Origin of the sequence: Streptomyces sp. NBC_00370 (genome assembly GCF_036084755.1) — a bacterium.
Classification (GTDB): domain Bacteria; phylum Actinomycetota; class Actinomycetes; order Streptomycetales; family Streptomycetaceae; genus Streptomyces.
This window is the reverse complement of record NZ_CP107968.1, coordinates 57,672-115,342: the sequence shown is the minus strand read 5'-3', so window position 1 is coordinate 115,342 and position 57,671 is coordinate 57,672. Positions and strand designations below refer to the sequence as shown.

39 protein-coding genes and 6 pseudogenes (2 of these 45 cut by a window edge) are annotated in these 57,671 nt (G+C 66.9%); 18 read left to right on the top strand and 27 right to left on the bottom strand.

The window, feature by feature from the left end:
• Positions 1-1,352, bottom strand: the 5' portion of a protein-coding gene (locus OHS57_RS00435) for a leucine-rich repeat domain-containing protein (protein ID WP_328580498.1). 94 nt of this gene lie to the left of the window's left edge; only the first 1,352 of its 1,446 coding nucleotides appear in the window; it begins with the start codon at positions 1,350-1,352; its stop codon lies beyond the left edge, outside the window.
• Between the two features lie 555 nt (positions 1,353-1,907).
• Between OHS57_RS00435 and OHS57_RS00430 the strand changes: the two genes are divergently transcribed.
• Entirely contained in the window at positions 1,908-4,604 is a 2,697-nt protein-coding gene (locus OHS57_RS00430) for an ATP-binding protein (protein WP_328580497.1), read from the top strand.
• Positions 4,605-4,948: 344 nt separating this feature from the next.
• Here the strand turns inward: OHS57_RS00430 and OHS57_RS00425 are convergent, their stop codons facing one another.
• From OHS57_RS00425 to OHS57_RS00395, 6 genes are all read right to left on the bottom strand, one after another.
• Complete coding sequence (locus OHS57_RS00425) at positions 4,949-8,545, bottom strand: trypsin-like peptidase domain-containing protein (protein ID WP_328580496.1); 3,597 nt, start codon at positions 8,543-8,545, stop codon at positions 4,949-4,951.
• Positions 8,542-9,426 (bottom strand): CU044_2847 family protein, encoded by an 885-nt coding sequence (locus tag OHS57_RS00420; protein WP_328580495.1) that lies wholly within the window; start codon positions 9,424-9,426, stop codon positions 8,542-8,544. Before OHS57_RS00420 ends, OHS57_RS00425 begins: the two co-directional genes overlap by 4 nt.
• A gap of 62 nt (positions 9,427-9,488) precedes the next feature.
• A complete protein-coding gene (locus tag OHS57_RS00415) occupies positions 9,489-9,803 on the bottom strand; it encodes a hypothetical protein (RefSeq protein WP_328580494.1) in 315 nt (104 codons plus the stop codon).
• Between the two features lie 10 nt (positions 9,804-9,813).
• Entirely contained in the window at positions 9,814-10,242 is a 429-nt protein-coding gene (locus OHS57_RS00410; protein ID WP_328580493.1) for an inositol monophosphatase family protein, read from the bottom strand.
• A gap of 1,052 nt (positions 10,243-11,294) precedes the next feature.
• Complete coding sequence (locus OHS57_RS00400) at positions 11,295-11,972, bottom strand: hypothetical protein (RefSeq protein ID WP_328580492.1); 678 nt, start codon at positions 11,970-11,972, stop codon at positions 11,295-11,297.
• The gene (locus OHS57_RS00395) at positions 11,969-13,117 is read right to left on the bottom strand and encodes a helix-turn-helix domain-containing protein (protein ID WP_328580491.1); all 1,149 of its coding nucleotides are present in this window, start codon (positions 13,115-13,117) and stop codon (positions 11,969-11,971) included. The genes OHS57_RS00400 and OHS57_RS00395 overlap by 4 nt, the downstream gene beginning before the upstream one ends.
• 101 nt (positions 13,118-13,218) lie before the next feature.
• On the opposite strand from OHS57_RS00395, the gene OHS57_RS00390 reads away from it, so the two are divergent.
• Both OHS57_RS00390 and OHS57_RS00385 read left to right on the top strand, forming a co-directional pair.
• The gene (locus OHS57_RS00390) at positions 13,219-13,452 is read left to right on the top strand and encodes a hypothetical protein (protein ID WP_328580490.1); all 234 of its coding nucleotides are present in this window, start codon (positions 13,219-13,221) and stop codon (positions 13,450-13,452) included.
• 87 nt (positions 13,453-13,539) lie between these two features.
• Positions 13,540-13,962, top strand: a complete 423-nt coding sequence (locus OHS57_RS00385) for a hypothetical protein (RefSeq protein ID WP_328580489.1) — start codon at positions 13,540-13,542, stop codon at positions 13,960-13,962.
• 261 nt (positions 13,963-14,223) lie between these two features.
• On the opposite strand, the gene ltrA is transcribed toward OHS57_RS00385, so the two are convergent.
• A complete protein-coding gene (gene ltrA, locus OHS57_RS00380; protein ID WP_328580488.1) occupies positions 14,224-15,651 on the bottom strand; it encodes a group II intron reverse transcriptase/maturase in 1,428 nt (475 codons plus the stop codon).
• Positions 15,652-16,185: 534 nt separating this feature from the next.
• Positions 16,186-16,428: pseudogene (locus tag OHS57_RS00375) on the bottom strand (transposase); the annotation flags it as partial.
• Between the two features lie 765 nt (positions 16,429-17,193).
• Between OHS57_RS00375 and OHS57_RS00370 the strand changes: the two are divergent.
• Positions 17,194-17,484: a hypothetical protein gene (locus OHS57_RS00370; RefSeq protein WP_328580487.1), complete on the top strand. Its 291-nt coding sequence runs from the start codon at positions 17,194-17,196 to the stop codon at positions 17,482-17,484.
• A gap of 219 nt (positions 17,485-17,703) precedes the next feature.
• Here OHS57_RS00370 and OHS57_RS00365 read toward each other — a convergent pair.
• The 7 genes and pseudogenes from OHS57_RS00365 to OHS57_RS00335 all read right to left on the bottom strand — a co-directional run.
• Positions 17,704-17,874 (bottom strand): annotated as a pseudogene (locus tag OHS57_RS00365) (IS982 family transposase); the annotation flags it as partial.
• A gap of 123 nt (positions 17,875-17,997) precedes the next feature.
• Complete coding sequence (locus OHS57_RS00360) at positions 17,998-18,495, bottom strand: VOC family protein (protein WP_328580486.1); 498 nt, start codon at positions 18,493-18,495, stop codon at positions 17,998-18,000.
• Positions 18,456-18,686 (bottom strand): winged helix-turn-helix transcriptional regulator, encoded by a 231-nt coding sequence (locus tag OHS57_RS00355; RefSeq protein WP_328580485.1) that lies wholly within the window; start codon positions 18,684-18,686, stop codon positions 18,456-18,458. Before OHS57_RS00355 ends, OHS57_RS00360 begins: the two co-directional genes overlap by 40 nt.
• A 169-nt stretch (positions 18,687-18,855) precedes the next feature.
• Positions 18,856-20,430: a hypothetical protein gene (locus OHS57_RS00350; RefSeq protein ID WP_328580484.1), complete on the bottom strand. Its 1,575-nt coding sequence runs from the start codon at positions 20,428-20,430 to the stop codon at positions 18,856-18,858.
• 1 nt (position 20,431) lies between these two features.
• Positions 20,432-22,060, bottom strand: coding sequence for a hypothetical protein (locus OHS57_RS00345; RefSeq protein ID WP_328580483.1), 1,629 nt, complete (start codon positions 22,058-22,060; stop codon positions 20,432-20,434).
• A 49-nt stretch (positions 22,061-22,109) separates the two neighbouring features.
• A complete protein-coding gene (locus OHS57_RS00340; protein ID WP_328580482.1) occupies positions 22,110-22,685 on the bottom strand; it encodes a hypothetical protein in 576 nt (191 codons plus the stop codon).
• Positions 22,682-25,291, bottom strand: coding sequence for a toll/interleukin-1 receptor domain-containing protein (locus tag OHS57_RS00335; RefSeq protein WP_328580481.1), 2,610 nt, complete (start codon positions 25,289-25,291; stop codon positions 22,682-22,684). The genes OHS57_RS00340 and OHS57_RS00335 overlap by 4 nt, the downstream gene beginning before the upstream one ends.
• A gap of 209 nt (positions 25,292-25,500) precedes the next feature.
• On the opposite strand from OHS57_RS00335, the gene OHS57_RS00330 reads away from it, so the two are divergent.
• From OHS57_RS00330 to OHS57_RS00320, 3 genes are all read left to right on the top strand, one after another.
• A complete protein-coding gene (locus OHS57_RS00330; RefSeq protein WP_328580480.1) occupies positions 25,501-25,683 on the top strand; it encodes a hypothetical protein in 183 nt (60 codons plus the stop codon).
• 140 nt (positions 25,684-25,823) lie between these two features.
• Entirely contained in the window at positions 25,824-27,197 is a 1,374-nt protein-coding gene (locus OHS57_RS00325) for a helix-turn-helix transcriptional regulator (protein WP_328580479.1), read from the top strand.
• Positions 27,194-28,900, top strand: a complete 1,707-nt coding sequence (locus OHS57_RS00320) for a hypothetical protein (RefSeq protein ID WP_328580478.1) — start codon at positions 27,194-27,196, stop codon at positions 28,898-28,900. Before OHS57_RS00325 ends, OHS57_RS00320 begins: the two co-directional genes overlap by 4 nt.
• 47 nt (positions 28,901-28,947) lie before the next feature.
• Here OHS57_RS00320 and OHS57_RS00315 read toward each other — a convergent pair whose 3' ends face one another.
• The 3 genes and pseudogenes from OHS57_RS00315 to OHS57_RS00305 all read right to left on the bottom strand — a co-directional run.
• Positions 28,948-29,427 (bottom strand): GNAT family N-acetyltransferase, encoded by a 480-nt coding sequence (locus tag OHS57_RS00315; protein WP_328580477.1) that lies wholly within the window; start codon positions 29,425-29,427, stop codon positions 28,948-28,950.
• Positions 29,428-30,000: 573 nt separating this feature from the next.
• On the bottom strand, positions 30,001-30,438 hold the full coding sequence (locus tag OHS57_RS00310; RefSeq protein ID WP_328580476.1) for an NUDIX hydrolase: 438 nt from the start codon (positions 30,436-30,438) through the stop codon (positions 30,001-30,003).
• Positions 30,439-30,700: 262 nt separating this feature from the next.
• Positions 30,701-30,850: pseudogene (locus tag OHS57_RS00305) on the bottom strand (dTMP kinase); the annotation flags it as partial.
• A 101-nt stretch (positions 30,851-30,951) separates the two neighbouring features.
• Here OHS57_RS00305 and OHS57_RS00300 point away from each other — a divergent pair.
• Positions 30,952-31,149, top strand: a complete 198-nt coding sequence (locus OHS57_RS00300) for a hypothetical protein (RefSeq protein WP_328580475.1) — start codon at positions 30,952-30,954, stop codon at positions 31,147-31,149.
• Between the two features lie 239 nt (positions 31,150-31,388).
• Positions 31,389-33,605: a DUF262 domain-containing protein gene (locus tag OHS57_RS00295; protein ID WP_328580474.1), complete on the top strand. Its 2,217-nt coding sequence runs from the start codon at positions 31,389-31,391 to the stop codon at positions 33,603-33,605.
• A gap of 212 nt (positions 33,606-33,817) precedes the next feature.
• On the opposite strand, the gene OHS57_RS00290 is transcribed toward OHS57_RS00295, so the two are convergent.
• The gene (locus OHS57_RS00290) at positions 33,818-34,687 is read right to left on the bottom strand and encodes a hypothetical protein (RefSeq protein ID WP_328580473.1); all 870 of its coding nucleotides are present in this window, start codon (positions 34,685-34,687) and stop codon (positions 33,818-33,820) included.
• 347 nt (positions 34,688-35,034) lie between these two features.
• Between OHS57_RS00290 and OHS57_RS00285 the strand changes: the two genes are divergently transcribed.
• The 3 genes and pseudogenes from OHS57_RS00285 to OHS57_RS00275 all read left to right on the top strand — a co-directional run.
• Positions 35,035-35,574: a pyridoxal-phosphate dependent enzyme gene (locus OHS57_RS00285; RefSeq protein ID WP_443042816.1), complete on the top strand. Its 540-nt coding sequence runs from the start codon at positions 35,035-35,037 to the stop codon at positions 35,572-35,574.
• An 87-nt stretch (positions 35,575-35,661) separates the two neighbouring features.
• Complete coding sequence (locus OHS57_RS00280) at positions 35,662-36,270, top strand: C39 family peptidase (RefSeq protein ID WP_328580472.1); 609 nt, start codon at positions 35,662-35,664, stop codon at positions 36,268-36,270.
• Positions 36,271-36,378: 108 nt separating this feature from the next.
• Positions 36,379-36,548 (top strand): annotated as a pseudogene (locus OHS57_RS00275) (HNH endonuclease); the annotation flags it as partial.
• A 366-nt stretch (positions 36,549-36,914) separates the two neighbouring features.
• Here the strand turns inward: OHS57_RS00275 and OHS57_RS00270 are convergent.
• The 4 genes from OHS57_RS00270 to OHS57_RS00255 all read right to left on the bottom strand — a co-directional run bounded on the left by OHS57_RS00270 (position 36,915) and on the right by OHS57_RS00255 (position 39,391).
• Complete coding sequence (locus tag OHS57_RS00270; RefSeq protein WP_328580471.1) at positions 36,915-37,295, bottom strand: hypothetical protein; 381 nt, start codon at positions 37,293-37,295, stop codon at positions 36,915-36,917.
• Between the two features lie 36 nt (positions 37,296-37,331).
• The gene (locus tag OHS57_RS00265) at positions 37,332-38,450 is read right to left on the bottom strand and encodes a PASTA domain-containing protein (RefSeq protein WP_328580470.1); all 1,119 of its coding nucleotides are present in this window, start codon (positions 38,448-38,450) and stop codon (positions 37,332-37,334) included.
• Positions 38,451-38,529: 79 nt separating this feature from the next.
• Positions 38,530-38,670, bottom strand: a complete 141-nt coding sequence (locus OHS57_RS00260) for a hypothetical protein (protein WP_328580469.1) — start codon at positions 38,668-38,670, stop codon at positions 38,530-38,532.
• A gap of 457 nt (positions 38,671-39,127) precedes the next feature.
• Positions 39,128-39,391 carry a hypothetical protein gene (locus OHS57_RS00255; RefSeq protein ID WP_328580468.1) on the bottom strand — a complete coding sequence of 88 codons (264 nt, stop codon included), beginning with the start codon at positions 39,389-39,391 and terminating at the stop codon, positions 39,128-39,130.
• Positions 39,392-39,798: 407 nt separating this feature from the next.
• Between OHS57_RS00255 and OHS57_RS00250 the strand changes: the two are divergent.
• From OHS57_RS00250 to OHS57_RS00230, 6 genes and pseudogenes are all read left to right on the top strand, one after another.
• Positions 39,799-40,919: pseudogene (locus OHS57_RS00250) on the top strand (IS630 family transposase).
• 584 nt (positions 40,920-41,503) lie between these two features.
• Complete coding sequence (locus OHS57_RS00245; protein ID WP_328580467.1) at positions 41,504-44,833, top strand: LamG-like jellyroll fold domain-containing protein; 3,330 nt, start codon at positions 41,504-41,506, stop codon at positions 44,831-44,833.
• Positions 44,834-44,907: 74 nt separating this feature from the next.
• Positions 44,908-51,888, top strand: coding sequence for an RHS repeat-associated core domain-containing protein (locus OHS57_RS00240; RefSeq protein ID WP_328580466.1), 6,981 nt, complete (start codon positions 44,908-44,910; stop codon positions 51,886-51,888).
• A gap of 233 nt (positions 51,889-52,121) precedes the next feature.
• On the top strand, positions 52,122-52,613 hold the full coding sequence (locus OHS57_RS37720; RefSeq protein ID WP_443043037.1) for a DUF4265 domain-containing protein: 492 nt from the start codon (positions 52,122-52,124) through the stop codon (positions 52,611-52,613).
• A gap of 108 nt (positions 52,614-52,721) precedes the next feature.
• Positions 52,722-53,536: pseudogene (locus OHS57_RS00235) on the top strand (IS5 family transposase).
• A gap of 373 nt (positions 53,537-53,909) precedes the next feature.
• On the top strand, positions 53,910-54,611 hold the full coding sequence (locus tag OHS57_RS00230; RefSeq protein WP_328580465.1) for a DUF6308 family protein: 702 nt from the start codon (positions 53,910-53,912) through the stop codon (positions 54,609-54,611).
• A gap of 134 nt (positions 54,612-54,745) precedes the next feature.
• Here OHS57_RS00230 and OHS57_RS00225 read toward each other — a convergent pair whose 3' ends face one another.
• The 3 genes from OHS57_RS00225 to OHS57_RS00215 form a co-directional block, all read right to left on the bottom strand.
• The gene (locus tag OHS57_RS00225; protein ID WP_328580464.1) at positions 54,746-55,282 is read right to left on the bottom strand and encodes an RICIN domain-containing protein; all 537 of its coding nucleotides are present in this window, start codon (positions 55,280-55,282) and stop codon (positions 54,746-54,748) included.
• 1,104 nt (positions 55,283-56,386) lie between these two features.
• Positions 56,387-57,247 (bottom strand): trypsin-like peptidase domain-containing protein, encoded by an 861-nt coding sequence (locus OHS57_RS00220; protein ID WP_328580463.1) that lies wholly within the window; start codon positions 57,245-57,247, stop codon positions 56,387-56,389.
• A 130-nt stretch (positions 57,248-57,377) separates the two neighbouring features.
• On the bottom strand, positions 57,378-57,671 hold the 3' portion of the coding sequence (locus tag OHS57_RS00215) for a hypothetical protein (RefSeq protein ID WP_328580462.1). It continues 345 nt past the right edge of the window; 294 of the gene's 639 nt are visible here — the last part of the coding sequence; its start codon lies off the right edge, out of view — the gene reads right to left on this strand; its stop codon occupies positions 57,378-57,380.

Below are 57,671 nucleotides of genomic sequence, written 5' to 3'. Positions count from 1 at the left end.
CCGGCCCGCCGGGCAGACAGTTGGCCCAGACTGCGCTCGCGGCCGCAAGCCAACACAGAGATGCGGGAATGGCGCGACCGCGTTAGGTCCCAGTGGAAAATCCTGTACACGGACATCCGTACCCCCCTGGAGGGCACCGGCTGGCTGGAACCCAGCCTGGCCAGCGCCGCAGAAAACGCCGCAGAGCGACTACTGGCGGCCGGCCGCAACCCGTGGCAAAGCGCCAGAGGCGACAACGACCCCTCACCCACGCCCATGCGGTACTTCATCGCAGACCAACGTGACCTCTGCCGCGCCGCCGAGAGCCTCGCACGCCACCACCTCTGACCGTGCGCGACAGCACCGGCTTCTCCTTCCTCCTCGCCGACCAGCAGCGAACAGCCATGACCGCCGTGGCCATGGCGCCCCTCGCCGTCACCCGCCGCAAGCAACTCCCCTTCGGGGCCCCGCTCCACCGCCCAGGCGACGTTTCCCCTGGCGGTGGAGTCGGCGGCGCACCCTGGCCGAGGAGCACGACTGGCGAGCGCGTCCGCCGGCCGGGGGTCCAGCTGGGTCGCGACGAGGATCACCGGAGCCTGGTGTGCGCGGGCCTTGATCAGGTCCAGCCAGTAATGGAGCTTGCTCTCCTGCCAGCCCACCTGGGCGTCCCACAGGGGTAAGAAAAGCGAACGGTCTGTCAGGAAACACTGCAGGGTTGCATGATAGATGTCCTGGCCACCGAAACCCCAGGTGGTCAGGTCCATGATGATGCGGTCGGTAGACCCGGGAGGATCGGGGTGAGGCAGGCGGAGGTGGGACACCTCAAGACCGTGAGTGCTGTCCTCGGCCAGACTGAAGGGCTCCCCGCGCAGCGCTTTGAGCAGCGAGGTCTTGCCCGACCTGCCCTGGCCGACCAGGAGCACCTTGGATGCCCAGTGGTGTGCGGTGCCGCGCCCCTGCGACCGGAGGAAGGCGATGATGGAACCCGGGCCCCCCGCGAGGATCTCGGGTGGCGGGCTGACCAAGGGGTTGTCGTCCACCTCGATGACATCCAGGCGCCGGAGGCCGCCCAGGAACGCCGGGAGGTCGGTAAGGCGGTTGCTCCCCAGGTAGAGGTACCTGATCCGGGTCAACCGGGCTAACTCCGGAGGGAGTTCGGTGAGTACGTTGCCTTCCGCATGCAGCGTGCTGAGGTGTTTGAGGAGGCCGATTTCCGGGGGCAGTGCGGTGAGGCGGTTGTCATTGAGGTGGAGTCGGGAGAGATGGGTAAGCTCGCCGATCGACTCGGGTACAGAGGTGAGGCCGAGCCGGCCCAGGTCCAGGACGTCGTCCTTTTCGCGCAGACAGTCCGCGATCAACCGCTGTGCTTCCACCTGCCCCTCGCCGCGCGCTGCTACTACGCCCCCGCCGTCTGGATCGACATCGGACGCCCCAACCGCGTCCCCTGCTCCACTCACGCGCCTACCCCTCCATGCCCGCCCGTGGGCGAGGATCCTGCCATGCCGTTGCGCACCGCGACGGAGGTTTTGTCCAACTGGGTCGTTAAGTCACCATGCAGCGCGTGGCCGCACCTGGGCGGCCTCCTGGGGGATCCGCGGCAGATCCTGAGTGCGCAGGGCTGCTTCGGGGCGGGGCATGGTCCGTACGGCGACCTACGGGCGATCGAGGGAGCAATGGCGATCGTGGACGCGCTTGGCATGTGGGGCAGCACCCCGGTTTGACCTTCGAATCGATGCGCGGACGGCTGAACTTGCGCGAGTCGCAGTTACGGCGAATTTCGGGCAGGGGGCCGCGTGAAATGTCACCGGTGGCCATTGGAAGAGTGCCCAGGTGCTGTTAGACGGAGTCCTGGGTATGACTGACGTCGGGCGGCGGTAGCGCGTTGGGGGATGGCGCGGCTGCGACCGCGGTAGACCGGGGGGCAATCGATGTCGGTCGAGGAGCTCGTGGCGGCAGTGGTCGCCTTGGCGATTGCGTCTGCGAAGAGGCTGGGTGTCGGTCTGGCGGATCGCGCGATGGAGGATGTGGAGCAGTCGGTGGCCGATCGGCTGGGATGGCTGTACCGGTGGATCGCCGGGCGGCTGCCCGGTGAGGAGGGTGCGGCTCTCATCGAGGAGGCGGGCCGCTCTTCGGCTGCACAGGCTCTGCTGCGGCGCCGCCTGGTACTCGCTTTGGGGCAGGATCCTGAAGGGGTTGAGGAGCTGCGGGTGCTGCTGTCGCCGCACGCGCCGGTCCTCGCCCACAGCGCTCTCCTTCCTCTGGAACCGTTCAGCATCCCGCGTCAGCTGCCACCGGCGCTGGCGGACTTCACCGGTCGTGGCCGGGAGTTGGCGCGGCTGGTGGAGGCTACTGAGCGTCCGGGCGGGGGCAGGGTGTGCCTGGTGCACGGTCCGGGAGGGATCGGCAAGACATCCGTCGTGGTGCACGCTGCTCATGAGCTGATGCCGTCTTTCCCGGACGGGCAGCTCTTCGTCGACTTGAACGGGACGGAGGAACGTCCGGCTGCCGTGGGTGATGTCCTGGGTGACTTTCTGGTTGCTCTGGGAGTACCGCGCGGACGAATCCCCGATGACGAGGCCGGACGAACACGGCAGTTCCGCACGGAGTTGGCCGACCGACGTGTCCTGATCGTCCTGGACAACGCAGCCAGTGAAGAGCAGGTGGGTGCGCTGATGCCGGGTGGGTCTTCGTGCGCGGTCCTGATCACCAGCCGCCAGGTACTTGCCACGCTTGCCGTGAGTGAGCGCATCGCATTGGCGGGGCTGGACGAAGGCACCGCTTGGGATCTGTTGAGACGGGTCGGCGGCAGGGACCGGGTGGATGAGGACCCCGAAGCAGGTCGCGACGTGGTCCGTCTGTGCGGCGGGCTCCCGCTGGCCCTGCGCATCGCGGGAGCGCGGTTGGCCACGTTTCCCGCGCGTACAGTGGGCTCGTTCGCCCGCGATCTCGCCAACGATCATCGGCGGCTGGATGTGCTGAGCCTGGGCGAGCGCAGCGTGCGCGCGGTCTTCCTCGCCTGCTATCAGGCGCTCCCTTCTTTGCAGCAGCGTGCGTTCAGACTGTTGCCGGCCCTGGACACTCCCGACCTGCCTGCCTGGGCGCTGTCGCCTTTGCTGGACGTGGACGCTGATGCGGCCGACGCGTGTCTGGAGGGACTGCTGCTGGTGCATCTCGTACAGGCTCGCCGCGGCGAGACAGGTGGCCAACGCATCGTGCTGCACGATCTCACGCGCGGGTTCTCCAAGGAGAGGGCGGCCCAGCAGCCGGTCGACGAGGTCGACAGCGCGGTGCAGCGTCTTCTGGGTGCTCTCCTCAGCGCGGCCGACGTAGCCGACGCACAGTTGCGGCCTTCCGGTGCCCGGCACAGCAGCCGTGACGGGGCGGTCCATCGTCCGCCACCGGAGGAGGCTGTGGTGGGTGACGTGTGGGAGGCCGTCGAGTGGTTCGAAGCCGAGCGGGTCGTGCTAGTGGCAGCTGTCGCCCACGCTCACGCTCGCGGGTGGTGGCAGCTGTGCTGGGAAATCACCGACGCGATGAGTATCGCTCTTGAGCATCAGTGGCGCTGGGACATCAGCAACCAGGTCCATGAGCTCGCTCTGGACGCGGCCGACCGTCTGGGGGACGGCGGGGCCCGTGCCGCGCTGCTGCGCAACCTCGGCGAAGCCTTGCGTGCCGGCGGCAGTGACGTGGGAAGGGCCGCGGAGTGCTTCAGCGAAGCGATCGCTCTCTTCCAGAGTTCGGGGGACGTACATGGCGAGAGCGACGCCCTGGGCAACCTGGGAATCCTGCAACGACAGCAGGGCGCGCTGCGGGATGCGGAGCGAACGCTCGACGCGGCCGAGAGGCTCTTCAGGGCCTTGCCGCTTGAGCGCGGGCTGGCCTGGACCCTGAGGGAAAAGGCGGTCATCAGCCGGCACCATGCTCACTACACCGAAGCCCTCGCCCAACTCGATGAGGCGGAGGCCCTGTTCGCTGGCAACGAGGAAAGCCGCGGTGTCGGCTGGATTTTGCGCACCCGCGGCGACACCGAGAAGGAGAGCACGGTGGGCGGTTGCCCGCTCCCTCGCCGGTGGTACGCAGGCCCCTGGCCGGGGCGCGACCTCATAAGCCGTCGCGCACAGGATTCGCGGTGGTCCGCAGCTCGCATCCACTACGAGCACGCCGCTCAGCTCCTGCAGGCTGTCCGGGACCACCGCGGGCACACTTGGGCGACCCTGGGGCTGGCGGACATGGCGCTCTACGAGGGTGATCACTCTGCCGCCGAACTGATCCGCCGCGGGCTTCAGGAGACCGAAGCCTGCGGCGACCATCGGGGGCGCAGCAGGGCACTGACCGTGCAAGCCCTGATGCACGCCGAGGCAAACCGCCTCAGCGACGCCATCACGCTGGCAGAGCAAGCCCTCGCCGGCCCTCTCGACCACGTCGGAGCCGCTCAGGCCAGCTTCCGCCTGGCCCGCCTCTACGGCGCCGCTGGCTTGCGCAACGACGTACTGCACGCCCTCCAGCAGTCCCGAATTCATCACCACGCCGCCGCCATGCCCTTCCCCGACCTTGCCGACAGCGAACTAACCACGACACTCACCCGCCCCGCACCCCGCGCCCGTCGCTTCCGCCGCCGTCAGTGAGCGATTCCAGCGCGCCCACTGACCGGGTATTGCTGCGGTGTGTGCAGCGCCCGGAGACGCCAGCGGTCCCCAGCAACAGGTGAAAGCGGGAGGTCTCCCCAGTCCTCGGTGACCTGCAGAAACTGAAGTCCTCGATCCGTTTCGCGCGATGCGACAAAGTGATCACCTGAAATGCCGTACTGGCGCTTCTGACCAGCGAGCTCTCGACATGTCTCACGGGACGCGGCGAATCTCAGCGCGCCCGTGTGGATAGTGAGCGGTACGGTCCGCTTGTCCTGTTGCAGTGCCTGTGCCAACGATCTCGAGCCTGCCCGCCAGCCGGATTCGTAATTCCGCTGTCGGAGCTATCCTTCTAGGGCTGCAAGAACGGGCCCGCCTTGGGGGTCACCTCGCCGTACGAGCTCTTCTGCGGCCCGAACCCGTACGCCGTGGGTGAGTGCACTGCTCAAGGCGAGATTGGTCAGCGCCTGAGTTGCCTCCTCTGTAGCGAGAGCGCTGAGGGCATGCATTGCTCCGTCGATCCGATCCCACCACCAACGCAATCTGAACGGGTCAGGTGGGAAGTAGCCGCGCCTACGGGGACCCTTCCGCCATTCACCGTCCGTCCGTTCAATAAGGACCGCGAGCGGCTGCACTGCCCGCGGATCTCCCAACTCAGCCAGGCGTACCGCCGCTTGAAGCGATGGAGATCCTTCGGCGCAGACGTGGGCAAGAGCATCAGAGGCGCGTGGGTCCCCAATATCTGCCAGCGCCAGCGCCGCGTCGGTACGAGTGTCCTGCTCAACCCAAGGGTCGTCGAGCATTGTTGCTAAGGTGTCTGCTCCGCGGGGGTCGGCGAGTCGAGCCAGTGCGGCTGCGATACGGACACGGTATTCGGCGCGGGCGTCTGTGTCGGCACAGAGTGACGCGAGTATCTCGGAGCCGCGGCGGTCACCTCGTTCGCCCAGCTGCTCCGCGGCGTCGGCTCGCATGTACTGCGGGGCGTCAGTGTTGCCGACGATGCCGATGAGCAGATCCGTGGCATGAGGGTCAGCTGACTTCCCCAACACTGCGAGAATAGGTTCCCAGAGACCGTCGTTATGGCGGGCGGGGTGCTGGGCTATCTCGGTGGCCAGGTCACCGAGCGCGTCGGTCCCGCCTACTGTTTCGGGTTGGGTAAGAATCTGCAGTACTCGTGAGCGCCCGGAATCACTGAGTTGATATCCCGTGGCCAGATGGGCAAGCAGGCCGGCAGCGTGGGGGATTCTTTTCCGGGCCAGTGCCTCGGCTGCGTCCAGGCGCAGGCCACCGGCGATTTTCGTGTCGGTAACGAGGCTTTCCAACAAGTCCGGGACTGCCTCGTCGTTCAGCGCGGCCAGTGCGTTGATCATCTCTGTGATTTCTTCCTCGCGTAGGAAGGATGACGTAGCGAGGTCGCGCAGGATCGTCGGTGTCCGATTATCGCCTCGTCGTGCGAGGGCCTTTGCGGCGACACTGCGCCACATGGCCATGATGTACGTGTCGGTCGCGAGGTCGGCGAACGTGTCCGCTGCACGTGGGTCTCCGAGGGCTTCCAGCGCCTCTGCGGCTCGGATGCGAGTCCAATGCAGGTCAACGCGCGTTGCGGCGAGGTCGGCGTACTCGTCGGCGGCTCGATGATCATTGAGCCCTGCCAACGCGTGCGCAGCCTCCAGTCGGCCGTTTCCGTCATAAGTCCAGGGGAGATGCTCGATGATGGTGTCGCTCGCTGTATCCCTGAGCGCTGGCGTCAGCTGGGCGCCATCCATGGCTAGCGCCGCAATGAGCCGAGCGCCTTCCGGATCACTCGCCCACTGGTAAAGAAGTCGGATGATGACAGGACTGCCCTGCCGGTGAAGCGCGTGAAGCAGGAAGCGGGTGAAGGAGTCATTGGTCCTGGGAGGGGAACGGCGGGACCGGTACCACCAAGGGCCAAATAGGTCCTTCAGGGTTCGGCGGGTGAGTGCGGGATCTGCTGCAATGTGTTGTGCGGCGATGAAATCGAGCAGTGTTTGGTGAAGGAAATCGAAGTCGTCACCGCGCTTGGTGAACAAGCCGCTGCGGCGCAGACCTTCAGCGATGACGGTCGATCGCTCCTCCGGCGGTAGGGAATGGCTGTGAGCAACCGTCCAGTCGACGAGAAGGCCGACTGCGTTGCTCGGGTCGCCGTGGTGACGGGTCAGTGCGAGTCGGCCGATGTGATCAGGTATCTCGCCATAGAGCTGCACGGCGGATTTCGCGGCGTCTGGGCCGCGCTGCGTCAAGAAGGTGGCATGGATCTCGGCGAGGGGAGTTCCGTGGCCTGTGGCCTTCCAGCTTCGGTAGCGCAGCGCCAAGTACGCCTCGTACAGGGCGATGCGGTCTGCGGGTAGCGGTTGATTCGGATGGTCGGCAAACAGCTGGCACAGCATCTCTGCCATCAACGGCACGGTAGCCATCGGTTCCAGCCCTGCCATGCGAACTTGCCACATGAAACGCGCGGAGGCAGCGGCGGGGTTGCCCATGGCTAGGGCTGTAAACCAGCCCTCAGCGAATGCAGGCAACTGTGCAGGGTCCAGCGGTAGCAACGTGTGCTGCGTCCAGTTCCGGATTCCGGTCCGTTGCCACTCGGCGTCGGGCAGTGGGCGTGTCGCGACCAAGAACTGGTGCGTGACCTTTGTGTCTTCCCGCGTACGCCAACGGAGAAGTTTCTCCAGAACCAGCTGCCGCTGGTAGGCATCCACGATCTCGTCCAGGCCGTCAACGAGCACAAGCCAACGCGCGTTGGGTGCAGGGGCGTGACGGAAGAGCTCTGCCGGCCAGTCGCGCCGTAGGTCGGCCACCGGTCCGTCCGCCTGGACACCAGCGGCCAGGGCCTCGGGGATTGGCCTGTGGGGTATCAGTTCGGCGGCCTCGATCAGTACGGGAACCGCGGTGCGTTCCTCATCCCGCTGCCACCCTTCCGCGAGAAGTCTGGAGCCCATCCGTAGCAGGCTCGACTTGCCGGCCCCTGCCCCACCCAGGAGCACACCGTCGCGGTTGGACCGGAACAGTGTTTCTGCGGGAAATACGTTGCCGGTCCCTGCCGCGGCGTCAACGGCTCCGGCGCTTTCGGGTTTCGTCTCGGCGCGTTGCCGGACATAGACCGAGGAAAGTGCTGGCGCAGGCGTTGCTCGTGGCATGGCCAACGGGCGTACGGCATCTGCAGCTTTCCGCACCGCCGCCAGGTAGGCTCTCAACAGAGGCCCGGGATATTCCCACCCTCCGTTTCGGATCTGATCGTCCGTGAGACTTTCGATCCACGCCGAGCGCTTCGGGCGGCTCCCGCTGTACAGCGCTGCCTCCGGGCAACGATCAAGGATGTCGGCAGCGGCGATCATGTGGGCACTCCCTCTGCTATCCGAGGTGACGAGCATCCCGAACACCGCACCCGTGCGGGCACTGACCACTGCGCTGCCGCTGAAGCCGCCAGTGACCGGTGTGCCCCTAAGCCGGGGCAATCCAACACGCCGATCAGGATCGTGGCTGAGGAAAGCGTAACCTTCAAAGGCGAATGTTGCCGGCTCGCCTTCTCTGAAACGCCCTGCTGGATGTCCGAACGTCCACATCGCGTCCTTGACCTCTGCTGCGGTGCACAACAGCGCTGGCTCCAGGGGCAGTCCGGGCTGGCGTGGTATGACGTCCAGCAATGCCAGGTCCATCCCAGTGTCTTTGTCCCGAAAATTTCGGTGCGGCATGTGTCTTAGCTGCAGTTCACGGCCCGAGGCGGTGATCCGGCCGGAGACTTCAGCGGTTGGCTCATCAAGTGCGTGCTCCACAACATGGGCACACGTGGCCAGAATGGTCGGCGTGATGAGAAAACCAGTGCCCTGAGAGGTCTCTCCGGTGCGGTCCTGGACGGTGAGCATCACGGTTGCCGCGCTGAGCAGCTCCGTGGGCGTTGGCCCCCGTCCGGACTGTGTCATGACGGATGGTTCTCCCACTCCAGTGCTACACCGAAGGCGGACTTGGTCGAAGCCTTTCCGATAACCGCGACGAACGTACCGGACTCCAGAGCGAATTCGCAGCTGAACTCCATGGTCACCTTAGAGGCGTCGCTCTGCCGTAGGCGTGCACCCATCACTCGCACGAGCCCCATCAGTCCGTCGAGTGCCTCATCGAGTGTCGGGCGATGCGCGGCGATTTCTGATTCCGCGCCCGGCGCATGTTGCGGTGTTCGCAGGTCGCGTACGGAGAGGTAGACTTTCTGGCCTTCGATGAGAACCGGTACGAGCACTTCTGTATTTTCCTCCCGTGCGGTCCCCTCCTTATCTGTGGCGTTGGCCATTTGGTCCCCCCTGTGTGCTGCCGTGGCTGCTCGCATGTCCTGCGATTGCTCTCCTCCAAGGATGTGGCACAGACTCAGGGACGTCCACAGCCGCATCAATAAAGCGGGCTGTTGGTGACAGCGCTCGAACTGCTGGGTGCGCAGGCGCCGGGTGAGAGTCACAAGGGTTCGGTCGCTACGGCTCTTCCTGGGATGTCGTACAGCCATAGTTGAACGGTGCGGAAAGAACACGCCGCCCAAACCGGAAGCTCGTTCACAGCCGACAACTGACACCTGCTGATCGTTACCGATGTCCATGATCGCGGAAATGTCCACGGAATTGCGGAACCAGCAAGTGCCCAGCAGGGCCAACGCTGTGTGTAGTTCGCGGCCGTGCCGGGAGACGACTCTCGGGAAGCGCCTTCGAGGTCCTGGAACCCCCTCGGCGGCGGTCATCTGGGCAGGGTGCCGGCAGTCGTAGGAGATGGCGTGTGGCAGGAGTTCGCCTGCGGCCGGCGAGGTGACGCCGTTGACCATCATGAAGTCTTCGCCCTGGGGCAGTGCGCCGTGCCTGCCTGCGGTGATGACCAGGTCGGTGCGGGTCAGGAGCAGGGTCTGGCCCAGCGGGATTTCGGCCTTCGGGGCCGGTCCAGTACGTCGACACGGCGCTTGGCGGATGTGTGCCCGGGGGTGTGGGGCAGCGCCTGGTTGTGGTCGCGCCGACGATCCAGCCCCGCGACCCGGCCGAGTCTGGTTTCGGTGATCCGCCGCTGGCGGACGGCCAGGCTGTCGTCGCTGTAGCAGACATTGAGGGTGGTGACGGTACGCAGGTCGAGATTGCGAGCGGCGCTGGCACCGACCGGACGGGGTAGCTCGAGAACGCGCGCCTGGGCATCGGCGGCGAGGGGGACGGGCACCCGGGCGGGGTCAGCACGGTCGGGGACGAGAACCGCTTCCCAGGGCACACTCTGCCGCTCCACACCAGCGGCGTCGCAGTGCGGGGGCGGAGACCATGCCCACGGTCACGGTGCCGTGTTCTTCCAGGGCGATGAGGGTGCTCCATTCGGGATCGCCCGCGATGAAGCTCGCTGTTCCGTCAATGGCGTCGATGACCCAATGGCGGCTGCTGCCGCGACCATGGGCGCCGAACTCCTTTCCGATGAACGCGTCACCGGGATGCTCGGCACGGATCGACGCACGCAGAGCACGCTCGATCTCCCGATCGGCCTCGGTAACCGGACTTCCGTCGCCCTTGGTCTCGGCGCCCGGGCCGGGTGCACGGAAGTAGCGCCGGGCAATCCCCTCGGCCTGCTCGGCCAGGTAACGCGCCAGCGCCAGGTCCGCTGAGTCCGTCATGCCGCACACTCTTCACGTTGCCTTTTTCGTGATCAAGTCCCGGTACGGCCGCACCACCACGGAGAGACGATCCTGTATGGCTGGTGTGATCACGGCGTGTGCGCCGTCCTGGTTAATCCCGTTCACGGGCGTGAATCCGCGCCAGTTCCGCAAGATAGTGACCGCGCCCGGGCGCCAGGGGGCCGTCCGTGTCCGGCGCGGACACCATCCGGGTCTGCAACGTCTGATGACGGTCTGTCAGTGATCAGAGGTGCCCGGGGTAGAGGCCGGGTATGGGGCGATGGTGGAGGTGGATCGGCGCGGCGGTGGCGACGGGCGTCGTGTCGAGCGTGGCTATGACGTGGGTGGGCGACACGTCGTGGGGGTGGGATTTTGTAGCCCGGTGCTTGCTCGTTTCGGGGGTGTACGTACTGATGGGGCCTCTGCTGGCCCGCTCGGGGCGGCGTGCTGAGGAGCGGGACGCTCAGCACATGCGGGACATCCAGGAGGCGCGGCGCGGTCGGCGCTGACGGCAGTCGGCTGTCTCGCGCCGCGAGCGGCGCCTGTCGACGCCTCGCCTGCGTTCTGACCGAAGCCGGCGAGGAGGGCCTCGCGTTGCCGTGTGGGCTCCGGGCAGATCGACCACCCGAGCGTGCAGAGCCGTGCTACGGCTGTTCGTTCGTCTCGGACGGTCGTGGTCGGTTGCGGTGGCCGAGCAGGCGGGTGGTATTCCAGGCCGTGGCAGTGGCCTGGAGTGGCAGGAGTTTCCATCCGTGGCTGACGCGGGCGTGTAGCCAGGCACGGATGTTGGCGAGGTCGGTGTGGCGCCACATCCAGATGAGGGCGCCCCCCGCGCCTGCGGGGAGGAGTAGCTGCTGGCCGACGAGCAGATGACCGCCGTGGGACCATCCCTGCGGGTGCGTGGAGCAGATGCTCTTCCAGGAAGACGCGACCCCACCGGTGATGTCGACAGAGCGTTGGCCGGTATCTATCTGATCCGTACTCGCTGTAGAGCGATGGTCTGCTCGCCGTAACCTGCCCGTCGGCCAGGGGAGTCGAACGGTCGACGCTGACTAGCCATGGCCGGCGGTGGTTGTCACCGTGCTGCTGATTGGTTTCACTGCTCCGTTCGAGTAGCGCCAGACGTCTTTGGCGCGCCCTGAGGGACAGCAGTTGGCGTCTGTCGGACTGTAGAAGGATTCGTCAGCCAGGATTCGGCCCGGTTGGACTTGCCGGATTTGCAGGAAGTTCGGCGGTTCCCCCTGTCGTTCCTGCTGCCCGCTGAGCGTGGCCACGAGGTTGGGCTTCCCGTTGCTGCCATCGAAGATCATGATGCCCATGGCTCTCTGGCCGGCTGCGGTCGAATCGTGGTTTGCGCAGAGGATGGGGAGCGCTGCTTCGTCTTGGCCGTCGCCGGTAAGGTCGCCGAATGCGAGCTGGTCGGTCTGGGCGCTGACGTCCTGGGGAAAGTTGGGTTCCGGACGATCGAAGTCCGACGGGACGTTCAGCGCTACGCCGTTGCGGAGTCGGATGGGGCCGGGGGAACGGCAGAGGGCACCGGGGATGGTGGCGTTGGGCCAGTCGACGGTGTGCAGGTTCAACGGTGCCCTCGGTGCCGTGGACTGCGTTGCCCGGTGGTGCTGGGGCGGCCGATCTTGATCGCTTTCGCACCCGAGAAGGGCTGCCAGCACGGCCACCACGGTCACCGCTTCGAGGATGCGCCCTGCAGAGCGCGGTGCGGAGGAGATCATCGGCTGGTCTCAGGGCATCCGGTAGGGGCGCTTGGCTCCGGTAGGGGTGCGCCGATGTCGCCGGTCGACAGGTTTGGCACGTATGTACGCGTGTCTGCATTGGGGACGCTGAATGTTGTGAAGGGGCCCAGTTTCTTCTGGAGCGTTTTGCCGTTGTAGCTGTAGTCGATGACCAGGCTCCACCGGTAATTCCCGTGGCAGGCCGTTGCGTCGACGCGCACGATGGCTGGGTCCTTGGCGTTCACCGTGAAGCCGGACCCAAGCGGGTTGGTGGGGGCTGGTTTGTCGCCGGGCGTCGACTGGCCCTGGACGCCTTGGTCGATTAGCCGGGGTTTGTCCAGATCGAGTTCGAAGACTCTGTCCTGGACGTCACCGCAACCGCCTTGTGTCAGCGCCACCCACGCTGGTGCGTTGATGCGCTCGGGAACGCGGGTCGACAGGTGGATCTCGTCGATGGTGACCGTGGTGTCATCTTTCGTGCTGAGGTCCACGTAGAGATGTCCGGATCCCCATGTGCCACCTTGGTTCTTCGGCGTGGTCACGACAGTACGGAAGTCTTGTGTCTGGGGAGTGAAGTCTGTGAGTGGCTTACCACCGGCGGGCATCGCCACAGCCGTTCCGCCATCACAGCTCTTGAACGTCGGCCACTTGGACGTGACGAGCAGCGGCCCCGAGGCGGCGGGAGCAGGAAGCTTTGGGTGCTTGCCGGACGGCGACTTGTGGTCAGACGAGTCGGAACCGTTTAACCACAGAGGTACGCCTGCACCGGCTGTAAGGATCACTGCGGTCGCTGTCGCCCCGAGAAGTAAACGGGGCCGACGCCGCCAAAACGGCAACGGCATCGTGGGCTCCGGCACGGCGAGCGGCACCGGCGCAGTGGCTACGGATCCACTCGGGTCCGACTGCTCCCACAACTCGTGTAACGCCGAGATCTTCTCCGGGCTGAAACGCAGTGCCTTGGCGATGGCAGCGACTGTGTTCCAGGAGGGACGGTCGTGACGGTCGTTCAGTGCGTTGCTGAGCGTCGTTCTGGACAGCCCCGTCCGCTGCTTCAGGTTACCCGTGGTCAGACCTTCAATCCCGAGGCGCTCCCGGAGCGTCCGCCGCAGACGCGTCAGGGCCTGCGCAGCTTCGGCGTCTGTCATGCCAGTCCCCCTACGAAGGTGCAGTTCAGGATTGTTCATCTTCGTACGGTTGCACCCTGTCGCACACCCGAATCGGGAAGGTCGCTGCATCTCTTCCGTTCATGCAGCCGAAGGAGCAGGCCGTGCCGTCGTCGACCTACACTGCCGTTCTCACCATCCTGGCAAGCACCGTCGCCGTGATCATCTCGCTGCTTGTCGCACTTGCGGCCGGTCTGCTCGCTCGCGCCGACAATGCCAGCTGGGCAACAGCCGTCAATCGCGGTGGCGTGGCCTTCGCCGCCACTCTCACCCTGCTCGTTCTCCTCGTCAGCACCGTTGCTGGCCTTCTCACATGAAACGCGTCGCGAAAGGCGGGGGGGGTGCCCCTATCTCTTTGGCCAAGGTGGATGGGTGCTCGTTCGGGCGTCTGGAACGATGTCCCTGTGCATGCTGATGATCAGGTTGGCGAGGGTGTCTCTGCGGAGCTCGCGGTGTTTCTGCGGAACGCTGATGAGGGCCGTCCGGTGAAGATCGTTCCTTCGGTCTGCGGCGGGTGTGGCGGGCGCGTGTTCTTCGTGCTCGTTGACGATGTCGAGGGCGGAGCCGAGCGGGTGTGCGCTGGTTGCGGCGGCCGCGCGTTCATCGCGGATAGCGAGGAGTTCTGGGAGGACGCGGACCCTGGCGAGGCCTGCTGCCCGTGCGGGAGCGAGGAGTTCGAGACCGCGGTCGCGTTCTCCCTCACCGGCGACGGATTGGTCCGCTGGGTGACCGTTGGGCTGCGGTGCCAGAAGGACGGCGCCGTGGGGGTCTATGCCGACTGGAAGATCGACTACGGCCCCGCGGATCACCTCCTGACCATGGTCTAGGTCTGCGGAGCGACCGCCCTGGCAGGCTGCGGTTCGTAGAAGGTTCCGTCGCGGAGCATTGCGAGGAGCACGTCGGCCCGCCGTCTCGCGAGGCAGAGCAGGGCCTGGGTGTGGTGCTTGCCCTGGGCGATGTGAGGTCGGTTCGGGGCGCCCTGCCAGCATTGCTGCTGGTGGGTTTCCCCGAACCGCCTCCCGAACCCGGCGTGCCCGTTTCCGAGCACCGGGCTCTCCACAAGTCCCCTTCTGACAGCCTCGGGGTCCCTATCCCTTGGTGGGCCAGGGCGAAGGAATCACCGCTCCCCGGTATCGGTAGCGCGTCGTGCGCACCTTGGCCGGGTCGAACAGGGTGATCTCCTCCGTGGTTGGCCACCATCCACCGTTGCAGTAGCGTCGGCGGAGATCCTTCCAGGTGATCCGGCGGTGCTTGCGCCTGATCCAGCGAATGGCCTGACCCCAGACGAGCTGGCGCAGGAACTGGAACGTGGCGCTTGAAACGCCGGGCCGGAAGTAGGCGCACCAGCCTCGCAGCATCGAGTTGAGCTGACGCAGCAGGACTGGTAGCGGCTGGTTGACGTCTGTCCGGCAGATGGTCTTGATCTTCCTGGCGACGGTCCTTACAGACTTCTTCGCCGGGTAGGTGTAGACGTAGTGCCGATCGGTACCTCGCTTGCGGTGACGCTGGATGCGCCATCCGAGGAAGTCGAGGCCCTCGTCGATGTGGGTGATCCTCGTCTTCTCCATCGACAGGCGCATGCCCATCGGTGCGAGGACCGCTGCCACCTCCTCGCGAAGCACGTCACAGTGCTCGCGAGTCCCGGCTACAAGCACGAGGAAGTCGTCCGCGTAGCGGACCAACCGGAGGTTGGGTTCGCCACGGCGGAGCCGCGTCCTGCGTCGGTCCGGAGAGGTGCCAGGTCCGCCCGGCCGGTTGGCGACGTATTCGTCCAACACGGTCAGGGCGGCATTGGCCAGCAGCGGGGAGAGGATGCCCCCTTGCGGAGTGCCGGTGCTGGAGTCCTTGAGCAGGCCGCCTTCGGTGAGGATGCCTGCCTTCAGGAATGCCTTCACCAGGACCAGGACACGCTTGTCCCCAACGCGTCGACGCACCCGGTCCATCAGGGCCGCATGGTCGATCGTGTCGAAGCACGCCTCAATGTCGCCCTCCACCACCCACTCGTAGGAGTAGCTGGCCAGGAAGCGAGACTCGGCGATGGCGTCATGAGCCCGGCGCTTCGGACGGAACCCGTAGGAACACGGGAGGAAGTCCGCCTCGAAGATCGGCTCCAACAACAGCTTCAAGGATGCCTGGACCAGCCGGTCCGCCACGGTTGGGATGCCCAGGCGACGCAACTTGCCGTTCGCCTTCGGGATCATCCGTTCCCGTACCGGGACGGGAGTGAAGCTCCGGTCCTTCACTTGCGACCGCAGCTTGTCGAGGAAGACCTCGACCCCCTGCGCGGCCTCGATGTAGCGGGCGGTCTTGCCGTCCACTCCGGCCGTGCGAGCTCCCTTGTTCCCTCGCACCCGGTCCCACGCCACCAGAAGAAACGCGGGATCGGCAACGAGGTTGAACAGATCATCAAACCGGCGATCAGGATCGTCGGTTGCCCAACGGTGCAACTTGGTCTGGATCTCCAGTACCCGGCGTTCGGCCTTCATCAAGGCCCACTCCAGAGCGTCAGTGTTCACCAACGACCTCCTGGCATTCCAATCTCCTCCTTGCTGACTTGCTGGTCCCCTTCGCCATGTGCCGGGCTTTCCCCGGCTCGGACTACTACGGGACCTCCGCCCTGCCCCGCGGCCATCGGCCGGCAACGGGCCTGCCCCCATCCGGGCTGGTAGCCCGGCAGTCGGGGCGACCGGGGACAGTTCCCACGTTCACCACGCAATCGATCGGCCGGGGAGGCACCCAGCTATACCCCGACGGCATCGCCACCCCTACGCCGCAGGCATTCGGTGTGGCCTCCCCACCAGCAAAAAGATCTGGCTTCGGAGTCGGTCCAGTCCCCGAAGGGACAGGACCGTGCACCGCAACCCAGCCCATATCCACCAGATTTGAGCCGGTACTACGCTTACGGGGCGTCGTCCACTGGTTCACTCTCGTTGCACCTTCCGGCCTTGCTCACCGGACCCGGCTGGTCTGGTAGTTCCCAGTCGTCCCGACTTCGTCAGGGCTGCTTTCCGCCCTCCCCGGCGTTCCCCGGATCGGACTGCCCTCGGCTTCTACCGGGCCGCTGCGACGACCTGGCGGTGGAGGTCTCTCACCTTCACTCGATTGCGTGACGCTTCGTGGCGCACCTTCTTGTCGTAGTAGGCCCGGGATGCCGGATCGCCCAGGGCGGCGAACGCGGAGAGGAAGAAGGTCCGTTTCAGTTGCTTGTTCCCGCGTCGCGACGGCTGTTCCCCACGGATCGAGGACCCGGAACTGCGGGTTGCCGGGGCGAGACCGGCGTAGGCGGCGAGGTGGCCGTCCCCCCCCGGACGCAGACCGCTGGACTGACTACGGCTCTACGGCCCCCAGGGTGCCTTCGCATGCACTGGCGGTGCCGGGCTGCCACGATGGCGGGTTGTGCGCGTTGGCACGGGACTGTTCAGTTTCTTCGGTCGCACCGGCCTGTGCGTACGCGTCAGCTGACCGTGCCTACGCCTCACTCACCTTCGTAGGCTCCGAGCCTGCGGCGGAGAGCGAGTCCGCGAGTTCTCCGTATGCCTCGCCCGCCCGGAGGAGATCATTCGTCTGGGTCAGGAGTTCCGTTGCCCGGATGCCGGCGAGGACGGCTTGGCCGTGACGTTCGGCAGCCCGCAAGGCAGTGCCAAGGTTGTTCCAGGCCACGGCTTCGCGGTGGCGGTTGCCGGTTTCTTGGCCGTGGTCGGGGTGCGGACATCCCCGTTGCAGCAGCTTCCCGTGTCCCCTGGCTGGAGTGAAGGAGTAAAGGGACGGGTGGGATGGGCGGTACGGCCGCGGCCGGGGATCGGGGCGCGCCCAGATGGTTGCGCGGCGGCCGGGGCCCGCCGCACCACCCCCGCGTCGGCCGGTGGCCGGGGTCGGGACGGAAGTCGTCGACACCCTGGTGCTGCCCTTCGGGCGCTGAGTGGAGGTGCTGACCGGCGCCCTCGCCGCCTTCCTGGACGGCTGGGACGCGGCGGGAGGGGAAGGCCCGTCGTAGTACTGGCCGGGAGGGCCCGACGACTACGCCCCGGCTGTCGGTGGTGGCGGGGAGGCTCAGACGCATGGACATGGATGAGGAGTTGCTGCGAGGCCGGATCTACGGCGAGGACCACGACCACCCGCGTCCCGGCCCCAAGCCTGGCCGCACGTACGCCGAATTTGTCGGCGGTCCGCTCGACGGCCTGCTGCTCGACATCACCGGCTGGACAGCGGACGAGATCCCGACCGGCGTCGCGCTGATGACCGAGCTCGGGCAGTTCGGCGCCGGCGGCCGCGCCCGATACGAGCTCATGGCCCAGGCCGCCGCCGAACTGCGCGAGGCGGTCACACCGCCAGCTCCGACAGTCCGCTGAGTCGACTGTCGCCTGCAGGGTTAGTCCACGACACCGCGGATAGCGCCACATCACTGCAGGTCAGGCATATCCACCCGTTTTCATGTGAGTGAGGGGGCGGAGTTGCCAAAATATTGCGGTCCGGCCTGGCCGCGGCGGGTATCGGATCAGCTCGGCAGCTGAATTTGGCGACCGGATCGCTGGGCGATCGACAGGGGGAACTGGTCGAGCCGATCATCCTCGCAGCCGACGGGTCTCGGGACCGAAGCCGAGCAGAGCCTGAGCGACCGCGCGCGTGACCAGCTCCGCATCGGTCAACTGCGGTGGCCTGCCCATCCATCGGTCTGTCGCCAGTTCGTCGTCGATCTTCACGTACAGTGCGGTCAGTAGGGTGTCCAGGTTGTTCGTCACACAACGATCTTGGTCGCCCTCTTCACGCTCCTGGACATTCCGGTACCGCCCGCCGGCGGGCGGCGCGACGGCTGGGGGGACCGTGCTCCAGGCCGACGTCGTGGCCAACGCATAGGGATGTTGTCAGCCGAGGTCAGAGGCCCGGCCGGGGAAGAAGTCGGCGCTTTGGACGTACTCCATCGCCTTGGTGAACTCCAATTCGTTGAGGCGGTGTTCCATCTCCTGCGGGCTCAGATCCTCCACGCGGGTCTGGATCCAGTACAGGTTGCCCAGCGGATCACGCACCCGCCCGACCCGGTCACCAAAGATCAGATGGGTGACCTCGGTGACCGAGGTGCCGCCAGCCGCGACGGCCTGACGGTGCACGGCGTCGGCATCCTCAACGTAGAGGCGGAGGAAGCCTGGGGTTGGCGGCCACTCCGGCCGCGCGTCGAACAACATCACCACCGAGTCGCCGATTCGTACCTCCGCATGCTCGACGCTTCCGTCCTCACCGGTGAGACAAGTGAGCTCCACCGCGTCGAAGGCCCTCTTCATGTAGGTGATGAGCTGCACCGTGTCGCGAGAGATGAGCCACGGCGTCACGGTGGTGTAGCCCTGGGGAACCGGCTCGACGGACATCTGGCTGCCTCCTGGAGCGCGAACCACAACCTGGTGAAGACGCTAACGCCGATATAGGTCAGTTTCTGTCCCATGTGGTCCTCCGCCCAGCGCCGGCCCGCCGCGATGAGTTCGAGCAAGGTATGCCCCAGTGTGGTCAGTTCGTACTCCACTCGCGCGGGGACCTCGGCGTAGACGGTGCGGGTGATCATCCCATCGCGCTCCAGTGCTCGTAGGGTCTGAGTGAGCCCCGACCCCGAGGAGATCGCGCGCCTCGACATACGTCGACACGACCGCCTCGGCGGAGTAATCCACGATTACCAACACGCCGCTTGAGCTGCGCGGAGGTGATTCTCGGCACGCACAGATCCCGCGCCTGTCCTACGGGTGGTCGTGTACCCGTGTCGTCGACGGGCCGAAACGGATTTCCTCTCCGGCGAGATGAGCGAGGCTGAGATTCAGCAGTTTCTGGCGTTCGGCGAGGAAGCCGGCGTCCTCCACGAGTGCCGGGCTGTCGAGGTACATCTCGGCGAACGCGGCCTTGTGTACCCGTACACCCGCGTGGGACAGCGGTCGGATCAGAAAGGCCGGGAGGCTCTCGTCGGGAGTCTTGACCGTGCCCACCAGGAAGGGGACCACGCGGCCGAACGACTCGATCCGCAGGAACACGTGGTGGAAGCAGGCGTCGGGCCGGCTGAGCCACAGATCCAGGTGCGGGGCGAGCGGCACGTCGAGCAGGAGCGCGGTGGTGCGTGGCCAGGAACCCTGCAGCCAGGGTGCCAAGTGGGGTTCGGCGAACAGGGACAGGGGAGCGACGGCGAACATGGGGAGCGCCGGGTCCGTGAGCGCTTCAGGGCCGGGGAGTTCCAGCAGTTCGACGACGTGTCCCGTCGGCTCGACCACCGTGCGCCGAGCCACCGTGGTGATGCCGGCTGCCCAGGGCGAAGAGTCCGGCGTCATCGTGTAGTTGGCCGCGAGCGCGGCGGTTCGGCGGTGGGTGACGAACAGATGGGGGTCGGTCAGGTCGGCCACCATCAGTCCCGGATCCGTGCCGCGCGGCAACAGCCGCGCCAGGAGCGGCGGTGCCACGGTGAACGCCTCGCTCTCCGCGTTCCCCAACACGACACTTGCGACCTCCGACTGCCGTCTGCGGTGGCCCGGTCGGAGGTCCAGCCGACCGCCGATGCGGTGGGCCGCGGTGAGAAGCGCGGGGGTCAGTTCGAGGTGCTCGTCGAGCGTCAGCGTCAGGAGCCCGGCTGTGCGCAGCGCGTCTGCGGTGGTGTCGTACATGACCTGATTGACCCGCTGCCACACGTCCTCCAGCGCGGGATCGAACAGCGCGGCGGAGAGAGGTTCGGCGGTGATCAGTCCGTGCAGCCGCTCGTCCCGTTCCGCCTCGCTGGTCAGCAGGGTCACGGCCTGCTCCCAGTTGGTCGGGCTTCTGCGGAGGAACGCGAACCGGGAGTCGGGCAGATCACGGTCACGGATGTTCGCGAGCGAGAAGTTGTGCAGACCGGTGCGGAGCACGGTGGCGATGGCCGTCGTCTGCATGCAGGCGCGGCACAGCGCGTGCGCGGCGTGAAAACGGAGATAGGGGCTCTTGATCCCGCCGACCAGGCTCTCCAACGCGTCGTAGTGTGGCCCGTATTCGGGATATCCGCGCACCAGGTCGGCGCGCGTCCACGCGAGCGCGGCGGCGGGTAGCCAGGATGCGAAGGCCTCCTGCACGTTCGTGCTCGCCCGGGTCAGCAGCCCGGCCGACTCCCCGTACCGCACCTGCCCGGTGGCCTTGCCCAGCTCGTGGTAGACACGTGCGACAGCGCCGTAACTCGTCGAATCCTGCAGCTGCTTGTGGTGGGACTCGTGCGCCGACGCGAACTGTGTGCTCCTGGGATCGTCGCCGGGCTGGGAAATCCACCAGCCGTCGTGGTCGAAGGCGCCCGAGGAGGTACCCATGTCAGGCCGCCCAGAAGCCGATGACGGCTTCCTCGCCGACGAGATGACTGACCACGACGGGGACTAGATGCTCCTCGTCGCGGCCGAGCACGGCGAGATCCGACCGCAGCCGCTCGCCCGAGGCGTAGTGGATCCAGCTTGCCATCGCCTGGCCCGCGGCGAAGCCGCATGGCAGCAGCAGAAGCGGATCGTCGCCCAGCCGCACACATAGGACGAAGGACTCCTGCTCCTTGTCACGTACGGCGATCAGCGCGTACCGCAGCGGATGACCGGACTCCAGCAGGACCGGCACGGTACGCCGGGGGAGGGTGTCGAACAGCGCCGTCGTCTCGCCCAGCGTGCGCAGCCTCGGCAGCCACGCGGCGGCCCAGGTTCCCCGAAGGCTGCACGCGAGCGAGTAGTTCACCACGACGCCTAGGTCGGTGCCCGCCGCCGGGATCTCGGCGAGCTGCCCCGGGTCGTCGACGACGAAGAGTTCCACCGGGCGCCCGGTGCGCTCGTCCGCCGGCACCAAGACGGCCACCACGGGAGTGAGGGGGGCGAGGTCTGCAAGATGGCCGATGTCGAGGTCGAACTGCACTCGTAGGCGCTCCAGGGAGCGGACACAGACGTACACATGGGTACGAGGGGACGCGCCCGATGTCAGGGCGGTGGCCCCGCGGTCGGCCCAGCGCCGGACCCTGGCCGGGCGGGGTGTGCGCAGCGTGAGATTCTCCAGCTCGAACAGGCTCAACGCGTCCGTGCGGAAACTGCCGGGCGGCACGAAAATCCGCTCCGCCTCCGGGACGACCCCGCGCAGTGCCTTCAACGTCTCTTCACTGGCCGCCATCATGTCCTCGATCGTCGGTGTGGCGAAGCCCATTTCGCGCAGCGCGCTGGACGCCGTGGTGAATGTGACCGCCTGGAGCTGGTCCCAGACCTCGGTGCCGAAGGCGCCGATGCCCTCGATGTCGGCGGTGGCCGTGTGCCGCAACCGCTCCCACACTTCGGAGCCGAGGGCGTCGGCCAGCATCCGTTCCAACTCCGTCCACAGGACGGTGTTCTGCCCGCGCAGGGCGCGGAAGCGGGCGTCGGGACTGTCCGAGTCGCGCAGGACCCTCGCGGGCGGGGAGAATCCCTCGAAGCCGTACTCGGCCAGCCGGTCCAGGATCGGCGTCTGCATGCACGCCATCAGTGCGCTGTCGACCGCTACGCCGTGCCAGTAGGGGCGCGACTCCGGATCCGGGCCGGTCCGCTGGGCGAGTTCATGGAAGCGGACGTACTCCGGATAGCCGGCGAGCAGCTCGTCCGGCGTCAGTTCGGAACGTGAGCAGATCCCGAAGACCGAGGCGTGGGTGGCGTATGCCTCATGGGTGGTACGGCAGCGCTCGACCAGCTCTCTTAGCGTGTCCAGGTATGTCGGATCGCCGGTCTTGAGGTGGGCGACATGGAAGGCGAGTAGCGCCGTGCCCCAGGCACTGGAGGCATTGAGCGCGGCATGCTCCGCCTCGTGTTGGGTGGGCATCATGGCGTGCAGGAGGCCGGCTCCGGCTATGTGGACCACGTTCCAGCCGCTGTAGGTGTACGAGCCGGTCATGACATGGGCGTCCGGACTGGTCAGGCCCAGGACATGCGAGAGGTGGCCGTCCACTGGGACTCCTTTCTGCACGAGACGATCGTCGACGAACCGGCCCGACGCCTCAATTCCGGTCTCGGGCGGCCGACGGCGGTTGCACGCTCAGCGTGGTGCCGCTGCGCGCGGCGAAGGGGGAGTGGAGCACGGATGCCGCGAGTTCCTCGCCGAACTCCCTGAAGTCCTCGGCGTTGATCTGCGTCACGAGATCGTCGGGGAGGACGAACGGCCCTGGGCGAAGCCGCAGTTCGAGCCGGAGTCCCGCCTCTCCCGCCGTGACGGGACTGGCCGGCAGATACGCGACCGCAGGCAGGCAACGGGCCGCCAGCGTGACCGAGGTGGTGTCAGACACGGCGCCGGAGCCGACGATCGCCGCGGCCAACACCGCTTGCAGTAGCCGTTCCCGGTTGCCTGGTGTGCCGAGGTCGACCCAGCTCTGGTCGTCGGTCAGCTCTAGTCGTTCCTTCGTGTGTTCGCGTCCGCTCTCCCACGACAGTCCGCACACGCGGGTGACCGCGTGGATGAACTCAGCGTCGTCCACGGTCGTCACCGTGGCGGCGATGCGCTCGAGTTCCGTGCGGTGCAGGCGGTCACCGTCCACCTGGGCGGCCTTCTTGAGGGCGTCGATCGAGTCGTCGGTCACTGTTCTGCGCTACCTTTCGTCGGGTTCGGCCGGTCCAGCCACCTGCGTACGCGGGCCAACTCCCCCTCGAAGCGCCCGGGATGGCGTTCGGCGACCCGCTCATAGTGGACGAGCGCCGCTGCCGCCAGCTCCCGGGCGTCTGTGGGACGCCCTGCCCGCGCCGACAGCAGGGCGAGGTTGTACGACGTCGCCGCGAGCTGCGGCTCGTAGGCGTCGGGGCGTGCGGTGGCCAGTTCCTCGCGCAGGGAAAGGGCCTGCGCGCCGACCTCCAGGGCCTCCTGCCGGTCGGCCGTCAGAGTGGCGAGGGTGTCCAACGCGTCGGCGCGTAGCGACAGATGGGCCGGTCGGTTGGCCTCGACCAGCGTGCCGGTGAGCCGCACCGCGTGCCGCGCGTGTGCGAGCGCGGTCACCGGGTCGCCCTGCCGGCCCGCCCGGATGGCCTGGTTGTTGAGGGCGGTGGCCAGTCCCGCCGTATGCCGTCGATCGGTGCTCGGCGGGAGAGCGCGGTACCGCTCCACGGCGGCGGCGCCCGCGGCGAGGGCTTCCGGGTGCCGGCCGGTGTCGCTCAGCAGCAGGGCCAGAACGGCCTGTGCCTCGGCGAGTTCGGGCAGGAGCGCCGGATCGGTGGTACTCAGCGAGGAGTAGAGGCTGACCGCCTCCTCGGCCGCCGCCAGCGCCTCCTCCAGGTGTGCGCCCAGATAGCTGTGGCGCCCGGCGAACCGGCGGGCGAGCAGCGCGGCCTTGCGTGGATCGCCATCGGCGCGGGCGCGGTGCGCGGTGCGTGCCCACCGGGTGATGTCCGCCGCGAGTTCGGCCAGCACCATGCTGCGCTGGGGCAGCGCCGCCAACACCCGCTCCAGCACGGCCGGTTCGGCGTCCCGGAGCGTGGCGGTGATCTCCGCGACGAACGCGGCGGGTTCCTCCAGGGCGAGCGTGGCGTCCAGCGCCAGCGGTGCCAATCGGCCGGGCTCGGTGCGCAGGGCAGCCGCGATACGGCCCTCCACGCGGCGATCACGGGCAATCGCGCGCCCCAAGACGGTGAGGGCCCTGACGGCCTGGGTGTCGGACACCGACCGCAGACACTCCAGGAAGTCCGGGTACCGGATCACCACCTGCGCGGCTTGGACCTCGCCGAGCCGGCGCGGCCGCAGGGCGTTGAGTGCGGCCGCCCCTTGGTACATCGACTGGGCCCAGCCGATGTACTTCTCCACTGTCCACCCCTCGGCCCCACGGAACGCCGGCAGCGCGCACAACGTCCTGACCGCCTCGGTGTGGTCGGCGGCGCCGAAGAGAGTGGCGGCAGCGGCCGTCTGGTCGAACCGGCCGGGATCCGCGGGCGCCAGCTGAAACGCCTCTGCCGTGCTCCGCCAGTAGCCGCGTTCGAGATCCAGCAGGCGGCCGAAGACATCGGGCCGCGCCCCTGACGAGCCGTTCACCCCGCCCCCGTTCAGGTCCAACACGCTCTCCAGCGCGGCGCCGTGCAGATCCAGCGGGCTCTCGAAGGGCTGCGGTGCGGGGGCCGGCGGTGGCACTGCGGGCAGGGCGATGTTCAGCCGGGTGGCGAAGACGTCCATGGCCCGAGCGAACTCCCGCTCGCGTGCTGCCTGTTCCAAGTCCGGCGCGGACAGCGACACGGTCTCGACACGGCCGTGCAGATCCGCTGCCCGGTCGTCGTCGATCTGGATCCGGTCGAGCCAGTCCCCGCCCGAGCGCGCGAGGAGCAGCAGCCGTACCGGCGGCGCCGAACCGGGCCGCCGGGCAAGGGCGGTGAAGGCGGCGGACAATTCCTCCTGGCGCGACTCGGCGGCGTCGAACACGAGGAGGGTGGGCCGGACCAGACCGTGGATCCGCTCCAGGACCGACGGCGGGGCGCCCGAGGCGACGAGTCCCGCCGTCCACTTCTCGCTCCGCAGTCGCTCGCACACCTCGCGAGCCAGTCGGCTCTTGCCCTGCCCCGCGCCCCCGGTGAGCAGCAGCACAGAAGCCGACGCGGCGCCCTCGCACCAATCCAGCAGGACCTCCAACCCCTGCCGACCTGTCGGTTCTTCGAAGGGGACGACTTGATGCTCGGGGCGGAGCAGCGCGCTTGGCAGACCCCAGGGAGGCGCGGCGGGAGGGCGTTCCAGCAGCACGTCCAGCCGGAGGTCCGGAACCCACCGCTCCACTACGGCGGCCAGACGCTCCAGGTCCGTGTCGGCGGAGCGATGGTGCAGCCGTACGCCGTGTTGGTGAGCCAACTGCTCTATGTCCGGCGGGAGGTGCTCGGCCTGTGGGGCGGGCGCTCCGGTGACGTACACGGGGATGACGCGCAAACCCTCCGTGAAGGCCAATTCGATCTCCCGGCGTACCCAGTCCTCCGGCTGCCACAAGCGACGTGCGCCCTGGGCGTCGCGGGTGTCCAGCCAGCTCTTGCCGATGACGACGATCAGTACGGCGCACTCCTTGAGGCGGCCCAGGATCTGGTCCCGGAAGTCCCTGCCCGGAGTGTTGGAGCGACTGGCACGGAACACGTTGTCGGGGCCGAGCCGCTCCATGAGGAGCCGGTCGATGAGTACGGCCACGTAGGGCTCGTCGGAGTTGCGGTAGTTGATGAAGACTCCGGTCACCCCGACGGCACCTCGCATCGAGTCGGATCGAGTTCGGCGAACGCTGCTCGTAGTAGCAGATCACCTCCAATGATCCGCTATTGCCGGCGGTTTGGAAGCCGTTGCCCGGTGTTGCCTGTTGCCAGTCCGGCCTGACGATTGGCAACCCCTTCAGCCGCGTGCGGAGAGAGCGGACGCTGAAGGCACTCACCAGGGGAGGTGGCAGCTCCGTGGAACGGATCCCGAGCGGAAACAAAGGCCTGATCGCCACAGTGGCGTGGCTGGTCAACGCGCACCAGTTGGTCGCCCTGTTCACCTACGCGGGACGCTCGGGCCACGGCATTGAGGTGGTCCTCGGCGGGATCGCCCTGTGGCTCCTGCTGCGCGGCGGATCGCGGTCCGACTCCCGATGAACCGGCCGTCGAGCGCGTCTTGTCCGGAGAGATCTCTTGTGTCATCGTTTAGTGACACCCCGTGTTCACGGCGGCGCAATCCCAAGGGTCGCTTCCCCGCCGTTGGCTCGGGCACGCCTCGTCGCGAGCCGGGAGCCGTCGTGGACGTCAGGGATTCCTTCGGACCAGCGCTTCGGCAGCGCCGGATGGCGGCCGGTGTTTCACTAACCGTGCTGGCCGGCCAAACCCACTACAGCAAGGGCTACTTGAGCCGCGTGGAGACCGGGGGCAGGCGGCCCACGGTAGCGCTGGCTCGCCGCTGCGATGCGGCCCTGGGCGCCGAGGGCGAACTGGCCGCCCTCGTCCCCCCGGACCGCGCCGACGCCGGACCGACGGCTCCAGCACCGGGCATCCAGAGCATCGTGGGCCTCGACATCCACGCGGGCCTCGAAGCCGACGCAGGCAACGACGACGAGATATGGATCATGGGCATGGGGCGAGGCGGTTCGATCTGGTTTCAACCCGCCGACCGGCGGCAGGCAGTCGGCATCGGCGCGGCCTCCCTGCTGTCGCTCGGCTTGGCGGCCCCCGGGGCGTCGACACCGAAAGGGCTGGACGCGGAGACCATGGTGTCCACGTTCGCCGAACTCTTCCCGCTCGTGCGGCGCCTGGGCCAGCGGGCGAGTCCCGCCGCCGTCCTGCCCTCGCTCATCGCCCAGACCCACACCCTCCAGACGGTCGCCGAACACGCCGACGGCCGTTGGCGGTCGGAGAGCTACCTGCTTGCCTCCCGCTATGCCGAGTACGCGGGCTGGATGGCGCAGGAGGCCGGACGCGACGACATGGCGATGTGGTGGACCGACCGGGCCGTGGTCCTCGCCAAACGGGGCGGCGACCTCGAACTCGCCGCCTACGGACTCGTCCGCCACGCCCTGATCAGGATGAACGCCGGCGACGCCCTGGCCACGATCGCCCTGGCCCAGCGGGCCCAGACGGCACCTGCGGCAGGCCCCCGGGTCCGGGGACTGGCCGCCCTGCGCGAGGCACAGGGACACGCACTGGCCGGCGCCTACGGGGAGTGCCGGCATGCGCTGGACCGGGCACGCTCTCTGCTCGACGACTCTGCAGGCGACGAAGCCACCCGCGTCCTGGGCACGTCGAGCGGCGGGGATCCGGTGTCGCTGGCAACCGCCGGATGCCTGTACGACCTCGGCAGGCCCGCCGAGGCGGCCGAGATGTTCGACCGGGAACTGAGCGCCATACCCGACGAGTCCCGTCGGCTCAAGACCCGTTGGGAGACCCGGCAGACTCTCGCGCGGGCGGCCGCGGGGGACATCGACCACGCCTGTGCGCTGCTGCGTGAGCTCCTCCCCGGTTTCGCCGCCACCGCTTCCCGGAGCACACGGACCGATCTCGTGGCCCTCGCCCGTGTGTTGGCCCGCCGCTGCGACCAGCCCGCGGTGCGGGACGTGTACCCCCTGCTCACCTCGATGCTGCACACCCCGCATCCCGACGACCGTTCGAGTGGATCATGACCGGTGACGCCAGGCCCGACGGCAACGAGAACGACCCGTGGGACGAGGATCATCTCGCCTTCTTCCTCGACGGCTTGACGGGCAGTACGGGTGCGTACCGCCCCCGCCGGTTCGAGTTGCGCGGCGACGGCAAGGACGGAGTGCGCGACCGGGTGCTGCACGCGCACGAAGCGCATCACGCGATGCTGAACGACAGCACCACCTGGGGGATCGCGCTGCATCTGTCCGCACGGCACAGGCCGTGGCAGGCGCTCGGTCTGCCCCTGCGTGACGCCTGCCGGACAGTGCACGAGTCCTTCGCCACCTTTATGAGCGTCAGTGCGGTCTCCGGCCGATTCCCGCAGGCGGAACGCGTGTTGGAGGATTACCCGGACTACCAGCCCCTGTACGTCCGTACGGCCGCCGCGGTGGCGCAGGTGACCGGACCGCATCGACAGGCGCTGGCGGTCTCGGCGTTGGCCCGGGCCAGCATGCAGACGCCGGTCTTGCAACGGCTGTTGGAGACATGGCCAGACGGGTTCACGCTCAGCCTGTTGCGCGAGGTCGACCGGCCGGACGGGCGCTGGAACCGGCTGCTGCGCGGCGACCGTGGCGCGCTCATGGGGGCGGCCGCGAAGGCCGTCGACCAAGAGGTCGCCGCTGCCTTCGGAGACGAGGCGCTGACGGCCGACACACCAGGAGCCGATTCGTCCGCCGCCGTGGCCGACGCCTTCGACGACACCTGGGAACGGTGGGAGGATCTCATCTACCGCAGGGTGGCGGAGGAGTTGCGGGGCATGGGTGCCACCGTGCTGCCCTTCCTCGGCGGGCGTGCGGAGGCCGTCGAACTGGCGGACCGAATCCAGGCGGACGACCCCGACGGTCCCCCCGTGCGCGTTCAGCCACCGGATGCCCCGCACGTCGACGACGCCACGTTCGAGGCGTCGCTCGTCCGCCAGGCGCGCCACTGGATCGTGCCGGAGCCGAGGCCCGCCCAACTCATCACCTTGGGGCCCGACGTGGACCCCGAAGAGGTCGTCAGGGTAATCGACGCGAGCGCGCGGATCGCTGGCCGTCCGTCCCTGGTGACCGCGATCCGCCTCCCCACACGACTCTTGGAGGGCTACGCCTTCGACGCCCGGGCCGAGGAGACGCTCGCCCGCCTTGAGGGACCCGCCGTTGCCGTCCGTGCGGTGGCGGACGACGGAGCGGGAGGCGACGCTGTATGGCACACCCTGCTGCGGGAGCCGACCGATCTCCACCGGCTGGCGGAGCTCTGGGCGGACCGTGGCCCGCTGCTGCACTGTGTCGCCGCCAGTTGTCTGTTCGACCGTGGCTGGCAGTCCGCCTGGCTGCCCGCGCTGGAGGAAACCGGCAGGCTCGTCGTGCTGTTGGACGTCGGGGTCGTGTCCGTCCTGCCGTCGTGGCCCGACGGCACTGTGCTCAGCGGCCTCTACCTCGACCTCGGCGGCCCGGACTGGAACCGGCGCGGTCTGCTCCTGGCCTCCGATCACCACACCGGGGTGTGGCTCGCGGTCGGCGACGACACGGGCATAGAGACCCTGGTCAGCCAGCTGTCCCACACGGAGTCGCTGCACCTGCGCATGGAGGGAGGCGACTGGACGGACTGGGCCGAGTCGCTGCAACCGATGCTCGTCCATCTCTTCGCCACCGAGTCCTTCTTCGACGCCGCCGCGCTGGAGCCACCTCCCGACGGCACGTGACGGAGACGACAGCACGAGGAAGGGGGCCGGGGCGGTCACCCAGCAGCTCACGCAGGTCGAACCGCACGTAGTCCGGGCTGGACCTCGTAGGGATGCACGCGACGGATCAGTGAGTAGCGTTCCGGCATGACCGAACGCGAGCATCGTGTCGTCGCCCGGTTGACTCGGGGGTCGCGTGCGGCGACGTAGGAGGAGCAGGGCACGTAACCGGTGCGGTGATAGAGGGCTAGGGCGGCGGTGTTGCGCCGCCCGGTCTCCAGCACCATCCGCGATGCCCCGCGGCTAGCGGCATGCCGTTCGAGTCGTTCGAGGAGGTACCCGCTGATTCCGTGGCCGCGTACGCCTCCGCACCCGACCGCCTCTTCGCCGAAGTGGGCGATGAGGAACAGCCCGGGCGGGTCGAAGTCCGCCTCGGGGGTGGTGTCCGGGTCGTCGGCGAAGCCGTACAGGCCGAGCTGTTCGGCGCGGAGAGCCTGGATCAGGCGGCTGGCGTCCGGGTGTTGTCGACCCGCGTCAGCAGCACACACCAGAGGAGTGTGTACCTGAGGCAAGGGGCGTCCGTTCAAAGCGACGGAGTCTAAGCTTGGCGTTAACCCTGGTGCTGTTTGATGCTCTAAAAACGCGATGGATCTGCTCCCGTCACGGCCGATCCGAGGGCATTTGGTGAACGCCAGTTCTAATGAGGAGGTTGAGCTATGCGCGCTCTGCAGAGCCTCGACTCAAACTCGTTCGATCAGGGTGATTCCCCCTCTTGGGGAATTGCGGAGAGTGCGAGCTGGCCTGTGCGGAGCGCATTGACGATCTTCACGGGTCGCAGAACGAGGTCGGATGGGGAGGCTTCATTGCGCTTGCGGGCTGGGTGAATCTCCTACCGGACAACCCTTCGCGCGCCGCGGTTCCTTGCACAGGCGGGCTGCTTCGTAGGGCGGGAAGAGATCAGCTCCTGCGGTCGTACGGCTGTTCGTACGGTTGTGTGGCGCGGTCTCACGGACGTACGAGGCGGTGGCGGCGGTTCTCGCGGAAGGGCGTGTGTGAAGTTTCGGCTCCGGTCCGGCCTGTTCTCACGGGCCGGAGCCGTCGGTAGTGCGGGGGTGCTACGTTCAGCCGTGTTCTGTCAGGCCGCCATCACCGTTCAGGTAGCCGGTGAGGCCTTCGTTTGGGTATTCGATGATGTCGTGGGGCAGTTCGTGGACGCTGAACCATTCCAGGGCGAGGCATTTTGCGGGTTCGCGGTTGACGGGCTCCCCGTTCCACTCGGTGGCGAGGAAGAAGAATCCGATCCGCTGGATGGTGTTGTCCTGGTGGTGATGGACGATGTGGACCAGGCTCAGGTGGTCGGGGTCGACGGTGAGACCGGTCTCTTCCAGCAGTTCGCGCGCGGCTCCGGCGCTGAGGGACTCGCCTTGGTCGAGTTTGCCCGACGGCATATGCCAGCGGCCGTGGCCGTAGGGGCCGCCGCGCTGGGAGAAGAGCATTTTGTCGCCGTCGCGGACGATGACGTGGGTGTCGATGACGGGGCGCGCGAGGTGCGGAGTCATGGGTCCTGGGGGGGTGTTGAGGTCGGTGAGAGAGTCGACGGTAGCGAGGGTTCGGGGAGCGCGTCGGCGATTCGGGAAGCGACATCCGATGGGGTGGCATCGCTGGTGTCGAGGATGAGCACCTGGACGCCTTTGGCCGGAGAGTTTGAGCGGCTTCTCTGTAGAGGGCGAGTTCACGGCCGGGCGCTGTGGGGTCGAGGTGGAATCGGTGCCGGACGCCGCGCTCGGCTATTCGCTTCGCGATGAGAGCGGGTGAGGCGGTGAGTATCACGGCCAGATCGGGAGTCAGGACGTCGGCGTTCAGGGCGAGCAGGAATTCCAGCGGTACGCCGTCGAGCCGTTGCAGGACCAGCGTCGAGGCGACATAGCGGTCGCTGATGACGGTCTCGCCGGCGACGAGCGAGGGTTTCACCTCGCGGTTGAAGGAGTTGTGGCCGCAGCCTCTGCAAGTCGTCAAGGAGCGGATGCGGTTCGCCTGGATCCTGCCTTGGAAGCGACCCAGACGCGTTCACTGTGGTGGAACCCCTGTCGCTCTGGGAGACCACCGTGGTCGTGGCCTGCACGACATCCGCCGACTGGATCGGGGGCATCGTGACCCTGGCCGCGTCGCCCATCGTCGCGCAGGAGCTGCTGGTTCCGGCCAGGGCACTCGACATCTTCCACCACCCGTCTGGTGCAGACTGCAAGTCACCGCCGTCCCCGGCCCAATGACGCGGTCGGCCCACCCAGAGGCAATCCGGGAGCAGCCGCCGTCGTGCGGTCGCCGGCGGCCGCATGGGCAGCAGCACCGCCGGTTCTGCCAGGCCGCCGGCCCGGCAGAGCCGGGGACGACACCGTCGTTCTGCGCCGATATTTCTGCACGCCGCCGACCAGACTCGCGCGCCGTCTGTACGCCGCGGCGCCGGATTGGGAGCATGACGGGATATGCCTGGCAGGTGAGGGGTGGTTGCGTGGGCGCGGACGAGATCAGGTCTCAGGGATTCAACCTGAACGAACTGTTCCGTGACGTGACGTATGAGATCGACTACTACCAGCGTGACTACACCTGGGGTGACGAAGAAGTCCACACCCTGTTGCGGGATTTGTGCGATTCGTTCAAGCACTGGTTGGGCGACTCCGCGTACCGGCGCCGCCCCCACACCGCGCCGCAGTACTTCCTCGGCCCCTTCGTCTACCACGAGCCGTCGAAAAAGCGCCGTTTCCTCGTCGATGGTCAGCAGCGCTTCGTCACTTTGCACCTGCTCTTTTTGCAGCTGAGACTGTCGGCCCGGGAGGCCGGTGACACGCACACCGTCGACCAGCTCAACCGTGTCATCACGACCGACGGGAAGCACTTCAGCGTCGGCATCACCGACCACGACCCCGTCCTGCAAGCCGTCAGCGAGGGCCGCAAATACGAGGCCGGCGCGGGGGACTCCCTCTCCCGCCGCAATCTGTGGGCACGCGGCCAGCAGATTGAATCCCAGCTCGCCGAGGAACTCGACGCCGAGAACCTCCACCCCTTCACCGAATGGCTCCTGACACGCGTGGTCCTGGTAGGCATCCGCGCGGCAGGCCCCGACCACGGCTACCGCATGTTCGAGACGATGAATGACCGCGGCGCCCGCCTCACCACCGTCGACCTCCTCAAGAGCCATCTGCTGTCCAACGTCGGCTCCGCTGAAGATCAGCTGAACACCCAGTGGCAGGAGATGCTGCGGGAACTCTCCACCGACCGAGATGACCCCCAGGCGGCATCGCGCTTCATCAAGGCCTACCTCCTTGCCCGCTGCGCGCGCGAGGACTGCGACGAGGACCGTCGCCAGATCACTACCAACCTCAACGTGTGGGTACGCCATAACGCGGAGTACCTCGGCCTGACCCCGGGACGACCCGACCACTTCCTCAACTTCGTACAGAATCTGCTGAAGACGGCGCGGCTGTACAGGCCCGTCCTCGCCGCCACCCGCACCTTGAAGATGGACGGCGACCGCCTGGAGACGGTGCTGTTCAACGAGCGCAACGGCCTCGGCGTCCAGTCCGTGGCCGTGCTCGCTGCCATCGCCCCCGACGACCGGCCCAGCGACGCCAAGGACAAGGCCCGCCTCGTCGCCTCCTACATCGACCGCTGGTACGCCCTGCGGATCCTGCAGGACCTGCCCGTCCAGTCCGCCGACGCCGACGCCCTGGTCCACACCGAGCTCGTCCCTCTCCTGCGCGGCTGCCGCACCGTCGCCGACGTCGCCTCCACACTAGGCGACCTCGCCCAGCACAACGGGAACCCGGTGCGCGAAGCAATCACCCTGGGCCTGAGAGGCAACAACGCCCATCAGATCCGCTATCTCCTCGCCCGCGCCACCGCTTACGCCGACGAGGCCTGCAAAAAGCCCTTCGACGTCCTCGCCTACCTCGACCGCGACCAGTTCCACATAGAACACCTGTGGGCCAACCACCACCATCGCGTCGCCGGTGATATCCCTGACCCGGTCGTCTTCCGCAGCCGCCGCAACCAACTCGGTGGCCTCGGCCTGCTGAGGGGCCGCGAGAACTCCAGCATCAATGACCTCCCCTTCCACGACAAGAGCCGCCTCTACGCCCGCAACAACGTCCTCCTGGGCGTCCTGGCCCCTCAATACGATCGCCGCAACCCTGAACTACGCGACTTCATCAAGGCACACCAACTCGACAAGCACATGCGGGCCTTCGGGCCGACAGAGACTATGACCACGGTCATCGAGACCCGGCAGGAGCTGTATCTGCGCCTGTTCGAACACATCTGGAAACCCGAACGCCTGGGGTTGCCCGTCTCTGCTGCCGTTGCACCTCCGGGGCCTGACGCCGGCCAGCCGGTCGCCCGTCCGCGCCAGGCCCCTCCGCGGCGCAGAGCGGCTTCTGGCCGACGCACCGACGTGGCCAGGATGATCGACGCCCAAGTTTTGACAGCCGGCACCCGGATCGTGCTCACCTACCGCGCCACCGAGCACTGGGCCACCATCGACGCGAACGGCGGCATCATCCTCGCCGCGACCGGAGGCACACCCTACGGCCGGGCCGACGAGGCCGGGGCTGTCGCCCGCGGCACCAAGACCTGCCAAGGAATGAACGAATGGCACATCGAAGAAGAGAACGGAGTACGCGTCAGCCTGCGGACCATCCGCGACCGCGCGGCGGCGGCCGGCGCGCTGTAGCCGGTCAAGCAGGTCTGTCGACAGCGGCCCCGATCCCGGTCTGCGAAGTGAGCAAGGGATCATTTCGGCAGAGTATGTCCTGACATGGCGAGTAAGACGGTCGGGGCTGTGCTGTCTCCGGCGATCGATGTGCGAGGGGAGCGCGTCAGCGACTCCTCCGACGTCCGGTTGCCCGCTGGCAGGCCCCGGGTGTGGCCCGCGCGAGCCGTCCATCACTGCTGACGCTGCCTCAGCAGGAGGCCCAGGGTGTGCAACAGCTGTTTACCGGCGGTGTTGACCTGTTCGTCCAGCGTGGGGGAGCGGAAGGCGTCGGCAAGGGACCCGGCCGCCGCCTCGAGACCGGGACGTTCGGCGAGATAGTCGGCCGTCCAGGCCCGGGCCGCGGCGCGCGCTTCTTCCAGGAGCTGCTCACTCACGCCCGTGCTCAGGATGTGCTGCACAGCCAGACTGATGATTTCGACGTGGGCGACGACGTGCTCGCACGTCATCGGGGCCCCCACGGGACCCACTGCGCGCACCATCCCGCTGGCGGCGAACACGCTGTCGGGCTCCATCACCTCCCGCACCGCGTCGACCAGTTCGGCCCGCCCTCGTTTGGTCAGGGCCTGGCCGTTGCCCAGGTCGGTGACCAGCCGTACCAGGCGGGTGCGCGCCGTCGGCGTGGCCAGCGGGTGGTCGATCTGTCGCAGCAGTCCCACGGCCCCATCGCGGGCGACGTCCTTGTTGCGCTGGCCGCGCCCGAGCCAGGTGGAAAACGCCCGCTGCGCCTGCTGCACGGCCACGTAGTCCTCGCCCCACCACAGCCACACGGCCAGCGGGATCTGGGCAAGGGAGTTCAGCTTCAGCTCCGGCGACCGGCGGCGTTTGTCGAGCACGATGAGCAGCAGCTTGCGCTGATGGGCGCTGTGCAGGGCTTTGTCGGAGCCGCGGTGCAGGGTGCGTACCTGCGGGCTGCCCAGGATGCCCTTGGCAATCCACGCACGGGCCAGCCGCGCGTTGAAGTCCGCGTGGCCCGCCGCGTGCGCGTCGGCCACCAGTTCGTCGATGGTGCCAGGTCCGGTGATGCTCTCCCAGTACTGCACGATCTGGAAAATACAGCGTTTCCGCTCCAGACAGAGCCGCCTTGAGCGTGCGTCAGCCGCACGGTCGCTGCCACGATCGAAAGCACAGGCCACCTGGCAGCCCGCCCGGTTGACAGTCCGCCGTCTTTCCCTGTTCCTGGCCGGATTCTGCATGCCTGCCATCCACCCAGAGAGGACTTTTCCATGACCACAGCAGAGCCCGCGGGCCACAACTGCCCCGGCACCTCGCCCGCGCAGTCCGATCCCTGCCAGCGGGGTATGTCCTGGCCACGTTTGATGTCCCTGAGCCTTCTCTCCGGCGCTTTCCGGCATGTCGGATCGCTATTGGTCGGCTGGGTGCTCGCCCAATGGCACGACTGAATCCTTCGCCCGCCGGATCGTTGCACCCGCCAGCATCGCTGACAATCACGATAGGCGGGTCCTCGACCTGCCACTGGCCAGCGGAGACGAGCCGTTCAACGACCCCTCGGAGCTGGGCGGCGGTCACCGACCACCCCGAGATCGAGACCCTTGTCGTCCCCGTCGGCGGCGGCGGCCTTGCCGCCGGAACCGCCACCATCGCCAAGCACCTCCACCCCGGCATCAAAGTCATCGGCGTGGAGCCACAGGAGGGAGCCGACACCCTGCTCTCCCTACGCTGCGGCCAGCGCATCGCCCTCCCCGAAGCACCCGCCACCATCGGCGACGGCTTCGGGCACAGCAGCCTCTCACCGCTGACCTGGGCCGTCAGCTTCCGGCTGCTCGACGCGGTGGTGATCGTCGCCGACAGGCGCGTCACCACCGCCATGGCATTCGCGTTCCGGCACCTGAAGGTTGTCGCCGAGTCGAGCGGCGTCTGCGCCCTGCCACGGTCCTTGGCGGCCTCGTGCCCCACGAATCGGGGATGATCGGGGTAGTGATCTCCGGCGGCGGGGTGGACTGGCCTACTTTCCACCGGCTGATCAGCCAGAGTGCTCACCGGAAGGAACCCGCCCGTGCCTGATCACCCGTTCCCCACCATCACGCAGTACGCCAGCCCGGATCTGATCGCCGCCTTCGCCTACCAGGGCCGCGCCCATGGAGACGACCCGCGCTGGGCCGAGTCCGGCGCCCCCGACCTCGACACCTACGGCCGGTGGTGCGGCCACATGTGCGGCATCGCCTGCCTGCGCATGGCCCTCCTCGCCCGAACCGGCGACGCACCTACCCTGTTCGAACTCCTTGACGGCGCCCGGAAGTACGGCGCGTACACCGAGGACCCGGACACCGGAGTGATCTGCGGCCTGATCTACGCCCCCTTCGCCCAGTACGTAGAGGATGTCCATCCCGTGCGTGCGGAGGTACACCCGACTCTGACCACCGATGATCTGCTCGCTCTGCTTGACGACGGCCGGCTGGTGATGGCCTCCGTGCACAAGGAGATCCGCCGTCCCGAGAACCCCGCCGCAGGCAAAGGCGGCCACCTTGTCCTCGTCACCGGGCGCCATGGCGACACGGTCCACTTCCGCAACCCATCCGGACACACCGGGCAGGCCCGTACTGCGAGCCTCCCCGCAGCGGAGTTCGACGAGTTCTTCGGTAGCCGTGGCGTGTCCCTGACCTGAACAAGCTCCCCTCGGTGTCCAGGAGGCAGCGAGGGAAGGCCACGTCGCCAGGAACGCGCGCACAGGCCGACACCGCGGTGCGGTGTCGGCCTGCGATGAGCTTGCGAGCCGGGATGCAAGGTCGTCTCGGGGACCCGGTTCTCCTACTACGACCAGCAGACTGCCACCGCCCCGGGCGGTCTGGACATCGACCAGTGGTCCCGCTTGCTGAGGCGTGGGACTCGTGGGCTTCGGGCTGGACGGCGCAACGCCGTGAGGCGTACGCCAACGGCTCGGGGGAAGCGCCGGCTCCGCCGGTACGTCACGGCGTGGAACGATGCCGTTCGGAGTGTGCACGAGACTCGGGGTGACGATGCCTTCGGGAGTGAGCGTGCACTCCGAGAGCGAGGTCCACTCCACGGACATGTCGGGGAACTGAGTCCCGATCTCCACCGCTCGCGTCGCCCTGAAAGACCGGCACTGCACGCGAAGGGCGTACCCGTGTCGCTCGATCTGCCAGTTGGCGAGGAGACTGTCGGGCCCGAAGAGCCAGTCGAGTTCCGGGCGGCCCGGCCCGAAGCTCTGCGTCGGCCTGTTCCCACTCGCGCTTCGAGTGCCGGGCGAGCTGGACGCGTATGAGCCCGCGTCCAGCCTTGTAGGACACGTCAACGGCGTCGCGTACCTGGTGCCCCTTGGGTCTGTAGACGGGCTGGACCGCCCGCTGGCCCCTGCTCCGTCAGCCAGTCGGCCACGGCTCGCCCCATGTAGAGGTGATCGGCGCTGTCCTCGCCGATCTCCGTGCGGCGGCAGGGCACGGGCGGCCGGTGCGCGAAGTGGCACTTCTTGTCCGTGTACCGCCTCGGGGTCAGCTTCTTGCCGCACCCGCCGAGCAGGATTCCGCAGTAGACGTCGTCGCGTGACCGACCCCGCATGAACTGGTCGAAGTCGTCACGGTCGTACGGCAGGAACGCCGGCCAGTCCGACTCGGCGCGGCCGATGACGGCGGTCTGGACATTGCGGGTGTCCTCGTCCTCTGCGTACGGCACTGGGGCTCCTGGTAGCGGGGACTTCTGAGCGGTTGATCAGGCACTATGCCAGCGGTTGCGGCCGTCGGACCCGGGACCGCAGACCATGGGGGTCCCTGCCCGGCTGACGCCGGTCGCTCCGGGTGGGGAGCAGAACGAGCCGGGGTGGACCGTGCCCACGCTCGTGCCGCCGCCGGTCGAGCTGCCGGAGGATGAGGAGTCGCTGTGCGGGGCAGTGCTGTCGCGGTCCGTGCTGCTGTCGCTGTCGCTGTCGTCGTCGTAGTCGGGGTCGTTGGCCGGGATCTTGTAGGTCGTGTCCTTCTCCGACGGGCAATGCCGCACGAGGTCGGCGTCGGTCCACTGGCCCAGATCGAGGCGGACCGTGGTGGCGGAGTCGGCCATGGTTCCCTTGTCCGGGGACTGGAAACACACCCGCCAGTCGTCGCCGTCCTCCGCGGCTTCTTCGGCGGTCGGAGTGTCGATGTCGAGGTAGACGTCGTCGAGCGTGACGCGGTCGAGGTCGACACCGGCTTGCTTCAGATCCTCGACGGCCTTGTTGTAGGTGGCGCCGACGACATTCGGCATCTTCGGCCAGGGGAGCGGGCCGCCGTCCCTCTCGGGGCACGGCTCCGAGCTCCTGACGGCCGCGAAGTCGATGGTCTTCGCGGCAGCGTCGGAACTCTGGAAGCACACGGTCCATCCTGACCGCAGGATGATCACGCGATCCTCGTCAGCCGCATCATGGTTGATGGCCGCGTAACCGGCGGAGCGCGCTTCCTTCTCCGCCTCGTTCAGCGGCCGACCGGTGTAGTCAGCGGCCTTGGCGGGCCTGGACGCGCTCGGTGACACGGAGACGGCTTTGCCGCTCGCGCGGACCTCGTCGCCCGTCTTGGCATCGGCCTTGCCTGTCCCGCTGTCGTCGAGCTGTCCACCCAGGCCGGCGCCGACCGTCAGGAGCAGTAGGGCACCGAACGTCGCGCAGATCCGCGCGAACCAGCGCCACGGTGACAGCACCCACACGGCCACCACGGCGGCGATCATCACCAGGAAACCCAGGGCGAGACTGAACGCACTGAGCAGGGCGACCAGCGCGAGCAGGCCGAGCAAGGCTGGTGTCGTCTTCCACCAGGGGTGGGACGGGGCGGGGACTGGGGTTGGAGAGTTGTACGGGTTCATGTGACGCCTAACTCCTGAAGTGCGGGCCCAGGCACGGTGCTGGGCCCGCTGATCCCTCGCAGGGGCCAGGTTCTGACTGTCAGGCGCTGTGCCTGGGGCCGTGGCCAGGAGGCGGGGTGAGGGTGGAGCGGTAGCTATCGGGTTCGCCCTCGGTCAGCGGCACGTCCAGAGCCACGCCGACGGCGGCCATGCGGTCGTATTCGGCGAGAATCAGATTCATCGACCGGTCTGGCCTGTTCTGGATTCGCACCGCCGACGACCTGCTGTCGTTCCTGCCGCAGGAGCAGGAGCAGGAGCAGGAGCAGGAGCAGGAGCGCGGATCAGGCCTTGGCTACGGCAGGGGCGGCCCGACCGGAAACTCGCCCGTACGTCACCCAGCCCATTGCCCCGGACGGGGAGGACACCTCGGCCGGGACGCGGACGGATGTCAGGCCCGACCGGCACATTTAGGCGTGGCCGTCGAAGGGGACCGCGCGCGCTGAAGAATGGTCGCTGGCGAGCCTGAAACCACTCCAGCACGACTGACCGACACGGCAGGTGACGCCGCACCGGTGAGCCGGCGCGACACGTGCTCGTGGCGAGGGTTTGATGTCGGATGTGCGGCCAAGCGGGGGCGTTCGCTACGGCGGCCCGTTGGCGAGGTAGGGCGACGCTCGGTGGGTCAGGTGACCGATCCGTCAAGGGACGGTGGGTTCCTGGAAACCGTTCGTGGTGATGTGGGCGACGGCTGACGGGTGGCTGGTCAGCCACTGGCCGCACACCCGCCAGCGGGGTGTGGTGCCGTCGCTGAAATCGGGGCGCACCTCCGCGACGAGCCTGTGATCGCAGTCGCCGCGCGAGGCCATGGAACAGATCACATCGCCCTGTTGCTCAACGGCCGGTATGTACGGGTGGATGGACAGGATCGGAGAGCGCATCTTGCGTGCTGCTTCATGAGGCATGGCGCGGAGAGTAGCAACACCGGTTCGTCTGCCTCTCACGCGTCGTGAAATAATTGATCCGGGGCCATGATTCGCCCTCGTCTCCCAGTTCGTTGACGAGCGGTACGAGGAGCGGGTGGACGGAGAAGCCGGACGAGGGGTCGAGGCTCGCGTCGTATTGAGCCTTCAGGACCTGGACAGCCGACTTCGCGAGCTTCGGTGCGTGTTGGAGCGAATCCGAGGAGAGCCATGAGCGCGACGGCACGACGCCTTTCTGCGGCTCCTGTGGAATGGCCAGCAATTCCACTGCCTCTCCATCATGAGCCCGAAGACCTTTTATCTAGTGCTGTGACCGGGTTGGTTCGCCGGGTTGGTGGTCGTGGCGGTTGGATGTTGGGGTGACGTCCGATCCGACCGCTGGAGGTGCGGTGGCCGAGCCTGTCCGTGTGCGCAGACTGACCGACCAGGAGGGGCAGAAGCTGCAGCAGATCGTGCGCCGGGGCAGCACCAGCACGGTGCGTTACCGGCGGGCGATGATGCTGCTGGCCTCGGCCGGCGGGAACCGCGTGCCGGTGATCGCCCAGCTGGTGCAGGCCGACGAGGACAGCGTCCGGGACGTGATCCACCGGTTCAACGAGATCGGCCTGGCCTGCCTGGACCCTCAGTGGGCGGGAGGCCGTCCCCGCCAACTCAGTCCTGACGACGAGGATTTCGTCATCGCGACGGCCACCACCCGCCCGGTCAAGCTGGGCCGGCCCTTCACCCGCTGGTCGCTGCGGAAGCTGGTCGCCTACCTGCGCAAAGTGCACGGCCGGGTGATCCGTATCGGACGCGAGGCGTTACGGTGCCTGCTCGCGCGCCGCGGCATCACCTTCCAGTGCACCAAGACGTGGAAGGAGTCCCCGGACCCCGAGCGTGACACCAAGCTCGACCGCATCGAGGAGGTTCTGGACCGCTTCCCGGACCGGGTGTTCGCCTTCGACGAGTTCGGGCCGCTCGGGATCCGGCCCACGGCGGGCTCGGGCTGGGCCGAGCAAGGACATCCCGACCGGCTGCCGGCCACTTACCACCGCACCCATGGAGTCCGGTATTTCCACGGCTGCTACTCGGTCGGTGACGACAGCTTGTGGGGCGTGAACCGCGGCAGGCAAGGCGCCGGGAACCACTGGCCGCGCTGAAGTCGATCCGCGCCGCCCGCCCGGACGGTGCCCCGATCTACGTGATCATGGACAATCTCTCGGCCCACAAGGGCGCCGACATCCGCCGCTGGGCGCGGAAGAACAAGGTCGAGCTGTGTTTCACGCCGACCTACGCCTCGTGGGCGAACCCGATCGAGGCGCACTTGGGGCCGCTGCGGCAGTTCACCATCGCCAACTCGAACTACCCCAATCACACGGTGCAGACCCGGGCCCTGCACTCCTACCTGCGCTGGCGCAACGCCAACGCCCGCCACCGCGACGACTTGGCCGCCGAACGCAAGGAACGCGCCCGCATCCGAAGCGAGAAAGGCATCCGCTGGGGCGGACGCCCCCTCACCACCGCGGCCTGACCAACCCGGCGAACCAACCCGGTCACAGCACTAGATCTCAACCGCCCCTCGCGATGGAACCTTTGGGGGCAAAGCGCATCCGGAAGCAGGTGAACCATTCGTGAAGTTTCGTGGAGGAAGTTTGACTATTTTGCTGAATCTCAACCGGTGCCTGACGTTTTCATGGTGAGCGGTTGACCCGTTTATCGGTCTGGGCCTGCCAAGATCGCAGCTTGATAGCTGCAGGGCCCACGTAACGGGCTCAAGGGGTGGGGAACGGCGCTTGCGCTGTTCAAGCAGTGGGGTGGGGCTCGGTGTTGACGTCCAGATCGTCCAAGGAGTGCGGCAGACGCATGTCTGCGCGCTGTGTCTGGTTGGTGTCCGCGGCGTTGGTCGCGCAGGTTTTCGGGGGGTTCGGTCCACAGTCGGCGCATGCGGCTCAGAGTGGGAGCTCGTCCGGTTCCTCCGTGGGCGCGGGGGCGGCCGGGTTGTCGGCCCAGGCTGCCGCATCGGCGCGCGCTGCTGCGTCCGGGCAGCCGGTTGACGTGGCGTCGGAGACAACTCCGACGCAGTTGGTCACGGCGCAGCCTGACGGTACGTTCACTATGCAGGTCAGTGCGGAGCCCGTCCGGGTGAAGCAGGGGTCGGCGTGGGTGGATGTGGACACCGACCTGAAGACGGACCCGTCGGGCATGGTCGTGCCGGCCGCCGCGGCCGCCGGCCTCGCGTTCTCGGGCGGAGGTTCCGGCGCCCTTGCCAGCATTGAGGACGGTTCCAGACGCTACACGGTGCAGTCCCCTTGGCCGCTGCCCCGCCCCACACTCGTCGGCCCCACGGCCACGTACGCCGAGGTGATGCCGGGTGTCGACTTGGTGGTGCGAGCTACCGCCGACGGGTTCAGTGAGAACTTGGTCGTCAAGACGCGGGAAGCGGCCGAAAATCCCGAGTTGTCCACCGTCCGCTTCCCCGTCACGCTCGCCGGGGTGTCGGTCCACGACTCCGGGACGGGCGGCGCGGCTCTGGTCGATGACCAGGGGCGCCCGGTGTTCACGACCGGCACGGCCGTCATGTACGACTCGTCGTCCGCCGGTGTGGCGGGTGCCGCCGCGGCGTCGAGAAGGAAGGCTGCCTCTGCCACGTCTCAGACAGGTTCGGGCGGTGTGGTCGACGGGCCGGAGCCGGGGGCGAGGACGTCGGTGATGGATGTCGATGTCACTGCGGACTCATTGACCGTCACGCCTGACCAAAGCTTCCTCGACGACCCGGACACCACCTTCCCGGTGGTGCTGGATCCGCAGACAACGAGCTCCTCGCTCTCCGGCTGGACAGCGGTGTGGTCGAACTCGACGTCCACGTCGTTCTGGAAGACGTCGCACTCACTCGGTGTGGGCTACGACGCGTTCGTCGACAACAAGAAGTCCCGCTCGCTCTACCAGTTCGACACGCACTCGCTGGGCGGCAAGAAGATTCTCTCGGCGACCTTCACGGCGCTCGAGGAGTGGTCGGCGAACTGCTCCAAGAAGGACGTCGAGTTGTGGCGGACCGGGAGCATCTCGTCGTCGACGACCTGGGCGCACCAGCCTGCTTGGTCCGCCCAGGTCGACACGGTGTCTGCGGCTAAGGGCTATTCCTCCGACTGCCCCGGTGGGAATGTTTCCTTCAACGCCACCTCGGCCGTGAGTTACACGGCGGGCAAGTCCGCGTCGACTACGACGCTCGGGCTCAGGGCTGATGAGTCCGATGAGATCGCGTGGAAGCAGTTCTCGTCCCCCAGCGATCACAAGCCCACCCTGTCGGTGTCGTTCGTGTCCAAGCCGAGCATGCCTACCGGGCTGAAGCTTGCGGATCCGTTGCTGGCTTGCGGTGCGAGCTCAAGCGTGGCGGTGAACATCCGGACGCTGACACCGACTCTGTCGGCAATCGTGCAGTCGGGTGATGGTTCGCAGTCCACCCTGCGGCCCAACTTCGAGCTCTATCAGTACGATCCGGATATCCCGGATCCGAAGGTTGCTTCCGGAAGCCCGTCGACCTACACGACGGACGGCAAGAGCGGCACCTGGAAGACCCCGGCGCTGAAGAACGGGCAGACGTATTGGTTCAAGGCGCGTACGGAGTACCACTACTCGTTCAACGGAACGTCCGCGTCGCTGTATTCGGGTTGGACGACCATCGGTAAGTGCGCCTTTCACATCGACACCAGTAAACCGGTCGCGCCGACGGTGTCCTCCACGGACTATCCCTCGTGTGCGGCTCCGGATGATCCGGACTCGTGTGCCGACCACGGCGGTGTCGGTGCGCCCGGTTCGTTCACGATCAAGACGACCAGCACGGACGTCACCAAGTACACCTACGTCCTCAACGACGACAAGCAGATGACAAAGACTGTCACGGCTGGATCCACCAGCACGGCGCTGGCGCTGGCTCCCGACGAACGCGGTCTCAACCAGCTCACCGTCACCGCTTGGGACACGGCGGGGAACTCGTCGGGCAGCGTCACGTTCTACTTCAAGGTCGCCGCAGGCACGCCCCCGACGGGAGAGTGGTCCTTCGACGAGGGCAGCGGCGCCACAGCTGCCGACAGCGCTGGCGCGCACACGGCCACGCTCAGCGGCGGTGCTGGCTGGTCGAACCAGGCGCGGGTCGGGTCGGCTCTCACGGCCAACGGCACCACGAGCTACGCGGCTGCGACAGGCACCGGGCTCGACACCACCAAGTCGTTCACCGTGTCCGGCTGGGTGCGTCTGACCGACAACTCGCACAACTCGGTCGCCGCCGCGCAGGCCGGTACCAAGGGGTCGTCGTTCGCGCTGTACTACTCCACTTCCTACAAGGCGTGGATTTTCAACAGGTACACGACTGATTCCGCGACACCCACCATCGTGCGGTCCATTTCGACGGCGAGCCCGCTGTTGAATGTATGGACCCATCTGACAGGCGTCTATGACGCCCAGGCACAGACCATCCAGTTGTACGTCAACGGTGTCGCCCAGGGCGAACCAGTGCCGTTCACCACCCCGTGGAAGGCGACCGGGGCATTGCAGTTCGCCCGCGGTCAGTACGGGGCGGCGTACTCGGACTACTTCACCGGCCAGGTCGACGAGATCCAGATGTGGAACCGTGTCCTGTCCCCGCAGGAGACAGCCGACCTCGAAGCGGAAACGGATCCCGTCACCGGTTCGGCGCGCCCCGCACTGGCAGCCGAGTGGTCGCTGAACGAGACCAGCGGCCTCAGCGCGGCCGACTCGTCCGGGTACGGGCACCCCCTCACCTTGGGATCCGGATCGACGTTCGTCACCGACGACGCGGGCGAGGGAACGGTCCTGTCGGCAGACGGAACCGCGAACGGTTACGCATCCTCGCCGGGGCCGATCGTCGACTCGCAGGGCGACTTCACACTCTCCGCATGGGCAAGGCTGGACGCGACGTCTTTGGCCGACACGACGGTGGCGCACACCGTGGCAGTCGCCGGCCAGTCCGGCACGAAACGTGATTCGTGGGGCCTGTGGTACAGCCAGCCCGCGGGGTCCACTCAGGGATGGTGGGTCTTCGGCCGCAGCACGGCGGACACCACCGCCGCGACAGTGGTGACCGTACCGGCCGACATCACCGCGGCGCAGCTCGTCGACCCGGGCGACTGGTCCATGCTGACCGGGGTCTACGACGGAGCGCACCAGCAGTTGCTCCTGTACGTCAACGGGGTACGCCAGGGGTCGATCGGCGATTCCGAAAGCGATGAGGGCACCGGTGACGGGGTCGCGTTCGACCAGCCGTGGCAGCCGTCGGGAGCATTCTCCATGGGGCGGGGGCGCCTGGCGAGCGGCGCCTACGGGAACGCCGGGAAGGTCCTCATCGACAACGTGCGGGTGTGGACCGGCGTGATGTCGGACGCGGACATCGAGCAGCTCTACGGCGCCGAAGTGCCCATTCCGCTGTAGCGGCGGGTCCTTTCAGCCCAGCAGTGACACCCCGCGCGGCGCAGCGCGGTCCTTGAATCGGCGCGATACGACAGATGCGGAGTGCAGTCATGGGCGGCATGGTGACGGGCCCGGCCGGAAGACCGGGTGGCCGGCGAGGTCTGCTGTGGGTCATTGCTCTGGTCTCCTGCGCACTGATCGCGACGGGGTTGAGTATCGCGCCGTCCTTCTGGGAGACGGTGTCGGGCGGTCATCACACCGTCAGCCTTCCCCAGGCCAAGAACGGGACTGCCGTGGCCTTCAAGGCCGCGTCCCAGCATCGAAAGGACCCGACCACCGGGGCGGCGAAGAAGACCGCTGCCACCCTGGCCCGACATGTCAGTTGGCCGACGGCCGCATCGGCGACGCTGACGGTGGCCTCACGAGACGCGGCAGTCCACCGCACGAGCGTTGGCCATCTTCCCGTGGCCGTGCGCGCGGCCAAACCTGCCGAGAAAGCCAACACGGCCCAAGGCGGCACGGGTTCCGCACCAACCAGGATCAGCGTCCGCACGGCAACACAGAAACAGACCAGCGCGGCCGGTGTCCACGGCGCTCTGCTCTCCGTGGCTCGCGCGGACGGCAGCCACGACTCGGGGCGTGCTGAACTCAGCATCGACTACTCGAACTTCGCCCAGGCCTACGGAGGCGACTACGCCTCGCGGATGACATTGGTCGAAATGCCCGCGTGTGCCCTGAGCACACCGGAGCTGGCCCGGTGTCAGGAAAAGACGCCACTGGCAGCGGACAACAACATCAAGGCGCACACCCTCTCGGCGACGGTGCCGCTGAGCTCCACATCCGCCGCCGGCACGTCCGGTACGGCGGGAACTTCCGCCGGCCGCTTCACGGTCCTGGCCGCGACAACCGATGCCAAGTCGGGGGCCGGCTCGTACGGTGCGTCCCCGCTCAGCCCCTCGGCTTCCTGGACCGCAGGCGGCTCCAGCGGCGACTTCAGCTGGTCCTACCCGCTCACCACGCCTCCGGCAAGCGGTGGTCCCCAGCCGGACCTCGCCATCAGCTACGACGCCCAGGCCGTCGACGGACGCCTGCCCTCGACCAACAACCAGCCCTCCTGGGTCGGTGAAGGATTCGACCTCACCTCCTCCTACATCGAACGCTCCTACGGCTCGTGCGACGACGACGGGCAGGATGGCAAGAACGACGAGTGCTGGGCGGGCGACAACGCCACCTTGAACCTCGCCGGGAAAGCCACCCCGCTCATCAAAGACAAGACGACAGGCGCCTGGCACCCGAAGGACGACGACGGTGAGCGGGTCGTCCACTCGACCGGCGCGAGCAACGGCGACAACGACGGTGAGTACTGGACCGTCACCACCACCGACGGCACCCAGTACATCTTCGGCAAGAACCGGCTCCCCGGATGGACTTCGGGAGCCGCCGAGACCAACTCCACCTGGACCGTTCCCGTCTTCGGCGACGACACCGGCGAAGAGTGCCACGGCTCCACCTTCGCCACGAGCTCCTGCGTCCAGGCATGGCGCTGGAATCTCGACTACGTCGTCGACGTCCACGGCAATGCCATGTCGTACTGGTACGACAAGGAAACCAACTACTACGCCAAGAACGGCGTCGTCTCGCCAGGCACGGTCTACGACCGCGGCGGCAACCTCAAGCGCATCGACTACGGCATCACCGATACCAGCGTCTTCGGCAAGGCACCCGCACAGGTCTCGTTCACCACCGCCGAGAGGTGCCTGACCAACAGCACGGAAGACTGCTCCTCGCTGACGTCGGCCAAGGCGAAAGACTGGCCGGACGTGCCGTTCGACCAGATCTGCGCCTCCGCAGCGACCTGCACGGGCGACACCTCACCCACCTTCTTCTCCCGCAAGCGCCTGACCGGCGTCTCCACCCAGATCTGGGACACCACACTGTCCACCCCCGCCTACCGGCCGGTGGACTCCTGGACACTCGACCAGTCCTTCCCCGACCCAGGAGACGGCACCTCGCCCGGTCTGTGGCTGAAGTCGATCACCCGCACCGGCAAGGACGGCGGCAGCCTCGCCATGCCACCGGTCACCTTCCAGGGCATTCAGCTGTTCAACCGCGTCGACTCCACCCACGACGACGTCGCCGCACTGGTGAAGTGGCGCGTACGCACCATCACGTCCGAGACCGGGTCGGTCCTGACAGTCAACTACTCCGACAACGAGTGCGTCGCCGGCAGCAAGATGCCCAGCTCACCCGACGCGGACACACTTGCCTGCTTCCCCACGTACTGGCAGCCACCCTTCACGCCTGAACCGAAACTGGACTGGTTCCACAAGTACGTCGTCACCCAGGTCAGCCAGTCGGACCCGACCGGCGGCGCCACGACGATGGAAACGGACTACACCTACAGCGGCAAGCCGGCCTGGCACTACGACAGCGACAACGTCACCAGCCCCGCGAAACGCAAGACCTGGTCGATCTGGCGCGGATACCCGACGGTGACCACCACCACAGGCAACGACCAGAGCACGCGCACCAAGCAGGTCGACACCTACTTCCAGGGCATGGACGGTGACAAGCAGAGCGACGGCACGCCCCGCAGCCACAAGGTCACCGACTCCACGGGCACCACTGTCACCGATGCCGATCCGCTCGCCGGCACAGTGCGCGAATCGATCACCTATAACGGCAGCACCGAGGTCGGCGGAGTCATCACCGACCAGTGGATCCACACGACCGCCGACGACGGTTCCCGCCATGCTGCGTTCACCCGCCCCGAGGCCGTGCACAACCGCACCGACCTGGTTCCCAGTGGCGTTCGCACGACCACCTCCAGGACCACCTACGACCCGGACACCGGCGAGGCCACCCAGGTCGACGACGCCGGCGACGACCACGTCACCGGCGACGAACAGTGCACCCGCACCACTCTCGTCAACAACTCCAGCGCGTGGCTGATGGGTGTGGCAACACGCGTGGAAACCGTCGACGTGGCCTGCTCCGCCGCCCCCGACCGGCCCGACGACGTGGTCTCCGACGTACGGACCCTCTACGACGGCAAAGCCTTCGGCGTTGCCCCCACCACGCAGGAAACCGTCACCAGCGAGCGGCTGTCCGGGTACAGCGGCACCACCCCGGCCTATCAGACGGTGTCCACGTCCAAGTACGACACGCAGGGACGTATCACCTCGGTCACCGACGCAGCCGGCAACGTCACCAGCACCGCCTACGTGCCCCCCACCGGCGGCCCGCTCACCGGCACCGTCACCACCGACGCGAAGCAGTTCAAGACCACCACCACGTTCGATCCCGCACGCGGCCAGGCCACGACCGTCGTCGACCCGAACACCAAGCGGACCGACTACACCTACGACGCCCTCGGCCGGGTCACCGCCCTCTGGCTGCCCAACCGCAGTAAGACCGTGAACCAGACCGCGAGTCTGATCTACACCTACAACATCTCGGCCACAGTGGCATCTTCCGTCACCACCGGGAAGCTCAACAGCGACGGCAAGACGTACAACAGCACCTACGCCCTCTACGACGCGCTGCTGCGCTCCCGCCAGTCACAGCTTGCGGCGCCCGGCGGCGGCCGCATCATTTCCGAGACGAAGTACGACAGCCGCGGCCTGGCCACCGTGACCAACGAGGGATATACCGACGCCACCGCCCCCTCGGGAACGCTGGCGAACATCACCTCGGAAGTACCTTCGCAGACCCTCACCACCTACGACGGCGTCGGGCGGGCGACAGCGTCCGACTTCTACGCCGCCGGGGTGAAGAAGTGGACCACCACCACCGCGTACGGCGGTGACCGCACCACGGTCACCCCGCCGGACGGCGGCACCGCCACCACCACACTCACCGACACCCTCGGACGCACCACCGAAACCTGGCAGTACGACTCCGCCAACCAACCCGCAGGGCCGCACTCCACGATCAAGTACGGCTACGACGCCAAGAGCCGCCTGCAGAAAGTCACCGACGACGCCGGCGACACCTGGACCTACGGCTACGACTTGATGGGGCGTCAGACCACCCAGACCGACCCCGACGCGGGCATGTCGACGACCACGTACAACGACCTCGACCAGCCGGTCTCCGTCAAGGACGCCCGCGGCAAGGCCATCAGCACCACCTACGACGTGCTCGGCCGCAAAATCGGCGAGTACGACGGCACCACGCAGGACCAGGACCACCAACTGGCTGCGTGGACCTACGACTCGATCGCCAAGGGCAAGCCGACGTCCTCGATCCGCTACGTCGGCGGCTCCGGCACGACGGGCAAGGCGTACATCAGCCAGGTCGGCACCTACGACAGCCTCTACCGCCCGACCCTGACCCGCGTCACCATCCCCTCGATTCCTGGGGAAGAAGCACTCGCCGGGTCCTACACCGCCCGCACCGGCTACAACCTCGACGGAACCGTCCAGTTCACCGCCGTCCCCGCCGCAGGCGGACTGCCGTCCGAAACCCTGGAAAACGGCTACAACAACCTCGGCATGCCCACCACGCTCACGGGCGCCACCGGTTACGTACAGAACACCGACTACACCAAACAGGGCGACCTCCAGCAGGTCACCCTCGGCACCTCCAGCTCCGCCAAGTGGCTGCAGATCAACAACAGCTACGAAGACGGAACCCGCCGCCTCAGCCGCCAACTCCTCACCGACGACACCCAGTCCGGGCCGGTCCAGGACACGCACTACAACTACGACGCCTCTGGCAATCCGACCGAGGTCGCCACCCACACCACCGATGTCGGCGCCGCCACCGGAACCGACGACGTCCAGTGCTACCGCTACGACGGCCACGACCGCCTCACCCAGGCCTGGACACCGACCAACGGCTGCGCGGCCGACGCCTCCAGCGCGGTCCTGGGCGGCCCCGCCCCGTACTGGCAGACCTACACCTACGACGCCATCGGCAACCGGACGGGACTCACCGACCACGGCACCACCAGCGGCGCGGGCGACACCACCACCGCGTACACCTACCCCGGTGCCGACGGACACCAGCCACACGCGCTCGCAGCCACCACGAAGACGGCTCCCGACGGCACCGCCACCGACTCCTCGTACATCTACGACGCCAACGGGAACACCACCACCCGCACCCTGGGCGGCAAGACGCAGACACTTGACTGGGACGACGAGAACCATCTCAGCAAGGTCACCAACGCGGACGGCACCTCGGCGTCGTACCTGTACGACGCCGACGGCAACCGCCTGCTGAACCGCGACGACAGCGGTACCACGCTCTATCTCGGCAGCGACGAGATCCGCCTCGCCAAGGGCACCGGCACCACCACCGGGACCCGTTACTACAGCTACGGCGGACAGACTGTCGCGGTCCGCACCAGCGGTGCGAGCGGGAAACTCACCTGGCAACTCTCCGACGGCCACGACACCGCCATGAGTGAGGTCGACGCCACCACCCAGGCCGTCACCCGCCGCTACCTCGACCCCTTCGGTAACGCCCGCGGACCCGACGCCGCATCAGATAACCCGGACTGGGTCGGGGACACCGGGTTCGTCGGAGGCACCCAGGATCCGGTCTCGGGCCTCACCCATCTCGGCGCGCGCGAATACGACCCGACCACGGGCCGGTTCATCTCTCTCGACCCCGTCCTCGAACTCACCGACCCTCAGCAGATCAACGGCTACACCTACGCAGCCGACAACCCCATCACCGAAAGTGACCCCACCGGCCTGTGCCCCGCAGACCTCTGCGGCAACGGCTACCCCATCGGCGGCACGGGCCAGGTCAAGGGCGACCCCACCCGCTTCGTCAGCGGCGCTTCAACCGGCAACCGCTACGACGTCGCGCCCCGCGTCGTTACCCACACCACCACACACCACAGCTGCGGCTGGTCCTGCCACTTCTCCAGCTTCACGCACAAGACGTACCACGTCATCAAGCAACACCCCATAATCGCAGCCGTTGTTGCCACCACCGTCGTCGTCGCCGTAGTCGTAGGTACCGGCGGAGCGGGTGCCGTCGGAATCGCCGCCATGGGCTCCGCGTTCGCAACGGGATTCACTGAAGCCGCCGGAGTGTCGGGCCTGGGAATGGCGCTAGCCAGTGGCGGAGTAGCCGCCCTGACTGAAGCAGGAGCCTCCGCAGCTATTGCCGCAACCGGCGCTGCCACCATCGCGGAAGGCGCCATAACAGTCGAGAAAGCCGAGGTCGCGGCATCGGCAAGCGCACCCGCAGCGCAAAGCGCCGCCGCAGAAGAAGCAGCTGCGGGCTCGGCAACGGCAGCCACCCGAGCAGCCAAATCAGCACCCAAGAGCGGCGCGTCCCCCTGCCACAGCTTCCTGCCCTCCACCAAGGTCCTCATGGCGGACGGCGACACCAAAGCAATCAAAAACGTCAAGGCAGGCGACAAGGTCAAGGCAACCGATCCGCAGACCGGCAAAAGCCAGACCCGCACCGTCGAAAAGCTGATCACGACCAGGGACGACGAAGACTTCGCCACCGTCACGATTCGCGACGGCAAGAAGACCGAGAAAATCACAGCAACGGTCACCCACCCCTTCTGGGTGACCACCACCCACACCTGGACAGACGCAGGCAACCTCAAGCCCCATACAAGCCTGCGCACAGCAGCCGGCACCACCGTCACCATCCAGGCCGTCAGTATCTGGCATCACCACCACCTCACCCACGACCTCACCGTCAGCACCACCCACACGTACTATGTGCTGGCGGGCGAGACGCCAGTCCTCGTTCATAACTGCAACGGTGCTCGATTTGAGGTTAATTCCAATGGCGTGGCAACTGATCTCGAAGCCGACATGTCACGCGCTGGCAAGCCGTTCACTCCCAAGGGTAAGAGGGAGGTGATTGCGCAAAATAGGGACGTCAATGGTGGGAGGACGCTCTGTGATGACTGTCAGGCAGAGACTGTTCCGGCGACTCAATCACGTAGTGGTGTTCCTGTGAATCGCCAGGAAACTCGGGTTGACCATATCTGGCCGCAGAGTTTGGGTGGCCCGGGAGCTCCGTGGAATGGCCGCGTTACATGTTACTCATGTAACGAATTTTGGCTCGACACACCAAAGGGCCCACTAGGTTGACTGGGGAAGAATGATTAATCGGTAGTGTCCCTGGTTCTCGTTCTGTATAGGCTAGATCCTTTTAGGGGATCAAGTCATGGCGCGTCCGTCTTCCTGTCCCGTTGAGCTTCGTGAGCTGCGTGAGCTGGTGGCTGATGCTGACTGTGGGGGTTGGAGTGTGGGTGGCGGTTGCTTGACCCGCCGTCACCCGCACCACCTGGGGCTTGTACTTGGTGCATACTGGCCAAGTGACAATGTCTGAGGGTGAAGCGAATGATCGGGTCCAAGTTGTTTTCCAGCTCGAACAGAACGATGGGTGGCCCCCTGTAGCTAGTGAGAGGCTGTGGGCCGTGCCGGTGGGCGTCGACCTAGTTCGAATTGATAACGTGCCGTGGTTCGTGCGCGACCTCTCGCTAAACGACATCGTGAGGACGCACACGAGGGTCGACGGGGGGGATTTGGAGGCGGTGGGGAAGGTTTCCTGGGCGGGTAACTGTACGGTGCGAATCATTCCCTACGAGTCGGGTAGGTTTTCCGGGGGTCCGCAGGGGGTTATCGATATCTTCTTGCCGCTGGGTGTTCGCGCTGAGGGGATTGAGCAATTCGGAATGATTGCTCTAAGTGTGCCGCCGTCGGCCGATATTCCCGGTGTTAAAGGGCTTCTAATTCGAGGCTCTGAGGCCGATTGGTGGGATTATGAGGAATCCTGCATCGGTGATGTGTGGGCGGACTCGAAGCCACGGTAACTGCACCCGCTCTATTTGATCGCGACGGAAAATATGAAGCCCCACCGGTTGGTGAGTGGTGGGGCTTTAGACCGTGTCCTGCATGGCTGTTCGGTCGTTGGGTTGGGTATGGGGGGTGGACGGTGGGGATGGATTGTTCCGGACGGGTTGTGGGAGATAGCCAGGCCGTTGTTGCCGGCTGCGCGGGTGCGTCCGCAGGGCGGCGGGGTCGCGAACATCGATGACGAGGCGGTCTTCGCTGCGATCGTCTACGTGTTGGTCAGCGGGTGTGCCTGGCGGGCGCTGCCGCCGTGTTTCGGGGCGTCGAAGTCGACGGTGCATCGTCGGTTCGTCATCTGGTCCCGGGCGGGAGTCTGGGGCCGGTTGCACCGCCATATTCTCCAACTCCTGGACGAGCGGGACCTGGTCGATCTGTCCCGGGCGGTTCTGGACTCCGCCCACGTTCGCGCCAAAAAGGGGGCGAACTTACAGGTCCGAGCCCCGTGGACCGGGGTAAGCCAGGTTCCAAGATGCATGTCCTGTCCGACGCGAACGGACTGCCTCTACGCGTCGGCCTCTCCGCGGCCAACACCCACGACAGCCTCGCGCTGAAGCCGATGGTGTCCCATTTCCACATGGGACACGAATCCCGCGCGAGCGATTCCAAGCCATAACGTCTGCACGCGGACAAGGCGTACGACGTACCTCACCTGCGAAAATGGTTGTGGGGCAAACGCATCGGCGTCCGCATCGCCCGCAAAGGCATCGAGTCAAGCGAACGATTAGGCCGCCGAAGGTGGGTCATCGAACGCACCATGTCCTGGCTCACCGGTTACCGCAGACTCAACCACCGATACGAACGCCACCCCCGCAACTACCTGGCCTTTCTCGGGCTCGCAGCAGCCGTCTGCTGCTATAAACGCTTCCGCAACCTCACCATGTAGGACACGGTCTTAGGCAGCAAAGAAGAGCGGCTTCCTTGTCCTCGCGGCCGCTTCCTGGCGCCTGTCACGGCTGGGCGTACTGCAGCGCACCGCCATTCCCGGCGACAGCCGCCGCATCATTGCCATCGCCCCCGCCTACGTCGCACCGATCGGCGAATGGCCTTCTGGCAGCGCCTCTGCCTGGGGAACGCGTCATGCGGGGTCTCGACCCTGCGGAACGCACCACAGCCATCACTGCCCTGCACGCCTACGAGGCTGCCTTGGAGCAGGTGGGGGACCAGCGTCATTCTTGACCTTGGGCAGCGAGGTATGAGCCGCCCAGCTGACGCCTCCTGCTACGACTGCCACAGATGAGAGGGCACAGGTATCTGAGATGAACGAGCAAGCAGCGGCGCTCGGTTCCTCTGGGGGGCAGCCGTCCGCGGTGGGGCGGCGCCTGCGCATCGTTCTGGATGCGGAGCGGGTGGTGGACGACCTGCGCCGATACTTCGGGATCGGCCTGCCCCCGGGTGCCGGCGCGTTCACGGGCGGCCGGTTCGAGCACTTGGCGGGCGGGGGTGACCGTCGGCAGGTCGCGGACCGGTTCACCGCAGAGGACCTGGTGGCGGTGCAGACCCTGTCGGTGACCGTCCCCGCGCCCGTCGCCCTCGACCTGCTGGAAGGCCCGCTGGGCGCTCAACTGTCCGAACTGCTGCGAGACATCCCTTCCGACATCGATCTGGCAGACGCCGATGCCTCGGTCGTCGCAGATGACTCGCCGGCATACCGGGCCTGGTGCCTGTTGGAGGACCAGTACAAAGTTGGGTGGGTGATCGCCGGGAAGCTCTTGGCCCGTAAGCGGCCGCGGTTGCTGCCGGTCTATGACCGGGTCGTGCGCTGCGCGCTCGGCCACCCGCCGTCGTTCTGGAATGACCTGCGCACCGCCCTGCGGGAGGATGATGCGGACCTGCACCATCGGCTCCTTGGCGTGCGTCAGAGGGCGGGCCTGCCCGAGACGGTCAGCGCGCTACGGGTCGCCGACGTTGCGGTATGGATGGCCCACCCCGCCCCGGGCCACCGCTGCCCGGACCGATAGGGGTGGCTTGTTGGCCGCTAAGCGGAGCGACCGACATGTCGAGCAGAGCGCGAAGCGCTGAACGCTCGCTCTTCCCACCCCGGGTCGCCGACGAGGTCAACTGCTCCATGCGTCTCGATAGTTAGTCGGAGTGCCTAGCCTGCTACGAACCAGAATTGGTCACGGTATTGCCCACATGCGGTCTGCACCACAGGGGCGTTGTCTGCCGTTCCTCGTGCAACCAGGCACTTGTAGCTGTTGGCGTTCGCTATCTGTGTGGTGCCGGGGAGGCTGTCGGCAGTGAGGATCCAGTACTGGTCGATGTAGTTCGCGCACGTGGTCTGAACCGCTTGGGCGCCTTCGGCGATTCCTCTGACCAGGAGGCATTTGTTGCTGTTCAGGTTGCGGATGCGGACCCGGCCCTCGCCGTCGATGGGTTCGATCTGCCACAACTGGTCGCGGTACTGCGAATCGCAGCTGATCTGCACTACAGGTGCGTTGTCGGCGGTCCCTCGGACGAGCAGGCATTTGCCGCTGTTGGCGTTTCTGATCCCGGGCAAGGCCAAGGGGCGCGGGATGTTGCCGGCAGTGCGCTCGGCTTGTGAACGGCCCGGGGTCACTGAGCCGTTCGGATCGGCGGAGGCGGAGCCGGAGGCCACGGCGGCCAAACCGACGGTCAGCGCGAACGCCAACGCCGTCGACGCTGTTCTGCTGTGTAAGAACCGCATAGTTCCTCCAGTGCCTGGCCCGTGTCACCCGCTTCCCGGGCGGCACTCCGCCACTGATGATGCCTGAGTTGGGACAATTCGGTGAGGTATTCAGTCTCAGCCGAAAAGCCCAGGTCACACGGGTGAAGAGGCGGTCCGTTCCCGGATCGGCCGGCCCTCTCCCGCCGACTACCGCCCCGGGCAGCCCGAGCTCCCGGGGGCGGAGCGGCCCCTCAAAGAGGGCAGCTGATGACTAGGTACAGGCCGCGGTCAGGGAGTTCGAAGTCGTCGGGCACGGCTCCCATGCCAGGGACGACGTGCGTTCAAGGAGAGGCAGGGGGGCAGGCGCGGGCCTTTTCTTCCCGTCCAGGGGGGGGAATGCCGGCCGGTTGCAGCAGTGTGGCCAGCCTCCTGTGCTGGCTCACCTCCTGCCCACACGGGGAGGACAGGGGGAGAGAGGCAGGCCAACTCATACAGCCGGGCGCACCGTTGCAGGGCCATCAAAACGGTGATGGGGGCCCTCGGGAGTCGGGTTCGTACACAAATCGCGTGGCGGCCCCGGGGGCGACGAGCGAGGAAACCGCCGGCGGAGGAGGGCGTCAGTTTTTTCGCGGCTGGGGAGCATGGACAGGGCCTGGGAGCGCTGTGCGACGAGGTCGCGACAGCGATCTCCACACCCGTCATCCCAAATCCCCTCGCAGACCACGCACATGGCGTACCGACCGTACCCACCCGCCCACCCCCCGTCTCCCGCGCACGCAGCTCATGACCGACCTGTTACCGACACTCCGTACCTCGACGTCTCGGTGCGACTTTGAGCCCAAGTTGGACCGTGCGCGTGGAGAAGAGCCCCGGTCTGCGGGAGGTGCTTGATCCACAAATCGGGGCTTTTTCGAGGCGAGCGTTCCCCACATGCCCTGTTTCGGGCAACTGTGGCACGCCACCGCTGGCTGCCCGCGCCATCCGCCATCCTGGTCTGGGCTGATGGCATTGGAGCTGCCCGTATCGCATTGCCAAATGCCGAGGATCTTGGCCCTTAGAAATGTCGCTGAGTAAGCGGGCTGAACTGTGTATGCCTGTGCACTCGCGTTAGGTCCGCCACACGCCCTTGGCTCCTGCTCCACGAAGGAGATCGACTACGATGTCGGAGCGGATGAATCGCGTCAAAGTGCCCGCAGCCGTCGTGTCTCCGTTGATGTCCACGTGACCGACGTTGACACCGGCGAGGAACGCCTGGTCGAAGCTGTTGGTCTCCAACGACTCCCAATCCACAGTGGGGTGGGGAATACGGCAGAGCACAGGCGCACCGGACATTCCACTCCAGCTGAAAGAATGACATAGCACCTCGCCGGGCTTGCAGAGTTCCCCGATCGCTGCGGGATAGCGCGGATCGCTTGCGACGACGCCGCCCACCAGAATGGGACGGTCCGCGCTGACACCACCGATGCCGGGATAGCCAGATGCGAGCACGGGGGTTCCAACAGTGATCCTCCCGCTCTCGAAATGCTCCTTACCTGCTAGAGCTGAGGGTTCAAGAGCGTTGAACTTCGCTGATGCCGCCTCTCTTGTCGAATCTAGACGTACAAAGGCAAGGTCGACAGGACCGGACGGGAACATGACGTCAGGCTGCTTGAGCGTTACCTCTTGCGGGGTAGGGAGCTGCTCTGGATCGGTGGGCTGATGGTGCCCACGAATCGTTAAGCCGCCGAGCGCCCAACCACGCGGTTGCCGGAAATTCGGGTCCAGGACGTGTCGGTTCGTCACCAAGTACCTGTCTTGACCAGTCTCGCTCTTCCGGCCCCATGTCTCCGCTTCATCCGTCCCCCAGGCGCTGACGATGAAGCCGCTTGCTCGGTTCTCGGAGGACACCAGATGGCCGCTAGCCTTGCTGTAGAAGACAGGGCGCAGTTGGACTGCTGCATACAAAAACGTCGCATCGATAAGTGGCATGCCTCATCGTGGTATCGCATGGCACGACGAAGATAGAGTCGCGGGGCCTCGAACGACTTCGCCATGCTTCAGAAACGATCCTAAGGAATCGTTCCATCGCGATCGTGACGTCAGACCGCACCTGCCGCGACTAGCCTGCGCCCGAGACGCTGCCCTCGTCCGAGGTCGCGCGGCGCCGACGCTCCCGCTCCTCATCCTGGGCCTGCATCGTGTACTCCCATTCCTCGGTCTTTTGCTGGTACGAGTCCTGGACGCGACTGAAGGCAGGACTCGCCGGAGGCAAGTCTTCTCTGAGACGCCAGGCGTAGGCGCACTCGATCATGTGGGTCACGGCCTCTGTCAGCACCCAGGTGCGACTCTTGCGAAAAAACGCATACTCCATCATGTCTAGGCTCTGCACATAGTTGAGTCCTTCCAGGAGGAG

Coding starts and splice junctions, on each gene's coding strand:
- OHS57_RS00430 (WP_328580497.1), top strand. CDS start 1,908: ATGTCGGTCGAGGAGCTCGTGGCGGCAGTGGTCGCCTTGGCGATTGCG.
- OHS57_RS00425 (WP_328580496.1), bottom strand. CDS start 8,545: ATGACACAGTCCGGACGGGGGCCAACGCCCACGGAGCTGCTCAGCGCG.
- OHS57_RS00420 (WP_328580495.1), bottom strand. CDS start 9,426: ATGATGGTCAACGGCGTCACCTCGCCGGCCGCAGGCGAACTCCTGCCA.
- OHS57_RS00410 (WP_328580493.1), bottom strand. CDS start 10,242: ATGACGGACTCAGCGGACCTGGCGCTGGCGCGTTACCTGGCCGAGCAG.
- OHS57_RS00400 (WP_328580492.1), bottom strand. CDS start 11,972: ATGATCTCCTCCGCACCGCGCTCTGCAGGGCGCATCCTCGAAGCGGTG.
- OHS57_RS00395 (WP_328580491.1), bottom strand. CDS start 13,117: ATGACAGACGCCGAAGCTGCGCAGGCCCTGACGCGTCTGCGGCGGACG.
- OHS57_RS00390 (WP_328580490.1), top strand. CDS start 13,219: ATGCAGCCGAAGGAGCAGGCCGTGCCGTCGTCGACCTACACTGCCGTT.
- OHS57_RS00370 (WP_328580487.1), top strand. CDS start 17,194: ATGGACATGGATGAGGAGTTGCTGCGAGGCCGGATCTACGGCGAGGAC.
- OHS57_RS00360 (WP_328580486.1), bottom strand. CDS start 18,495: ATGTCCGTCGAGCCGGTTCCCCAGGGCTACACCACCGTGACGCCGTGG.
- OHS57_RS00355 (WP_328580485.1), bottom strand. CDS start 18,686: ATGATCACCCGCACCGTCTACGCCGAGGTCCCCGCGCGAGTGGAGTAC.
- OHS57_RS00350 (WP_328580484.1), bottom strand. CDS start 20,430: ATGGGTACCTCCTCGGGCGCCTTCGACCACGACGGCTGGTGGATTTCC.
- OHS57_RS00320 (WP_328580478.1), top strand. CDS start 27,194: ATGACCGGTGACGCCAGGCCCGACGGCAACGAGAACGACCCGTGGGAC.
- OHS57_RS00310 (WP_328580476.1), bottom strand. CDS start 30,438: ATGACTCCGCACCTCGCGCGCCCCGTCATCGACACCCACGTCATCGTC.
- OHS57_RS00285 (WP_443042816.1), top strand. CDS start 35,035: ATGGCACGACTGAATCCTTCGCCCGCCGGATCGTTGCACCCGCCAGCA.
- OHS57_RS00265 (WP_328580470.1), bottom strand. CDS start 38,450: ATGAACCCGTACAACTCTCCAACCCCAGTCCCCGCCCCGTCCCACCCC.
- OHS57_RS00260 (WP_328580469.1), bottom strand. CDS start 38,670: ATGAATCTGATTCTCGCCGAATACGACCGCATGGCCGCCGTCGGCGTG.
- OHS57_RS00255 (WP_328580468.1), bottom strand. CDS start 39,391: ATGCCTCATGAAGCAGCACGCAAGATGCGCTCTCCGATCCTGTCCATC.
- OHS57_RS00245 (WP_328580467.1), top strand. CDS start 41,504: ATGCAGGTCAGTGCGGAGCCCGTCCGGGTGAAGCAGGGGTCGGCGTGG.
- OHS57_RS00240 (WP_328580466.1), top strand. CDS start 44,908: ATGCGGAGTGCAGTCATGGGCGGCATGGTGACGGGCCCGGCCGGAAGA.
- OHS57_RS37720 (WP_443043037.1), top strand. CDS start 52,122: ATGTCTGAGGGTGAAGCGAATGATCGGGTCCAAGTTGTTTTCCAGCTC.
- OHS57_RS00230 (WP_328580465.1), top strand. CDS start 53,910: ATGAACGAGCAAGCAGCGGCGCTCGGTTCCTCTGGGGGGCAGCCGTCC.
- OHS57_RS00220 (WP_328580463.1), bottom strand. CDS start 57,247: ATGCCACTTATCGATGCGACGTTTTTGTATGCAGCAGTCCAACTGCGC.